Source organism: Facklamia sp. 7083-14-GEN3, assembly GCF_024742075.1.
GTDB lineage: Bacteria > Bacillota > Bacilli > Lactobacillales > Aerococcaceae > Facklamia.
On sequence record NZ_JANSGD010000001.1, the window covers coordinates 749511 to 807181 of the forward strand.

The window sequence follows — 57671 nt, forward strand, 5'->3', positions numbered from 1 at the left end:
TTGTTTCTTACAACTAGTCACTTAAAAGGAGGATATCAATGAAAATTACAGCAGCTCAGGCATTAATCAAAGAACTTAACTTATGGGGCATTGACCATATGTATGGTATTCCAGGAAGCTCGTTAAATGGAATGATGGAAGCTTTAGAAAAAGAACAAGCCAACATGAAATACATTCAAGTGCGCCAAGAAGGAGCAGGCGCAATGGCAGCGACTGCCGGCACCAAATTCACAGGTAAAATTGGAGTAGCCTTTGGTTCAGGTGGGCCGGGGGCATCCAATATGATTAATGGATTGTATGATGCTAAGTTAGATCGTGTGCCGATGTTAGCACTCGTTGCTCAAGGGGCTTCAAGTATTCAAAATACGCACTTCTTCCAAGAAACAGAAGTTTTGCCATTATATGAAAATGTAGGAGTCTATAATCGCAAGGCAACCAATCCAGAACAAATTCCTTATATCGTTAACGATGCCATTCGAACAGCTTACGAATTAAAAGGACCAGCCATCGTAATCCTGCACAATGATTACATGGAAACAGAAATTGACTATGAACCCTTAGTATTAGATCGTTCACTACCTGAACCATTTAAATACAATATTCCAGAAGAAAAAACCAATGATATTGTCCAAAAAATTAAGAACGCAGAAAACCCAGTCTTATATGTTGGAAAAGGAGCTGGCGATTATCGAGATTTAGCAGTCGAAGTAGCGGAACGCTTTAACTTGCCTGTATTGACAAGTGCGCCTTCAGTGGGTCTATCCTTCCCTTCAGATCATCCACATTATATGGGAGCTTTTGGTCGTTTAGGAACAAAGCCTGCCTATGAAATCATGCAAAAGGCTGATCTTGTTTTATTTGTTGGGACAAACTTCCCGTTTGCACGTTTCTGGCCGCAAGACATTGAAGTAGTCTATGTAAATAACACCTTTAAAGACTTAGGTCGACAAATCCATGCAGATATAGCTGTTTTAGCGGATGCTGGTGATTTCTTTAAGGCATTATTAGCAACAGGCGAAACCCGTGAAGCAACTAACTACCTAACAGCTGCAAAAACCAATAAAGTGAATTGGGATAATTGGTTAAGAAAAATCGCCGCAGATGATTCCAATGGTTTAGCGCCCGAAGCTGTATTGCTAAAAATCAGAGAATTTGCCGATAAAGATGCTTTATTTGGACTAGATGTTGGTAATAATACCATGCATTCCGTCCGCCTATTACCTTTAAATGATAATCAAAAAATGGTCTTGAGTGGCTGGTTTGCAACACTTGGCTATGGTGTACCTGCCGGACTGGCTGGAAAAGTTTCAGAACCCGATAAACAAGTCTTTTCTATCTCTGGAGACGGTGGTTACACAATGAATATGCAAGACATTTTAACAATGACTCGCTATGAATTACCTGTCATTAATGTTGTGCTCACTAACCAATCCTTTGGATTCATCGAACATTCTCAGATTCTTAACTTAGAAAAACCATTTGGTGTAGATATCAGTGATGGGGACTGGGCTAAGAGTGGAGAAGCCATGGGAGCAATTGCATTCCAAGTCCGTAACTTGAAGGAATTAGAGGATGCATTTGAATCAATCAAGCAGTTACAAGAACAAGGTAATAAACGTCCAATCTTACTGGAAGCCAAAACAAGATACTTTGATCCAGTTGATACAAGTGATATGCGTTTAGATCCTGACCTTTATTCAGAAGAAGAAATTGAAGCATTCAAGAAACAATACAATATCTTTGATATGCCTTCTTATACCGAATTACTTAAAGAATTATACTAAATTTATTCTTCAAAACAGTCTTACAAAATACCCCCTAAATCAGAATATAGATTTAGGGGGTATTTAAATATCTTTTAATAAATTTGATTAATAATTAAAACTGTCTTTAACGATTACAAACAGATGCCTATTCTAAATCTCTATACAGATCATACCAATGATATGGATTCAGTTCTTTCAGGGTTATAGTTTTTAAGTTTTGAGTTTTCTCATCTCTATATATAATGTTAACTCCTTCTCCAAATGTATATAACCTTTCTTGACATATTCCACATGGAACGACTACATTTATTTCTTTTGAATTTTCATTTCTAATCAATGATATGGAATGGGTTATTTTTTCGTTATTATTAAAAGCTTCTAAAATTGTCCCGGTTTCAAAACATAATGCAGCAGACTCAGATATCGATTCAAAATATTTGCTAAAATAAATATGGTCTTCATTAGTATATACAGCACACATACATCCCCACCCTTCAGGGTACTCTTTATTTAGTCTTTCTTCCGCTAATTTATATAACTCATTGATAATATTTTTCATAATTGTTCTCACGTCCTTTTAATTATTTATCCAATCCTTAAAACTCTAAATACTATATTTGTTTAACCTTCTCTTTTTCAACCATACCCCAACTAAACCTGGAATCGTTACAATCAAGTAAATAGGCCAATAGATTGTTTTATTCTCTGTCAAGAGATTGAATAGTATGTTTCCTGAAAAAGATAAAATAAAATCACGCAGAAAGGAAAAGATATAAGGATGCTTCGATTTAAATTTATTCGTTATAAATCTCCTCCTCAACTAATAGGATGGTTGTTTGGAATAATTTGGTATGGTTTAATTGCTTAAGCGAATAGACTTGAAATTATTTAGGCTTACCCTCAGAATCAAACTTCTTTTTTAAGGCTCTTTCTGTTGGAACAATTGAGCCAATTAAAGCAGCTAACTGAATCATGCAAATTATGAGAGCTACATTAGAAATAGCATCATCGTCTTTTCCCAAAACTAAGGCCATGGCCACAAGGGTTATTGGCAGTAAAATGAAACCGACCCTCAACCAAATTTTCCTGCTATGTTGATGGGCGAACTGCCAAGTTTCTTTGTTTTTCATTGACATGGCCGTGCGGTAACCATACAGACGGTTAATTTTTTTCGGTGGATTATTTTTAAAGATATAGCCAAAAATTAGCATAACTAAAGGAATAAGTAAGGTTGAAAACAACATGAAAAACCAGTAATTCATAGAATCCCCCTCTTGATTATCATTTATATAAAAAGTATAGCATAGAATCCTTTAAATACATGAAAATTTCATTAAATTTGATGAAGTACAATTCGCTTAATAGATGATTCATTGGATGAAATGAATTTAATTGTCACATAAGCATTGAGTTTCTGAGTCTTTTTGTTATATTAGACTTATAAATCTCTATTAAGGAGGACTATTATGTTCAATTTATTGAGAATGTTCATCAGTCTCTTTTTCTTTCTAGCTTATTACCTATTAATGGACCAATACTTTCAACTTGATTTTCTACAGCTACCCTATTTAATTCTGACGCTTTACTTTGTGATAGCTGCCATTACCTTTTCATTATCAGAAGAAAAAATCAGCCAAAGTATTAATAGTAAATTGGCGAGTTGGCTAAGCCCTCCATCCAATATCTTATTGCCTATCATTTATATTTTTTCACCTATCATCTTATTGGCAGGTTATTTGAAGGGAGAACATAAATAAAAGCTAACGATAGAATTCTTAAAATTTTCACACCCTAATAAACCTTTCTACCTACTCACTTGATGAAGTGATCAATCCATAAAAAGAAGCCGAAAATTTTCGACTTCTTTTTTTCATTTATAAAATTATACTAAACAATTAAGCTCTTAAATAAGCTTCAAAGGTCTGAACATTAATGATTTTATCATTTTCCGTAACCAGTGTTGTATGTTCATTCTGAATGATTTCAATGGCTTCTTCTTTTGAAATTTCTTGATTATGAACAGGAGTTCCCATTCCTTCCCAGTGAGTGAAACGAATCGGCTTAGTGGTTTGTTTGATTTGTTCGATAACCTCATTTTGAGAAACATTGGTACCTAAATCTGTGGACGTGTAGTGAATCATTTGAACAGCCTCCTTTTTCTTATATTATACCACGATAAAGCATAAAAGAATGTCCTTAAGTCGGTTTTAATGTTTTTTATTTACATTTTCTTACTTTAAGTCTAACTATTATTCCCAAGCTAGTTCATAAATGCTATACTCAAACCTATAAAAAAGGAGAGGAGAAAACTATCATCGTTAAACACTATTTCATAATAAACAAACAATCACGCAATATTGGAAAAGTTTTAAAAAAATTAGAAGATTTACTCCCCTCTTATGCTATTAATTACGACTTATTAATCTCTGAAAATATTTCCCAACTGGATCAATTACTCTTTCAGCTGAAAAAAGATATCCAGCCGCAAGACCTACTGATTGTAGTTGGTGGTGATGGTAGTCTCAATCAATTTATCACTTCCTATATTCGTAATGATTTTAAGAATGCGATAGGTTACATTCCTGCTGGATCAGGAAATGACTTTGCCCGCACCCATCACATTCCAACAGACACAAAAAAAGCGATCGATTACTTATTATCCATTAAAAACCAACAAAACCTATCCATTATTACAGCCAATGATAATCAGCAAAAGCATTTAGCAATTAATAGTATTGGTTTTGGTATAGATGGTTTGATCACCCATTTTGTAGAATCTAAAAAAGAAAAAGAAAAAATGGGGAGTCGATCCTATCTACTAGGAATTTTTAAGGGGTTTGTTAATCAAGAAAAATTCTCCCTTCGTATTAAAGTCGACAATCAGTCCTATGAATTCAAAAAGGTCCAGTTAGCAGTGATAGCAAACAATCCTTATTTTGGTGGTGGGATTAAAATTGCGCCTCATTCAAGTAATAAAGATAAACTCTTGGAAGTTGTAATCGCTAATGATGTCTCTTTCAAAAATCTTTTTTCCATCTTAGCTAAGTTGTTAATTAACCAGTCTCACTTATCACACCCTAAAATTCATAGCTATCAATCTGAAGAAATATATTTAGAAATTGAATCAAATCAATACGCTCAAAAAGATGGAGAGGTCTTCCAACAAGATAGTTATCATATCTGTTTCTCGACTTTAGAACTACCTTTTTGGCTCTAAAACTGTTTAACAAATGTTGTCAAAATTCTTAGCTAATTAAAAAAATTAATCTTATGAAAAAAGACCAGATCTTTATTTTAGTTAAAGATCTGGCTTTTAATTTGAACAATTAACTAAACAGATATTGAAAAAGGGATGAAATAAATGGTAGAAAAAACAAAATATTCATTACTATCAAAATAAAACTAATGCGTTGATTAATCCTACGTTTGTAGGGATCTTTTTCTTTTCTCCAAAAATAAATAGAGATAAGCATTAATATAAACAGAAGAAACAAGAATAAAAAGGACCGTATCATCACCAAACTACCTTCCCACTTCCCTACTTTTTACCTTCTAAATAGGCTCACTTTATTACATCATCATTTATATTTTTGACAATTTAAAATAATCAAGAATTCATTTTATCTTAATTATTTATTTAGAATTTCGAGTGCAATTTGATAGCCATTTGTTAAATTACGGCCTAAATTGAGTCCAACAATCGATAAAGGATAATCATGAGCGCCATAAAAGTTCCCTGCAAGATTTCCCGCTGCATATAAACTTTCGATAGGCTTGTCTTCCTTATCCAGAACGCGACTTTTACCATCTACATTCACCCCAGAACAAGCCATTGTTAATTTAACATGACGGTGTACACCATAAAAAGGTGGCTTTTTTATAGGAGTAAGTTTTTCCTTAGATACACCAAAAGCATCATCTGCTTCATGTTCGACCCATTTATTATAGGTATGAACGGTTTCTTTGAAGGTCTCGACATTCTGAATACCTAATTTTTCTGCAAGTTCTTCTAAACTATCCGCTCGATAGGTGGCAATTAAATCTTCTTTAACGCCCTTTTTGTTTCCTTCTACTTCTGGCATAAAGTTTTCGAGTTCCTCAGTCGATACTTTTTGTCCTAGCTTTTCAGAAGTTTCTTCAAACCTGCTATCAAATATTTCACAATATTCCCCTTTTTCTTTTAATAAATAGTTGTTCATATATTCCATATGTACTTCCTCATTCGCAAAACGCTCGCCACTTAACTTCACTCTTAAGTATGGCAAATTCATAACAGAAAAAGGCCCAGAATCCATATCATGTACCATCTTGGTATGTCCAATGGCTTCCATACATCCACCCACATCCATGATCATTTTATGACCATCTCCTGTCCGGTTTTTTTTCTTGCGTTCAAAACCTTCCATTTGAGGTAAGTAATGTTTGACCATTTGATCATCGTTTTGATAATCGCCTGTGGTTAATACGACTTGTCCCATGAAATTTGTCCATTTCTTACGACCTTCTTTTAATGTCTTGCAAGTAACGCCAACCACTTTATCATGGTCTGTTATAAGTCTTACAGCAGGGGTATTATAAAATACTTCTAAACCTTTTTCTTCTGCTTTTTTTAAAATAGCGGTTAGCCCTGCTTTTATATCATAAGGTTTGGGACCAAAAAAAGGTGTAATAAATTCAATATCCAAATCATTTGCCTCTAAGAAAGCCTTATGAGGATTCGTTCCTAAATCTTCAACCTGAACACCAGCTTCTTTTGATTTTTGTAAAATCCATTCTAAAGCTTCTTCGGAATAATCTCGCCAGATATTAATTACTTCTGCTTTTGGTTTATAGTCATTTTCCTCAATCAATGCATGAGTTACTTTAGCCAATTCACTTTTCTTAGTATTATTCAGCCTAATACCCGCTGAAAAATTCCCACAACAAGAAGGAGTATTCTCTTTTTGAACGATACAAACTTTTTTGCCTTCTTCATGTAATTTAATTGCACACGGAATACCAACAGTCCCAGCTCCAACAACTATGACGTCATATTCTTTCACTTGATTAACCGAATCTGTCTTAACTTCTTCAACATACTTTAAAAAATCTGTTGCACTTCCATGTCCTAATTTCTCATTCATCTTATGCCCCCCTATAATTTTTATGACTCTATAAAACGTATCACTTGTTAATACAATTTTATATTTTTACTCTCTTTCATCTACAATTTTTTGAATGAGTTAGTAAACTGTTTATACCACTAGTATACGCTTTCATTTTTTACTCTTCAAATATTTATCAGAATGTTCATCCACTTATATAGTAATTCAAATCGATTATAATATTCTGAAAAAATGAAAATTTACAAAAAAATCGAAACTTAAGCTTGCTTTTTTTTAAGAATCATGTATACTTAAAAATAGAGATATACGAAAACAAAGTTATTATGTGTATCTAATAGAATTAATCAAATGATTAAAATTAAACTTAGGAGTGAATTAAATGGGATTATTTAGCAAACAACCAAAACAAAACTTTTTAGACATGATTGAGAAAAGACGTTCAATCTACGATTTAAAACCTGCATCACCAATCAGTGATCAAGAAATCGAAGACATCATCGCAAAGGTAATTAAACATACACCTTCTGCATTCAACTCTCAAAGTACACGTATCGTTTTATTATTAAACGATAATCATAAACAACTTTGGGATTTAACAACTGAATCCTTAAAAGAAATTATGGGAGACGCAGATTTCACAGATACTCAACAAAAAATGGATATGTTCAAGAATGCATACGGAACTGTTCTTTTCTTCGAAGACAAGAATGTTGTTAAAGGGCTTCAAGAGCAATTCCCTATCTTTGCTGATGGATTCCCTACTTGGGCTCAACATGCAAATGCTATGCACCAATTTAATGTATGGACTGCTTTTGCTGAGAAAAACTTAGGCGCTTCATTACAACACTACAATGGTGTAATTGATGAAAAAGTTTACTCAACATACGGCATTTCTAAAGATTGGGAATTAGTTGCTCAAATGCCTTTCGGTGAGATTGGTACTCCTGCTGGAGCTAAAGAAGTTCAACCAATCAACGAACGTTTCATCGTTAAAAAATAATTATATATTAAAAATAAAAAGAAGTTCTCTTTCGAGAACTTCTTTTTATTTTATCTGACTAAGTAAAAGCTTTACTTCTAAAAGATTCTTGAATTTATAATCTACCCGAGGCATTTGTTCTCTAATAAATGTTAAGTCCTTTTTCAATTTATATTTACCATCATAATTAGGCAAAAAAGTTATGTCATCTTCAATTAGTACAGTTTTTATGCCCGCTTTTTTGGCCGCCTCAATTCCTACACTTGAATCTTCAAAGACAATCGCTTGATTAGGATTAAATCCAGATTTTTCACAAGCTTTTAAAAATATTTCTGAATCGGGTTTACTTCTAGTAACTTCATCACCGGAAACAATAGTGTTAATTAAATGTGATAAATGTTCTATTTCCAAATAATATTCAATTGTTTTACGATGACTAGACGAAGCAATCGTTACATGAATATCGGATGCTTGCGCATAGTTTAAAAGTTCCTCCAAACCCTTTTTCTTATAAACTCTTTTTTGACTAGCTAGAATTTCTTTTTTAGATTTATTAACAGTATCTCGCCAATCATTAGTTGGCAGTTCTTTTCCGTATAATTCCTTCATTTCTTTTCTAATATCATCATCATTACGCCCTGTTAAATAATAATAGACGTTAGGCGTTACTTCAAAATCGTGTTCTTTTGCTGCTGCCAAATATCCTCGATAAGATAGTTGACCTGTTTCAAACATCAATCCATCCATATCTAAAATCATTAATTTTAAATTCTTCAACTCTACCAGTCTTTCTTTATATTTTTTATTCTCAGCTAATACCTCACACCAATTATTACAAGTAAAAAGGTAGATTGAAGACATTATTGTCTACACCCTACCTTTTTATAACTCTAACTATTTATCATGACTCAATAGAACTTAATTGGCTGACTATTTTTTCTAGAGTTTCGTTAGCAATTTTACCCGTATTTTCTTTTATTATAGACTCAGAAATAATAAAGGATCCACCCACTGCTATGATATGGTCATTTTTTATATAATCTAGATAGTTTTCCATGTTAATTCCACCGGTCGGTAAAAATTGAACATCAAAATATGGGCCGCTTAGAGATTTAATAGCTTTCAGGCCTCCGGCAATATTTGCTGGGAAAAACTTAACTACTTTAATACCATATTCTGTGGCTCTTTGAATATCACCTGCCGTTGAAACCCCTGGAAATACTGGTATGTTTTCTTTAATTCCATACTCGATAACCGAAGGTATCACTGCTGGAGAGACGATAAATTGCGCCCCATTTTTTACAGCTTCTTTAGCCTGTTCAAGTGAACGAACCGTTCCAGCCCCAACAATTAATTTACCTGAAAGTGATAATTTTCTAATAGCTTCTCCAGCTAAATCACTTCGATAAGTTACTTCAATCAGTGGCACTTTATTTTTTAATAGTATTTCTTCTAATAGCTCTAAGTAATCCAAATCATTTGCTGTATATAACGGTAGTAATTTGACATCTTTTATTACTTCGTAAATAGCATGATTCATATTTGCTTCCATATAAAGCTCTCACCTTTTCATCGTTTATTTACGTTGCATTTCTTTTGAAACAGCTTCGTAAAGACCTTGCATATATGTTAATCCCATAGCTCGATCATATAAGCCGTATCCCGGAATCGCTTCTTCGCCCCAAACCATTCTTCCATGATCTGGACGTACTGGTCCATCATATCCTACTTCGACTAAAGCTTTCATGATAGCATACATATCTAAAGATCCTTCACTTGATAAATGAGCGGATTCTTTAAACTTATGTTCTCCAAGATACTCAACATTACGAAAATGGACGAAGTTAATTTTTTCACCAACTTCTTTAACAATCTCAACAATATCATTTTCTGGATCTCCACCTAGCGAACCAGTACATAGTGTTATACCGTTGTATGGAGAATCTACAATATTTAATATTTTCTTAATGTCTTCTAAGTTTTTGGTAATTCTTGGATAGTCAAAAATTTCAAAAGGAGGATCGTCTGGGTGAATCGCCATTTTCACTTTATATTCCTCAGCTACTGGAATAATTTTTTCTAAGAAATAGGTTAAATTATTGAATAAATCTTCGCGAGTTTGGCCTTCATACATTTCTTCTAACTTCTTAAATTTTTCCAATCGTTCTTCTTCCCATCCTGAAAGACGGAAACCTTTAGACTGGCTATGAATTAATTGATACATATCCTTTGGTTCCATATTATCGATGACTTTTTCATCAAATAGAAGCGCTTTACTGCCATCAGAATTTTCATAATTTAAATTTGTTTTAAACCATCCAAAAATTGGCTTAAAGCTATAGCAAATCATATGAACACCACATGCTGATAAGTTCTTAATTGTTTCAATATAGTTTTCAATATATTTATCACGCTCTGATGTGCCAGCTTTAATTGAATCATGTACTGAGACACTTTCAATACCTAATAGTTTTAAATCCTTTTTTTCCACTGATTCTTTTAAAGCCATTATTTCATTTTGTTCCCATACATCACCTGGTAGTTTATCTAATAATGTTCCTACCACTCCATGCATTCCAGGTATTTGCTTTATATGTGATAAGGGTATTGTGTCCTCTTCGCCATACCATCTAAATCCCCATTGCAATTTACAAAACTCCCCTCTTAAAAATCGTCATCGTCGTCGTCATCATCTGACATGTCAGAAACATGCCATACTCCCATAGACTGTTTTCCCTGATTTATAATGGACTGAGCTATTTCATTAATTGGTGTTGCTAATAATTGATGATTAATAGTTTCTAATAACATCGGTAAGTTTACTCCACCAATAACATAAACAGATTCTTGTAGCTCTTGATCAAGTTGACTAATAGCCATCAAAGACTGGTTGTAAGGACTCGCACTGACTAAATCTACAAGAACAACCACACCTTCATTTTCATTAACACTTTGTATAGCTTCTTTTATTGATGTGCCTAGATTTTGTACATCTGCTCCAGCTTCAAGTTTTACTGTTTTTAAATTATTAACTTGCCCCATAATCACTTCAGCGGCATCTTTTAAACCTTCACTAAATGATCCATGTGTGGCAATTACAATTCCTAGCATTTATCATCTTCCTCCCTTTCATATAATTCTTATAAAATATTATTTGTAAAAAGATGAACTATTTTTTCAATATTAGTAATATTTAGTTCTTTTTGTTTTAAATCTTTTCGACTAAGATAAAACTTTTCGATAGAGTTTTCTTCAGAAGTTCTTGCAGAAATTAAATAATTATATTTAAAACTATTCTGAAAAAAGGTCAAAATACCTGCTTTATTCGCTTGATTTTTGGTAAATCTATTACCGACTAAATATAAGGGAGCGTCTGTCCCTACACTATCTAGGATATAAATAGAAGCATCCTTTATTTTTTCTTTATCTAACATTTTTAGACCAAGATTCCCATAAATACCTCTATCAAAGAAAATAAAAGCTGTTTTTTGATCATCTATTTCTTTTGATAATGCTAATAAAGCGAGAATTGATGAGGTGTTTCTTATCAAGTTTTGTCTTTCAGCTATTCCATTTGCAATTTTATTCAGAAAATAAAAATAAAAAGCATAAAACAGACCGATAATAAGAGTGGGTAACGAAAATAAAGAAAAATTGGTTAAGGCTAATTCTTTATAGCCAAGTGTCAGCAACAATCCCACTAAAACCATAAGAAGTGAACTTATAAAAATAAACAGAGTTGTCTGAGTTTTGGCCTTTGTTTTATCAAAAAATATGTAAGAACCTAAGTTTTTTATAGGGGTATCGTAATGAGCACATATTATTCGATCGGCCTTTTCAATATTCCCCACATATATATTTTTCAATTTGTTTTTTTTATTTTCACCATATTCGATAACCTGTATATCATTTCGCCACTTGAAAAGATCAGTGACTAACGCCTTAATAAAACGCTCTTTACTTTTATTATTATTGCGGATTTTATATACATATTGATAACGAAATAACCAATCTTTAAAATTCTTCTCGTTTAGCATTTGCCCCTCCGCCTATTCTATGCCTATTATCTCTATTGAATTATAGTTCAAAATTCTTTAAAACAGCTGGTAGATCTGTTTTCGGAGCAGATGGAGTTGCTTGGAAATAAATATTTTCGACTCCATATTCTTCATTCAATTCTTTTAGTTTAATAGCATCTTCTTTATTGAGATAGACCGATTTAGTCACTTTTAAATCTTTTTCAGGATTTTTCTGTGCAACTCCACCAATATTGAGTTCTTTTACTTCAATTCCTCGTGTAATAAGTTCATGCATTACTCCAACTGATTTTGTAAGTAAAATACAGTTATAATCTTTAAAATTAAATTCTTCCCAATAATGTAAGGCTTTATCTGGAGTTATAACAATTGTTTTTTGTCCAGTACGACTTCCCGCACTACGATATAAGTCACGCATAAATTTATCATTTGCAACCCCTTCATCCACGACAAAAATTGAATTGATCCCCTCTTTTTGAGATAGAGTAATCATAACTTGTCCGTGAATGAGTCTTTCATCAACTCGACCTAAAATAACTTTTCCCATTTCAATCTCCTTCCTAAAAATTAATTATAAAATGCCTAATGCAGCTAACACTATTAAGATACCAGTTAAATAAAGCAATGCTTGAGTAACTTTTAAACCTTTCTTTGTATAGAACCAATAGATTCCCATTACGACAGTTAATGGTAAAATACCTGGTAATATCTGATCGAGAAGATCTTGAATTACAAATTCTCTACCCGAAAGATTAAAGGCTAAAGATGAAGTGACTTTAATATATTGTCCCGCTAAAATACCCATCATAAATAATCCTAATACCGAAAGCATTTCAATAGCTGATTGAACGCCTTCTCCTTCCATAATGCTGGAAGCACTTCTTCCCATTTCAAATGCCTGATGAGCGAAAAGCAGTCCAATAAAGACTTGATAAAGCGCAAATGTAATGAATGGGAAAATAGCCCCCATAGCACTTCCTTGTTGTGCCCATGGAATGGCAATTGCAATTAGAATATATTGAATCGTACCCGAATCAATAGCATCTCCAATTCCAGCTAAAGCTCCCATCAAACCAGCTTTAGTGTTATACATTAAATCATCTTCCATGACGATTTCATCTTTTTTATATTCTTCTTGAGCACGTTGTTGCTCCATTGAAGCCATCAAACCGGTGATTACTCCACCACCCCAGCTAAGTTGGGTGTTAAAGAATAATAGTTGTCGCTTGTAGGCAGCTTTTAATGATTCATCATCTTTGTATAATTTCTTTAGAATTGGCATCATAGCAAATAATAAGGATGGTGCTAAATACCGGTCAAATGAATGTGGAATTTCATTTGCAAAATGCCATCTTAAATAGGATTTAGTAACATCTTTTTTAGTTATTTCCTCTGGAGCCATATTTTGGTTGTTTTTAATTTCTGACATTATATTACCTCCTTATATATTAGAATCCATCATCATAGTCATCATCACTATAATTATCACTTACAGCAGCTGCTTTGTTATTGCCTTTTGCCATAATAAAAATCAGCGCGATGATTATGCCAAAGATTGCGTAAGTTACCATTGTGATTTCTAAAGGTTTTAATACCACACTCATAAAATAAGCTAAGAAAAAGAATGGTAAGTAATCACGACGTCCAATAACATAGACTGTCGTTGCAATACCGATTGCAGCCAATCCTCCACCTACTACCTCTAATATATGAATGAAAATTGTGCCTTCTAGCATATTGATAACATCTGCAATTACAGGAGCTCCAAAGTAAAGAGCAATAAATACTAATGGAACGAATAAGATAAATGATGCTAAAGTTGGAAATAGAATGATTGATCTTGACATAGCGCCTTCATCTAATTTTTCAACTGCTCTGTCAGTATACTTACCTAAAAAGGTATTAATGAAAAATCTAAATTGATATAAGTAACTTCCCAATAGTCCTACTGGTACAGCAATTGCAATCGCTGACTCTGGTGAAAGATCGCCTAATAAGGCAACAGGTACAGCTATAGCTGCTGCGATCGATGGTTCAGCAGGCATAGTTCCCCCTGGAGAAAAAACACCCATATAAATTAATTGTAAAGCTGCAGTTACTATCATAGCTTGGGCTACATCTCCCATCACTAGACCTGCAACAAGTCCTGTCATTAGTGGTGAGAAACGTAAAGTTAGCGTTGCCCCTCCTAAAAATGATCTTGACATTACAGCTGCAACCCATAGGGCAATGAGTAAACTCTGTAGTATAGTTAATGTTTCCATAAGTCCTCCTAATTCTGAATATAATTTTCTAAATCGATGATTGCTTTGAACAAAATATCTTTTGAAATTGGAACTGGAACTAAATGTACTTTTTCTAACGAGTTAATAAAATCTACCATTTTTATTAAGGTAGCTTCATCTTCTGGATAAATTTCCATTTGCTTTAATGAAAGCGGTAAATCCAATTCTTTATAATAAGGCAACAATTTATCAATTTCGCCCCATTTTTGCTCAAGAGCCATTTGATAAAATATTCCGTAAGCTACTTTTTCTCCATGTAAGAATTTTTGACTAGCGGGAATGTATTTGCCAAGTGCATCATGCATAGCATGCGCTGCAGCATTGCGCGCATACTTATCTCCTAATCCGCCTACTAGTCCTGCTACACCGAATATTATTTCAGATAAAACTTTAAAGTTGTGTGTCACTTCCTTATTTTTCATATCTTTTATTGCTTGGGCTGAATGTTCGATAATCACCTCACTTGATAATTTTGCAGTATAGCCGGCCAATCTTAAGAATGGTTCATCTTTTAAGTGCGCTTGATCTAAAATTGATTCACACTCATACCATTTAGCTATGGTGTCAGCAAGTCCTGCAACAAAATATTTTACAGGTGCGTCAATAACTAATTCAGGATCTGTAATTAAAAAGGCAGCTTGTCTTAAATAATGTTCTGTTTTACCTTCAGATTCACCGTTCTCTTTATACATAACAGATAAAGGCGTCCAAGGTGCACAATTACTAGCCAGTGTCGGTATAATTCCAAAACTAACATTAGCCAAATGCGCTGAATATCCTACCAAATCTGCTAAAGATCCTCCACCTACTCCTATTATAAAATCAATTCCTTCAAGTTCAACTTTATCCGCAATTTTAGTGGCTCCATCATAACTACATACACCTGTATACTGATGATAAAAAAATTTAAAAGAATTATGATTTAAAAAGTTTATTTTCTTTTTTGCTTTTTCCCATGAGATGGTCCCGTGAACAATCAGAATTTTTTTAGCTGAATATTCTCTTAAAACTTCAGGAATTGTATCAATAGCATTCACATTATAACGATATACTTGAGGCCCGACCTTTACTGTTAAATTATTAAACACAGTTAAACATCTCCTAATAATTATTTGATGTAGTTACTTTGTTTTTGAACAGAACGAACAGGTAGTATTCCTTTGACGATATTTTCAACATCTTGAACACATTTTTCACCCATATCTTCTAAACAATCCATTGTATAGGCAGCAGTGTGAGGAGTCATGACGACGTTTTCAAAGGCTAAGTATGGATGATTAGATGAACCTGGCTCATTTTCTAAAACATCTGTGGCATAACCTGCAACTTTCCCTGATTTTAAAGCTTCAACCATAGCATCTTCATCGACTAAAGCGCCTCGTGCACTATTTGACAGATAAACTTGGTCTTTCATTTTCTTGATTTCATTGGTTGAGATCATATGATAATTTTCTTCTGTTAGATTGGCACATAAACAAATTATATCTGATGTTTCTAAAAGTTCATCAAACTCAACTTTTTTTGCTCCAAAACTATTAATATGTCGTTTTGATTTATAAGGATCATAAGCAATCACTTCACATCTAAAGCCATTTCTTAATATTTCAACTACGCAGCTACCAGTATTACCTACACCTATGACTCCAACCTTTTTATTAAATAAGGTTCTTCCAACCAAGCTCGCTCTTTCTGTCCATCTCCCTTCTCTAACTTTAGTGTTTGCCTCAGTCGTCCGACGCAAAACAGCTAAAAGATTCGTAATATTATTTTCTGCAACAGCATCTCTTTCAACTAATGCAGGAATAATGGATACAATTGTTCCATGATTTTTTGCAGCTTCAATGTCAATATTGTTATACCCTATTCCATGTCTAGAAATTAACAGTAATTCATCCTTATAGTCGAAAAACTCTTTAGTGAAAAATGGCGTAACACTTGAAATAATGATGTTGAATCCTTTTAAAAGTTCTGCTAACTCAGAACCGGCTATATTTTGATCGACATCGAAACGTTTAACCTCTCCAATCTCTTTTAGTCTTTTAAGGTGATCAGGAAAAATTTTTCCAAAGCTACTTGAATTAACTATTGCTATTTTATAATCTGGCATAGTTATTCCCCCTTCATGTTGTAGTAAATTTTTAAAATATTCTATATAACCAAATCGTTTAATCGCTTTCATTTTACAAAAAATATTTTTCTTTGTCAAACTGTTTTACAAAAAAATGTTTTTCTGTTAATTTATAATCAATAATAAGTTTATAAGTTTATCTTAAAAATATTTTTTTAAAATTAAGGAGGGAGTATTATTAGTCAATCCGTTCAAGTTATTATTAAGAAAATGTATAACGATTTTAGTCCAACCGAAAAAAATATTGCTGATTATATTACTCAAAACTCAAATGAAATTGGTCATCAAACCATTAGCGAACTCAGTAAGATACTGGGCGTCGCAGATTCTACTATTTTTCAATTCACAAAAAAGCTTGGATTCAACGGTTTCAAAGATTTTAAGATTGCTCTGCTTCTTAAATCTAATGAGATTATTAATGAAACAATTCATGAAAGTATATCAAAAGATGATAATGAAATAACGATTGCACAGAAAGTTTTTGATTCAAATTGTACTACTTTATCGATGACTAAAGATTTTTTACTGGAAGAAGATTTTAAAAAAGCAGTTTCCATACTTAATAATTCACACCACCTCTTTCTATTTGGCATTGGTGGTTCAGAAATAGTCGCAGCGGATGGGCATCATAAATTTCTAAGATCTTCAATGAAAGCTTTTCATAATTCAGATTATCATGTTCAATTAATGGATGCAGCACGCTTATCAAAAGATGATTGTGCTATAATTATTTCACATACAGGACAATCTAGAGAAATCATTGAATTAGCAAAAATTGTCAAAGATACTCAGGCTCAAATCATTTCAATAACTAGTTATCCTAGTTCTAACTTAGCTAAAATTTCAGACGTTTCTTTGATTTCTGTTTCATCTGAAGTTGAATTTCGTACAGAAGCCCTAGCATCGAGAATCGCCCAATTAAGTCTTATTGATTCACTTTACGTCGCTTATCAATTCTATAATTCAGATAAGTCATCTGAGTCACTTTCAAAAATCAGAAATGTTATTTCAAATTTGAACGAACCCATTGATTAAGTAAGAAAAGACTGGCTACCTAAGGTAGCCAGTCTTTTTTTTTATTATTCAGTAGCTCTCTTATTTAGATAAGCATTAAGCATCCAAATCGTTTTTTCGGATTCAGTCTTTAAAGCAATTAACATATCATTTGAAGGGAAATCTTCTGCTTCATCTGTTAAATGAATTCCTTCATCATAGAGACTAATTAAGGTCTTAATGTCCTTAACAATCGCTGCGACCATTTCATCTTGATCCAAATCTTTATCTGCAGCATTTTCTTTAATAGCAGAATGTTCTATAAATTCAGCCACAGTAGCATAAGGTTGACCACCAATCGCTAAGAGGCGTTCTGCTACCTCATCCATATCAGCGGTTACTTGATCATAAAGCTCTTCAAATTTTTCATGTAAAGTAAAGAAATGAGATCCCTTTACAAACCAATGAAACTGATGGAGACGCACATAAAAGACACCTTGTGTGGCAACGACTTTATTTAAAAGTTCAAAAACTTTCTCGCTCATTTAACATCCTCCTAAATGTTTTTTAGCAATCACTTTTAATTGCTAGTAAATTAACCATATCACCTTGTTTAAGAATTGTTAAATAAAACGCTTTTATGAGAGTTGAATCGGACGATATATCTAATTTACATTATAAAATAAATATTTTAAAAATATTTATTTGCTTTATTTAAGGTCACATTTAATTTTTATAAAAATCGTATTTTTAATTTCAATAAAATGATGACTATGGTTAAAATAAGAACAGAAAAGACACCTTTTTTATAAAAAACTTAAATAATGTGGATTAGTCACTTTTAATTGTTGGTGGTATCAACTGGTTACTAGTAGGACTGTTTGAGTTTGACCCTAGTAGCTACTATATTTAGTGGATCTATTAAAATCTTAGCGAAAGTAATTTATGCAGTTGTTGGGCTATGTTCCCTTTATTCTACAAATTTTTGGGGATTGATTGGACAACAAGATGCCAATCATAGCTAAATTTTAGTCAGTAAAAGCCTCGGTTATTCGGAACCGAGGCTTTTTTATTTGATCTCAAAATTCAGCAGATGATTTTTCACTTTTAATAATGAGGATATATGCTTAAAGGGTTGATAGAATTATTATCTTATACTTTAATGTGCTTTAAATCAAAATAAAAGAATATTGGCTAATACTTTAAATCGCTATTTAATTATCAAATTGTTCTATGAAGGAGGTAAAAAATTAAAAAAGAGAAAATTTAATAAACAGTTTTATAAAAGTAAGAAAATTATTTTATATATATTACAACTTATCCTAATGTACTATTTGTTTAAGTTGATGGACTTCAGTAACCTCAAAGACTATTTCGTTTTCTTTAACTTTACTGCAGTATTTTGTTATTCAATATATTTTTTTATTTGAAGAAACTAAGCAGTAAGGCTCATATGATTTATGATTAGAAGTTGAATTGCGTCCTTTAAAAAAAGACTTGGAATTCCAAGTCCTAAATCATTTAGAAATCTAATTATTTCTTTCGTTGAGTCTTTAAATCAACCGTTAATAACTCACAATTCTCGCATACATAAGCTTCTGTCTTTGGTCGACCAAATAAAGAAGAATTATCTTTTAAAGCAAAGCCACCATTAGCAAAAATACCCGCTACTAATTTCTTATCAGCTGGCTGCCATTTAATGGCATAGCGATCCCCAATTAAATTACCTTTTACCATTTCACTTCCACAATTTGGACACTCCATACAATCACTCCTTCGTTTTTTAATTATAAATCATCTCTATAATTCTTTTTAATTATAACATAAAATAATAGTTATAAGCTTATTAAATATGAATAAATATCCTATTCTTATGATTGACTGATAGAATAAATCAGAATAAAGCATAAAAGAAAAAGACTCACAAACTAAATAAAAAACTAAAAATTTAATTTCTGCCTACTTATAGCTATTAAAGTCCCTTTCTTATTAGAAAGAGACTTTAAAAAATCTTTATTCACTATTCAATTGATTCAATACATCGTCTAAATTTGTAGCAACCATGTACTCCACATCTTCTTCTAATACTTTAAAGTGCTCTTTTCCACAATCAATTTTCTTTACTTCTGCTGTTCTTAACTTGGATCGATCGAGAGCGCTTTTTGTTTCAGTAACAAAGTAAAACTTTTCTTCACCTTTTTCATTAATTAATATGGCCCAGTCAGGGTTATATCCGCCAAGAGGTGTCGGAATTTTAAACCAATTTGGTAACTTAACATAGACAAGTACATCTTTATTGTTTTCTAAATCTTGAGCAAACTTTTCTTCCACCTGACTATCATAAACAACATATTCATAGACACCTTTTTTACTCTCTATTAAATTATCGTTTAAATAGCCTGATAATTCATGGTCTTTAAAAAGTTCTTGCGCATAAAAATTACTTTCTCCAATTTTAGAATATTTTATACCATCCACAATAAAGTTTTCTTTCACTGAGTTAATTATAGCAGCCATTTCTTGCATATAAATTTGTGGATTGGCTTGAAAAATATCTAAAGTGTCACTTTTTGTTAATATTTCTATAATTGTTTTTCTAGTTAAGTCCGTCGCATTTTGTAAGTTAGTCACAACGTCTGGAAGATTTTTTAATGCAACTGGCTCGATTTTAATATATCTATCTTCTTCATTTTTTGCTCCAGTTATTCCGCCTTCAGCAAATCGAATCGCAGCTTCAATTTGAGAAATTCTTCTCTGTTTTCGTGTTAAACTATGTTTTATAGTTTTTAAAACTTCTGCAATCAAACCTTCCGTTGAAAAGTCAACTTGATAAACAGTTTGATATTTTATCTTATCCCATAATTCTTTAAATTCTGGACTTAAATACCTTTCTTTATTTAACTCAACAGTCTTCTTCTCACGAGCCCGTTTAATTTTAACACCTTCAATTGCTTGTTTCGTTCGTGATTCAATTTCTACTCGATAGGGTTCAAATTCTTCTTGTATATCTAAATTGTTATTTTTAATAGCAATCTTTAATTTTTCTTGGACTTCGCCTGTTTTGCTAATATAATCTTTTTCTTTAAAGTATCGAACTATTTTTTTCGAAGCCTTGCTTCCCAATCGTTCTTCAAATCCATCCTTTACTACTACAAGATTTGCAAAAAGATGGTCTTCAATATATCCAAAGCGGATACCGGAATCTTCTTCGTACTCTTTCTGAAGAGTATCGGCAAAGACTTCATAAGATTCATTTGCTATGACAGTTAAAGTGTTAATAGTGAAGCCATATTGTCTTTCACCTTCTTGATTAACTGCTAACCGTAAGCCTCGACCGATTTCTTGTCTTTTCTTAATGTCACTATAAGTATCGTTTAGCGTACAAATTTGAAAAACATTAGGATTATCCCATCCTTCTTTTAAGGCAGAGTGTGAAAAGATAAATTTTAACTTACTATCAAAAGACAACAAACGTTCTTTGTCCTTCATAATTAATTCGTACGCATAGTCATCCATGGTAGCATTTCCTGATGAGGTTTCGACAAATTTTACATCCGAGCGCCCCGCTTTATCTTGAGAGAAGTAACCATGATGGACATTTCGTACTTCTTGATCTAAATCATCCATACCTGCTCGAAGTTCTTGATATTTATCTTCCTGGATAATTTTTTTATAGAGTTCTTCAAATATCACTGCATATTTACCAAGATTATACGTACCATCCTCATTATAAACACGATAATTGACAACACGATCAAGAAAGAATAATGACAGAACTTTAATTCCTAGCTTATTGAGATAAAGTTCCTTATCAAGATGTGCTCGTATAGTTGCTTCAATTTGTAAACGTTTATACAAATCGTCTTCTATTCCACCGATATGATTGTCTAATGTGAGAACTTCTGACCGTTGAGTAAAGGTGACTATATTATTTGCCGCATCAATATCAGCCACTTGAAATCCTTGATAAACCTCACGATTTCCTGATAACTCATAAAGGTCATCACCTTGTCTAATTCGTATGGTTCTTCTAATAATGCCAGACTTCATTTTCTGGTCAATTTCGACATCTGCATAAATTCCAGATTTCGGATTACCGGTTTTGATTAAACGAATATAAGCATCCTCATAGTTATCTTCTTCTTCAAAACTAACTACTTCTATTTGTTTAACAAGTTCTAAAGCATGAGCGTCCACGGCATTTAGACGATACACTACATTTTTAGGTTTAATATGTGTCGCTGAATACTTAAGGGCTGCTAATGGATTTAAGCTCGCAATAGCTTCATTGGATCGTTTGGTATTGGATGTACTTTGTGGCTCATCAATAATTACAATAGGATTTGTTTCCTGAATCAGCTCAATTGGCGGTCTTCCTTCAGGTCCCCTATCGTTGGGTCTATGAATGATATTTGCTTTTGTTAAACGATCGGAATCGCCAAAGCTACGGTTAAAGGCTTGAATATTAATAATCATGATAGAAATATGGTCTGCCGTAGCAAAACGATTAATTTCATCTAAATGGTCACTATTATAAACAAAATAATTATAATTCTCATTTTCATAAAGAGACTGCATATGATTTTGAGTTGTTTTTAAACTGTGATGAATGCCTTCTTTGATTGCCAAGCTGGGAACAACAATTATAAATTTTTTAAAGCCATATTTTTTATTTAGTTCCATTATAGTACGAATAAAAACATAGGTCTTACCAGTACCCGTTTCCATATCTACTTCAAACTCCATATAAGGATTAATATCTAGTGCTTTACTTTGTGAGAGTCCGTTTTTTTCTTGAACTTCTTGTAAATTTTGTAAAATCTCAGCGGATGTTAAGCTAAGATGGTTTGCAATCCCAATACCTGTTTCATCTAATCGCATTTGATTATAAGCAGGAGCAACAGTAAAATTTGATTCTTTAGGAGTTTGTCCCTTAAATAAATCAACCACTGAATTAATCGCATCTAATTGATACTTTAACTCAGAATCAAAATGTAATTTTAATGACATACTTACTCCTCCCTATAAGGTGATGAAGGCCTCTTCTGCTATTCCGGCAGAGCGTAAGGTTTCTTTGATATTTGTTTTAGCCATATCGTTTTTAAATCCTTCATCTCTAAAAATCACTCTAAATTCTTCCGGTTGATACTTATTTCTAATCTCAATCATTTTCTCAGCAATGTTTAAATCAATTTCATCTGCTAATGAAATCATTAAGAAACCATACCCCACTGAATAAATAGTTTTTCCATTGACTTCATATTCTTCCACTGGATAAGTCAGATCAAGACCCATTTTCAAAATCATTTCGTAAACAACGTCTTGTTCTGATCGTCCTTCTACATAAGGAGTCAGAGAATCTTCAATCGCTAATTGAATATTCTCATATTGCCCTGGATTCCATTGTTTAATGTTTGATGAATCTAATTTGAAGGTTTTGAAGCCAATATCTAAGTCTTCTGGATGTTTCATCTTTTTACGCTCTTCTTCGTTCGATGATTCATATTTTTCAATTAATCCATCTTTAATTCTTTCACCAGCACGGCGAATTCTTTCTTTGCCTATTTCCGCAATATTTTCATAACCCGCTTTGAAAGCTTCAGATTTTTGATTGATCGCTTCAGGTAGCTGAACCATAATAAATTTACGATTGCCATTATCCTCCGCATTCAAATCCATAACTGCATGCGCAGTAGTAGATGATCCTGCAAAAAAATCGAGCACATTCATTTCTTCTTCACTATCATGTGGAATCATTAATAAGAATTTCTTTATTAGTTCAGTAGGTTTTGGAAAATCAAATGTCTTTTCCAATTTCATTGCTATCATTTCTCTGGTTCCATTATCTGTATAGATGCCATCAATTATATCTTTATTTTTTTCAAAAATTTTTCCATCTTTAAGGCGATCTTTACCATAAATATAGAAACCATTTTTTTCTTGTTCAAATATCAAGTCGTCCTTGTATTCTGCTAAAAATTTTTCTTGTCCCCATCTCCAAACTCTTTGTCTTTGATATTCTTCATTATATTTTGGAATAATTCGATGATATCCATCTTCAGTTATATGAGTGTATCTTTCTAACTCCCAAGAATGAGTCTGACTATTATATTTTTTTTCATCAACAACATATGCATGCTGCTTATCAGGATTATAATATATGCTATAGCATAAATTAGGTCGATTATTTATATGAAAATCTTTCGTCCCATTATGCAATGGATAGCCTTTTTTATATCTTCCTTTTACATCCTCATATTTATATTGTTTCATTTTTTTATCATCATTAATAATAGCATCTTGAATTTCAAATTTATGTATATCTTTAGCATACATCAAAACACTCTCAAATGTTTTCCCGATAAACTTTGTTGTTGTACGACCTCTTGGATTTGCTCGCCATTTCAACTCTGTAATAAAATTATTTTCTCCAAATATTTCATCTGAAATTTTAAGCAAATTGTGCACTTCATTATCATCGATAGAAATAAAGATGACTCCATCTTCTGTTAATAAATTTCTAGCTAATCTTAAGCGCGGATAGATCATATTTAACCAATCAGTATGATAGCGACCACTATACTCTCTATTAGTCGTTGCTAGTTTTCCATCACTATCTAGCTGACCAGTAATTTCTTTGTAATTTTTTATGTTATCTTTGAAGTTATCTTTGTACACAAAATCTCCCCCTGTATTATAGGGAGGATCTATATAAATCATTTTTATTTTATTAAAATAAGATTTTTGCAAAAGCTTGAGAACTTCTAAATTATCTCCTTCAATATATAAGTTCTCTGATTTATCCCAATTTTTACTTTCTTCTGGTAGTGGTCTGAGTGTCCCCATAGATGGTGTTTGAGAAATCCGGAGTGCTTCTCCTTTGCCATTCCATGTGAAGTTATAACGTTCTCCTGAGTCTTCAACATAGTCACCGAGTAGTTGCTTTAATTTATCAAAGTCTATTTTCCCGTCAGTTTCAACCTCTGGAAATAACTCTTTGATTTTTTGAATATTTTCTTCTTCAATATTTAATGTTTCTCCCGTTAATTTAGACATCAGTATCCCCCATTTGTTTTAATTGGCATTTAAAATTTTTAATTTGCATGTTTAATTCCAATTTCTTATGAAAGTGCTTTTCTGTTCTAAGTTTAATTCTTAAGAGCTGATTTTAATCTTCATTTACTTCGATTACTTCGATTACTTTTGCTCGATTATCGATTTGTTTAATATCCCGATTTTCCAGATTGTTAGTAGTCTAGAATTCTTATCCTTTCGAGCTGTTATTAATGAGTTATCTTTGTCAATCTATCCAGTGCCTCAAAAAATGCTAAGCTAGTTTGAGTATACCACTCCGTATAAAGCTTCTTTTACCTGATTAAATTGTTCTTGATCCATTGCTTCTGGATAAGTCATCAATAAAAGCGGGATTGAATTTTTACCTTCTTCTAAGGGTGGTTGGGTGTAATCATAGTCATTCAGCTTAAAATCCAAACGCTGGTAGAATTTGATTCTTCGTTTAGCAAGAATATCTTCAGGCATCTCTACCTCTAAAACGATTTTTTTATTAGCTTCACCTATAAAAGCATTCAGAAATTTACTGCCATAATTTCTACCACGGTATTTATCATCTATCGCAAAGTGTTCGATAAAAACATATTCACCAATATCCCAAAAACATATAAAACCGACTACTTTATTGTCATCTTTTAAAGATTTCATTTGATAGTTGGGATTTTTTAATAGTTCTAATTGTCGCTTTAAACTTCTTTTTTCATCTTCAGGAAAAGAACTTTCATAGATATCCCACATTTCAGAAAAGTTTTCCACCATAGATCCTCCATAAACTTATTAGATAATCTTTAGTATTAATATCATAGCAAACTATAGATATCTTTTCATAACTTATCAAAAAGATAAGGTAGGTCACTTAAATATTCAATGAAAATTTAAATAGATCATTCAAACTTCTCTTAGGTGTGCTTTAGTCGCAAATTTATTATAATAAATCACATAAATCACACATATCTTTGTCAAAGTTTTGTAACTAAAAATATTTACAATTAAGTAAATGAGTATTATTTAAAATTAGTCCTTTATTTTTTCTTTTAAACCTTATAAGATCAAAGCTTAAAATTCTCTAAATCTATTGATAACTATGCTAGGCTTGAAGAAAGTCAGGCCAATGTATGGATATGTTGGATAATTTTGCTCTATTCCCTACTTTAGACAATAAAAAGACCAGCTTTTGTTAGTCATCTCATGTATCTATATGGGAGAGATTTCATATCCTTTTTTTACCGTAATTCTTATAAAAATGGTTACAAAAAGAATGCTATGAATGCCAAATAAGAGCAAATTAAAAAGGCTTTCTATCAAGCTTTAAATCATGATAGAAAACCTTAAAATTCATACAGTGGCGTTGAGGGGGTTCAACTAAAAACTGTCATATCAATGGTAGCTAACTTACAGTAATGGTTTAGGTCAAATTTAACGAATAAGCCTATCTTTTATACTATAAATATAGTGCTAAAAATCTTATCTATTAACTATATGATCATACAACTCATTACCTAAAGCTAGCGTTCTTTCTTCTACATCAGTTTTTGTAAAATCATTTTTATATTGATCAACAAATTTTTTTACAGATTTATAATTTGATTCTTTATACTTAGATAATTTTTGTTTAAAATCAAGTTGAGCAACTTGATTGTTAATATTTTCTTCTAGTAAAACCAAATTTCCTATTGATTTAGTGTAATCTTCATCTGTTTCAGGGATAATATGCTCTACCGATGAATTAATTATATCATATGGATTTCCTTCGGAACTAATTTCTTCATATTTTCGTACTATATATTTACTTACTAAATTTGATCGCCTTGTTGTCTTCTTGCTGGTTTTTTTAACATACTCAAAATTTTTAAATCTATCTAAGAATGTCTCTCTATCAGGATACAAATCCTTCATCTCACTCTTAAAATCTTCTATGGATTGATTAATACTTTCGCGATCATCTAATAGATCAATTCTTCGAGCATACTTTCCATATTTTGATTCTAATGTGTTAGTTGGTAATTTTGAGACTGCATTATAGACAAAATGAAATTCTTCTAAAAATTTTGCGAACTTTCGCAATTGTTTAAATTTTATTTTATCTTCTAGATATTTTTCATAAATAACTAACATAACAATTTGAGACTGTGTAACATTAAATAATTGATTTATGCTATTTATAGATAAGATCAGTGATTCTGCATCTTTTTTACTTATACCATTTCCTTTAGGTGATTCTTTGAATAAATCCTCTCTAGGAAACATGATATCATAGTAGTTTTTAGAGCTATTATCTAATTTTTTTAAAAATCCAAAGTAATCCTTCACTTCTATTTTTTCTAAAAAATTATTATATAATTCTTTTTCAGTACTATGTTTATATTTAGAATTCCAAAATTGTCTAAAAAATGTTGCTGTATGGATATACTTACCATCTCTATTTAAATTATTAATTAATTTTTCCCAATAAGCCTTAGCATCATCTCTAGGAACAATATCTTTCTCAACAGAAAAAATTTCATTTTTTATTAAATCTATTGCAGATAGCTGGAGACCTTTGGAATTTATATTTTCAAATATGGTATTCACATATTCTTGATTTCGTGAAGATATATATATAAGTTGATTTTCTAAAATTTGATCTCTTATAAGTCGTATTTTACTTATATGATCATTTGCATCTAATTTGGGAAATTTTTTACATAAGTTTTCATTACTAAATTTCTCATAAAAAAAATCATATGCATTTTTTATTGATCGTTCTTCTGGTGTCAGTGATGCGCACTCAATTTCTTGTATCTCTTTCTGAATAATTTTATATTCTTCAGAATCATCAATTCTATTTTGGATTTTCAGCTGAAAATATGGATTCGCAGTATCATTTTTTAAAACTGCATATTCTTCACCATCATCATTTGATCCGATAACGTATTTCCATATATTATCTGATATATTTTTATTTTTTTTATATGAAAGATCCGCTAATACTGATAATGCAATTGTAAATGTCGTAATTCTTTGTTGTCCATCTATAATTTCTAGTGGTTCCTTATATGAAGTCATATCCCCGATGATTATAATTGTTCCAAAGAAATAATCAGTATTAATATATTGTTCATCCTCATCCAATCCGATATTATCAATAATATCATTATAAAAATCTTCTAATTGGCTATCCTCCCACGAATATTCTCTTTGATACCTAGGAATAATGTACTCTCTTCCGTTTGATAGTAAATCTTTTATTTTTATTCTATCTGATTCAAAGTTCATTTTATTATTACCTCCAATTTGTATTTTACTTATCTACTCATACTTCTTCTTTATCTCCACCATATACTTAGGTAGTGCATCATTTACAAGATGCATGGTATGCATGAGTGGATTGACAGCTTGTTCTCGAGCTTCTTGGTAATTAATACTCCGCTGTAAATCATCAATGTAGGGAATGACATCTTTTTTATTTAAGGAATATTCTTTAACTGACTCAGCTAGTAATTCAGCATCTAATCCCCAGTCTTTTGCAAATTCATTAATTTTTTGCTGGACTTTATTATTTTTCCACGCTTCATATAAGTCATCAAAACGAGAATCGCTAGAAAGCTTTCCAGTTACTAACTCGGTATCGACAAACTCTTTGAGGAGTTTAGCCTGGTTGTCTTCTCCCATATCACTTAATTCTTGAATTTGCTGGTGAATAATACGTAAAGTTTCTGTATCAACGGTTTGAATGCCATCTTCATGAGTCACTCGATCGCCAATCATACCTATAATATAGTCAGCATCAATCACCTGTGTACCTGATAATCTTGTGCGACCGACTAGTGGTTGGATAGGATCAATCTCTCCCGACTCATCATCATCTGGTTTCAAGTTTTTATAAGCCCCAACATATTTCATCCAAAGATGCTCATCAATCCCAAAAGCGAGAATATCCCATGCATACTCATAATACTGCTGAACCGTATTCAACTCTCGATTGGCATGCGTAAATGCTTGGAGGAAATCTTCCATTCCTTTATTATCCTCTTTTAAATTCGCCCAATTAGTTGGATCTGCAAGTATCTCTTGCATCGATTCAACTGCTTCTTTGAACTGATTAACAGCCACATCATAATGTTCAACAATTGCTCGACTACTTGATCCACCCGAGCCATACAATTGCAGTGCTCGGTTCACATTTTCCTCGGTCATTGCTGGATACTTGTAATTAATAATCGTTCCAAACTCTTTCTTTGGACCTTGCACTCGATTCGTCCTTGAGTAGGCTTGAATCAATCCTTGCAATTCAAGTGAACGGTCTACATATAAGGTATTAACATATTTTGAGTCATAACCCGTCAGCAATTGATCCGCGACAATCATTAAATCTATTTTGTTTGGATTTCGTCCACTTCCTCCACGGGTTGAGCGAGCCACTAAATCGCCAAAGTAACTATCTCCATCTTCAGGTCGAAATGTAATCCCAGTAAATTCACCATAATCTTTAAACATCTCTGCAATCACAGATGGTGAAATACCGTCTGGATCATTTTCATTTCCAAAACTAAAGGTCATGGCGATATTTAAATCATAATCCCTCTCAGCCAATGCTTTTTTAAAGGCATGATAATAAGCAATGACGCGTTCTTTATAAGCCACAGTCAAAATGGCATTAAAGACCTTTCCTTGTGATTGAGCTTCCCAGTTTGCTAGTATTTCTTCTACTACTCGTGGAATATGGGTTTCATCATGATAGGTTAATAGTCCCTCTTTCGCAGCTTTGCGTTCCAGTTCTGCATCTTCCAGTTCAAATACTTCTCGTTCAATACTTCTTTGTCCAAGTTCAGGCTTTTCAAGCAGTATTCTTTCAACTAACGCTTCTTTTAAACTTGTATGATCTCTAAACTCTCCCGTATTAATATAATCCACATGGAAGCCTAAAACGTTCCCATCACGTATGGCCTGGTCAATAGTATAGCTATGTAATTCAGGACCAAAAAGTTTTTCTGTCGTATCAATGACTTCACTTTGGGTGTTTATCAATCCCGTTGATTTATTCTCATCATACAAAGGGGTTCCAGTAAAGCCATAGAAGAGTCCGTTTTTCTTGAAGTAACTCTTAATATTGACCATCATTTTACCCATGGTCGTTCGGTGGGCTTCATCAATAATAAAGACTATCTTCTTATCAGCTAGGCTATAATTCTCATGTTCTTTTAAATCCTTCACCAAAGAATCAAGTTTAAAGGTTGTCGTGACAACAATTCCCCGCTGTTTGGATAACATTTGTTTTCTCAAATGATAAGTATGTTTGGTATCATCAACTGTGACCGATTCATAAGCCGCATAGGCTTTAAAGTTAGCACTTGTCGCTGCATCCAATGAACGGCGATCCACTAAAAAGACGACTTTGTCAAAGCCCCCACGCGTAGACAAGAATAAAGCTGTTTTAAAGCTGGTAATGGTTTTTCCTGAACCGGTTGTATGCCAAACATAACCGCCATGACGAATACCATCTTTGCCCCAACCTAAAGCTGCTCGTTCAATGGCTTGAAGGGCATAGACTTGATAAGGACGCATGATCATATGTTTGCGGTTTTCTACATCTTGGGCTTCATCAATAATTAGATAATCTCCTACTAACTGGTGAGCCATTGGAATCATCAGGAAATGTTCGACCACTTTCTGCCAATCATTAATCGGATTATTATCGGTATCTGCCCATTGGAAAACAAAGCTTTTATTAAAGTCATTGATGGATTTAGGTGTCGCAAAGTAACGCGTAGCGACTTCTGACATAATGACCATCATCTGCGAGAAGACCATAAAGTTATTTACGTATTCTCCATCGCGATAATAACGTTTAAACTGTCCAAAGGCTTCATCTAAGGATTTATCCGTTCTTTTTTGCTCAATATTAATCAGTGGCAAGCCATTAATTAACAAGATGACATCAAAGCGATTGCCATTTTCACTTTCCACTTCGCGAGCGATTTGATAGCTGGAATCGCCCCCGCGGACTTGTGACTTTTTAAAGATGGTTAATGTAATTTGTTGGCGCGTTATTCCTGGATGATCCTCTCGGTAAATGCCATCAATCTTACCAGTTGATCCTTCCATGGCGAGAACTTTGGCTGCTTCAAAGCTATTATCAATTTGTTTGACTTTCGTCATGACCTGTTCAAACTCAGCATCACTTAATGGTACACCTTCTAATTGATCAGCATTCATACGGTTTAACTCATGACGCCAATTCTCAATTAAATGATTGACCGTCACTCGTCGTTTATTCCCATCTAAATGGTCGGGTGCTTTCCATTGATATTTTTTCAACTCTTTAACAAAACGATCTTGGAAAGTTTGTTCAGATGATGTCTTCTGATGCACACAGCCTCCTCCTTTCTACACAAACATATCGTTTAAGTAGGCTTGTTTTAGTTTCTTTAACTTTGCTAATTTTTCTTCTTCGATTGAGATTTGATTGTCTAAGTTTTTAAAGAACTGTCCGATTTTCTCTTGTTCTTCTAATACAGGTACTTTAGTTGTTATCTTTGAAAACTCTGTTTTATTTACAATCTGCATAGTTCCTGAAGCAGCTGTTTGCTTCATTTTTTCCGACCAAAAAAAACTTTGAATGAATAAAAAGTAGGGACTACATAAATTCCTATTAGGCACCAATGCATTGATTTGCTGATTAAAACTCCCAGCTCTTCCTAATATTGTATTTTTACCAATACTCGCAATGCTAGTAACCAATATTGTATTTTTTGGAACTACTTTAGAAACTTGTTGTCCTGCTTTGCTTAAATGTCTTTTAGATTTATACGTTATATTTTTATAAATATCTGTTGGCGTAACCCATGGGATACCATTTTCTGAGTAATAAGTTTCATTTTTAGTCGATGGAGTTGTTCCTGTAATAATATCTCCTAAATCACTTAAAGATCTTTCATTCCACGGTTCTGTAAATCCTTCAAATCGTTTTTTCGGATATTTTTCACCTTCTTTTGGAAACATCTCCGAAAGATAAGCCGATTTAATGTCTTTTATTTTGTTTACTTTTGATTGTTGCAATTGAATCATTTCATCAATTTTTTTAAAAAAACTACCTATTTTTTCTTGTTCTGTTTTTGATAATGGATATTTTATACTTACCTTATTTAATCTATGACGAGGTAGTTGCTTAAGAGCAGATCCTGACTGTAATGAAATTATTTGTCTCTGACTATCTTCAGTTTGTAGAAACTGGTGTAAATATTCAGGAGACATTTTATTTTCAGTACGAATTAAACAAATCTGTGCATTTATATTTGCCCCTTCAAATTTTTTATCCACATATGCTATTTTACCAATTTGTCCTCGAGTCGTTATCAATACATCTCGTTCCATCAGATGTCCCGATAATAATTTTGAATGTAATACCGGTGAAATATAAACTAAATCTTTATTGGTTAAATAACCATTCTTCAAATTATTAACTCTCAGAAAAGGAATTCCTGTCTTTATAAACTCATCTGCTCTAGGATATAGCTCACCATAATTACCATCCGAGATATAGAATTTAAACTCATGTAAATCAGATACATCCCAAGAATCAGTAAACCCTTCAAATCTTTTGTTCGGTACTAATTTCTCTTTAATCATCTTCTGTCACCACCAATTGACTGGCCATGTCTTTAAAGCTGGCTTCTAGTTCTTTATACTCTGCTTCTAAAACATCTAAAGTATCTTTGTATCGGTTGGCGAGTTCTTTTAAGGTGTCTAGCTCTTCTTTCAATGGTTCTTCGATGAGGCGAATCATATCTTCTGTTAGATCACCAAACCATTTTTTGTAGACTAATTGATCGATTTCTTCATTTGTTAGCTCTAAAATGCGGTCTTGGACTTTATCATCTAAAGCTTGTGCTTTATCACGTCTGGATCGGTTAATTTTTGTCTGCATAGTTAAGAGGTCGAGAACTCTTTGAACTAACTCATAATCATCGGTACCCTTCTCATGATTTTTAATCACTGAACGAATATTTCCGATGAGGAAAGAAGTCTTACTTGCATTGAGTGTCTCACCTAAAACTTCATTCTCATCCGAATCTTCCACTTGAGCCGCTTCTACAAGCTCATCAAGTGCGGATTCAATTTCAATCATCTCTGCTTCAACTTCTTCAATTAAAGCCTCTTCTTCTGCATACAGTTCTTTACGAATCAAGTCAATCGGTACTAGAGTTCCAACCCAGCCCTTTTGCTCTTCTCGTTGATTTTTACCCGATCCTTTGGTCACCATATTCGGTTCGCGTAAACGGCCTAATTCATAGAAATCTTTAGTTGATATCTTTTCAACATCTTCTGTTAAATGATTCTCCCATAATTCGGCAACTATCTGATAGCCATCATATATGTTTAAATGCTTAAAGTTAGAGAGTAACTCTTTAATCTCCACTAGCATTTCTTCCATCAATGGACGCACATCTGCTGTATCGTCTACTTTCTTTAAGATTGGCCAGTAGTGATTGATATAATCCTTAATTCGTTCGGTCATTTCGTTTGCTTTTGCTTTCATCTCTTCACTGTTTAAGACATTCTCTGTCAGTTCACCCATATCTTGTTTTAACTTAAAGTAATTTGGACGAATTTCCTCTAAGGCATTGCTTAAAATATTTGGTGCAACTTCATTGAGCACAGGAAGATTGTCTATGTTTTGTTTTGGTATTCCACCGTATAAATGGGCATCGACATCATGGGGAATCTCATCATCTGGATGAACCACATAACGAGGAATGTTTAAGTTGTATTCATTTTCAATAATTTCTCTTCGCGAAACATTGTAACTATAGCCTTCAATCTCTTCTCTTGAAACATAGGTATCCACAATTTTCGCGATATCTTTTTCTTCTAAAACATTTTGTTTTCCAACTTTAATAAAGTGCTCTGATGCATCAATCATGAGAACCGATTCATCAAGTGCACGATTTTTCTTTAAAATTATCACCGTTACTGGAATACCAGTATTGGTAAATAAACTAGAAGGTAAACCAATGACCGTATCGATATAATTTTTCTCCAGTAATCGCTGACGGATTTCTCCTTCTGCTCCCCCACGAAATAAAACACCATGTGGTAAAACAATCGCCATGGTCCCTTCTTGCCCCAAGTGAAAGAGTCCATGCAGTAAGAAGGAAAAGTCTCCACGACTTGGTGGTGGAAGGATACCAGCCACTTCAAAACGTGGATCACTCACTGTTAAATCAAAACGATTCCAACCTTTTACAGAGTAGGGTGGATTCATTACGACTGCATCAAATTGAACGCCCTCATTTGGTCGTTCTGGGTCTTCTGGCCAATCTTCAGCTAAGGTATCACCATTTTTAATCGTCATTTTTTCTGGACGAACACCATGTAAGAGTAAGTTCATACGCGTTAAGTTATAAGTAGCTGTATTCTTTTCTTGACCATAGTAAGATAGATTTCGTTGTTGATGGGCATCTAAATGTTTCGCTACTGTTAAAAGTAATGATCCTGACCCAACAGTCGGGTCATAAATCGAACGAATATCTGATGACTTGGCAACAATTCGCGCCATAATCTCACTGACTTGCTTGGGCGTATAGAACTCCCCTGCTTTCGCACCGGATTCCATCGCAAACTGTCCGATTAGATATTCATAAGCGTCGCCTAAGATATCCCCTTCTTGTAAAGAAACCATATTTAAGTCAGCAAACAACATAATTAAAGCTTGAATATTTCGACTACGCTCATTTAAGTTGCTTCCTAGAGCTGTATCCGTCAAATCAATAGTTGAACTTGAGAATAAACCTTTAAAATCATCCGCACCTTCTTCAATCACAATGGATCGTTCAAAATAATGTAGACTATCTGTGACTTTTTGGACTTCAAATTCTCCATCATTAATATCAATTAACCAGCTTTGGTATAAGTATTCTGGCTCGACATAATAGCCAAGCAAGCTTTGAATGGTGTTATTTAAAGCATCCTCATAGGCATCGTGTGCCTCTTTGTATGCTTCTACTAATTCTCTCTCGCTGATATCATTACCCATCTGCGAACTTTCTTTAAAAGTATTGAGTGTTTTATCACTTAAAAACTTGTAGAACATTAGTCCAAGCATATAGTCTTTGTAACGGCTGGCATCCATGGAACCTCGTAGTTCATTCGCTCCATCCCATAGACGACTTTTAATTTCTTCTGATGTTATCATTTTTTGTCCTCTTTTCAATTAATATATTTAATTTTTTATTACAACTATTTCTAGCAATTAATTATACTCATATTATAGTTTGTATTCCCTTTCATTATAAACTATTTCAAGTACTTATTTAAAGCTTCTATTATCATTATTTGTATATATCCACTTCTATAAAGCAATAAAAAGAGGTATAGAAAAACTCTATACCTAAACTAAAATGTTATGTAATTTAAATTCTATTGCTTTCTTTAATTTCTTTCTCTATATTCTCTAACAACGTATCTACATTTTACTAAAGTTTATTAAACTCTATTCAAAAAAAAATCATTCATTGAGGTGTGATTGCTATCTTTGACTTTGACAAGATAGCAGTCAAGGCGTAAGGCTATTACTTGCATATTTTGATTGATGACCATATTCCCATCGATGTGGTGTAATAATTTTACTCTATCGCCTACTTTAGACAATAAAAAAAAAGACCAGCTTTAGCTAGTCATTTCATTTGTCTATGGTGGGGGAAATTTTACATCCTTTTTTACTACCTTACACCCCTTAACGAATGAGGCCAATAAAATTGAATGTGTCCTTAAACCCTATCACAACAGACTTTCTATACCCTTTTGAATTCTTTAAAAACTATTTATGGAGATGAGGGGAGTCGAACCCCTGTCCAAATGTCTCGTCACCAAGGAATCTACGTCAATAGTTGCGTCTATTAATATTTAGCTCCCACATAGCCGACCAACAGGCATCTGTGTTTGCGAGTCTGATTTTCTCTTCTAAGGCTTACAGACGGAAAGACTTAGCGTATCCCACTAATTTGAGACCAGGAACTAACACATGGGCGATGCTAGGCTGATCTTAGCAAGCTGTTTTTAGGCAGCTAAAGCTAAATTGTTATTATTGTTTGCAGTTATATTTAACTGTAGCGTTGGTGAGGTAGTCGCTGCCTACCTGACGCATCCAAGGTTCGAACAACACCTGTCGAAACCATGACACCCCCGATTAAAGGTATAAATATATAATAACACCTCTATAAGGGAAAGTCAAAGAAGGTCAGTCAGTCTTTCGACCGATCTTCTTATGACTTACCACTTATAGGGTTTGAGGTAATTTTTTGACGGCCGCTAATAAAATTGGCGTCACTAAAATGGAAAAGATCATCTCAGGTACACCATTCACTAAGACAATGCCTCCAAGCACCTGCCATAGGGTATCGAGATTGGCTCCACTAATTTGAGAATATTCCGCTTGTTTAAAGAGTCCAATTGCCCCTAAGACGAAGATGGTATTTAAGATGGAACCTAAGCCCCCTGCTATCATATAACGCAAGCGGTCTTTAATTTTATGGTGAGCTTGTTGGGCAAACCATCCAACAATCAATGGCATAATCATCCGTGGTAAAAGTGAAACTAAAGGGGAAGAAAAGACATAAACATACATGGGCGATGTTGGCATCACATAGGCACGAATCAAGGAGTTCAAACCCCAAAACGCTCCAATAATAAAGCCATCTTTAGTGCCTAGCCATAAGGTAGCGACAATGACTGTTACATGAATAATGGTAATATTTAAAGGAGGTATAGCTATATACCCTAGAAAAGGGACCCAAGTTTGTAATAGGATTATCGACATGAAGATACTTAAAATGACTAAGCGTTTAGTCTTCATGGCGTTTTGATTTTGTAATGCTGACACAAGCATCCTCCTCATCTAATGAATGGATTGACCATCCTTAATGTAATTGTAAATCGGTTCATGGAGTCTTTCATCAAGGGCTACCTCTAAATCATAGTCATCAAAAAACCATTCGTCTTCTTGTTCAATAAAGAATAAGACCCCATTCGGCGCTTGATAAGTAACTAAAGGATTTTCCGGCTGAACAGAATCAATGGCAATCCCAAAACCATTATCGAAAGGACTGGATCCATAAATTTTTGTTTTGAAGCGAACACCCGCGCCTTCTCTAAATCCTATTTCTTCTTTGAACCAATCTGCTGCTTTATTTGTTACTGTTAATTTCATATGCTTTGTTGCCATTAAATGCAACGACTCCCTCCTTTATAAATCGACTCTATCATATAGCAATTCCTTAATCTAAGCGAGTTTTTTGCTTAATCCACCAAGTTATGTTGAAAAGCGTAAATAGTCGCTTGTGTTCGGTCATCCACTTCTAATTTGGATAAGATATTGGAAACGTGCGTTTTTACCGTCTTTAAGGTGATAAATAATTCTTCGGCAATTGCCTGATTCGAATAGCCTCTAGCAATCAACTCTAAGACTTCGCGTTCACGATTCGTTAAATCATCATGCAGATGGACTTGTTTTTCTTCGGTTTCGCGGTTTAACATCTTTTGGGTAACTTCATCCTGCATCACACTCTTGCCTTGGTAGGTAGAGCGGATAGCATCGGCGATTTCTTTGGCTGATGAAGTTTTTAAGATGTAGGATTGGGCACCCGCTTCGATGGCTGGATAGACTTTTTCATCATCTAAGAAAGAAGTCACGATGATGATTTTAGCTTCTGGCCATTCTTGCATTATTTTTTGGGTCGCTTCAATTCCATCCATGGTGTCCATGACCAAATCCATCAAAATGACATCTGGTCTCAATTCTAAAGCGTGATGGTAGCCTACTAAACCATTATTGGCTTCGCCAATCACTTCGATATCATCTTGAATGCTTAGGTAAGAAGAAACTCCTAGTCTTACCATTTCATGGTCATCAATTAATAATACTTTTATCATACACTGACTCCTTTAGCTTGCGTTTTATTTTTAGGTTTATAAGGCAACTTAATATCGACAACCGTTCCTTGTCCAGGTGAAGAGATTATTGAAACTGCCCCACCCATCCCCTTCACTCTTTCTTGAATATTGGTCAGACCATAAGAACCTGATTTTTTAGATTGCTTAGTATCAAAGCCACGGCCATCATCGACAATGCGAATGTTGATCATATCGCTAGTTTCTCTCAAATAGACATCTAACTTATCCGCTCGCGCATGCCGCATGGTATTAGATACCGCTTCTTGAATAATTCGAAAGAGATGGTCCTCGATACCTGTTTCAAGTTTGGGATCATCTAATTCCCAAGTCAGCTCTAACGGAATTTTAGCTTGTAATTCGAGCAGTAAGTTATTAATTCCTTGGCGTAGGGACTTCCCTTGTAAATCAACGGGTCGCAAGTGTAAGAGTAAGGCCCGCATTTCTGTTTGAGCATTTCCTATAACCGACTCAATTTTTTCTAGGTTAGCACTCAACTTAGGATTTCCCTCTTTCGGATAGGATTCAGTAATGGCTGATAACATCATCATGGCAGCAAACAATTGCTGCGAAACTGAATCATGGAGCTCGCGTGCGATGCGACTGCGCTCATGTTCAATAATTTCTTCTTTAGTCTCTTCACCTACAAAGACCGGAGCAGCTGTAAATTCTTGCAAGTCTTCGGTCAGATCGACTAAGCGATTGCGCAAGCGATTAATATCTTGGGCCAAGCTGTAGTCTTGTGTATAGAGAGAGGATTTACGATTGGTTTTGTTGAAGATTGGATGATGGTATTTACCTAACAATAGCCAATTAATTTTGGCTCGAATCAGTTCGTAGGAATCGTTAAGTGAAAAAGTAAGGTATAAACTATAGATGACTGAGAAAGCAATAATGATGGCTATGACCCAGATATACAACCGAACGTCCCAAATCTTCATTACAAAAAGGTCTTCAATGTTAAAGGCTGGAAGTTGCCAGACACAAAGCCCCACTACAAAAATACATATCAGCAGTGAAATGATTAACTGATTGAGTAAAATCCGTATCCATAAGCGAAGATTCATAGAATAATCACCTCAACATCTCCTATAAAACTTGAAACAATCACACTTAACTTGCGATTGGCCTGTTGATAGTCAGGACTACGCCATTTAAAGTTTTCCAAAGTTAGTTCATAGTCTTGTGATTCAAATAGAACCCTTCCACTAATTGCGGAAATATTCATTTTTAAGCCGATGTCCCTAGGAATGATTAAACGAACGCGCCCGAACATTTTACGTATGACCACCGTATGTTCACCCGCTGGGATGAGGGTGTTCCCTAAATCGATAATGGAATTTCCGCCAAAATAAACCAAATTTATATCGTCCCACTCGTAAGAAGTCTTAGTGGCATCTTCTCGCATATCAAAAAGAGAACGGTATTCTAAGACGGTGCGCTGCTGGTACTGAGGTTGGACTAATTTAATGCCGTAGTAGTTTTCTGATTCCTTAGAACCAGGATGGAGCACACTTTCAGATAAATTCCCCATCTCATTAATATGCTCTTTATTGAAGATAATTAAGGAGAAGAAGATTGTTAAAAGAAATAGCCAGAATGATTTGGTTAAAACAATGGTCATGATGACTAAGATTAAACCCAGTCCTAAAATTAAACGATTCAACCAATAGCGTTCAATATAAAGGCTCAAACTAATGAGTATAAAGCCTGCTACAAAAAGGCCTAAAAAATGCCAATCTGTAAGTAATTCTAAAAAAATTAAAAAGATACAGAGAATCATTGTCAGAAAGATACGTTTGCGAAAGAAGTCTTTCATTGGAATACTTCCCTTCTATTAAGTCACTTCTATTATTGCACAGAATAAAGGCTGAAAAAAGATAGTTCTTGGCTTATCTTCCATCTATTATAGCAAATAAACCGGAAAAAGAGGCACAAAAAAAGACCCCAAAAGGAGTCTAATTGTTTGGATAAGTTAAGCTTTAGCCACCTTAGTGATTTCCACGTCAAATGCGCCACCAGGTGTTTCAATCGTTACTTTATCGCCTACTTTATGGCCTAGTAAAGCTTGAGCCATTGGCGAATCATTGGAAATCTTATATTCCATTGGATCTGCTTCAGCTGACCCTACAATGGTATACGCTTCTTCAGGCCCATCAGGCAATTCGTTAAAAGTCACCGTGCGACCTAGAGTTACTTCGTTAGCTGCAACATTTTTGTCATCAATGATTTCAGCAAAACGAATCATATTTTCTAATGTTGAAATACGTCCTTCAACAAAAGCCTGCTCATCCTTTGCTGATTCATACTCTGAGTTCTCAGAAAGATCACCAAAGGAACGGGCTACTTTAATGCGTTCAATAATTTCTGCTCTTTTATTAACTTTTAAATCTTCTAATTCAGCTTCTATTTTTTTCTTACCTTCTAAGGTCATTGGATATGTTTTATCTGCCATTTGTTAATACTCCTTCAAATTAATTAATAATTGTGTTAATTTTAGTTACTAATAAATCGATCGCCACATGATTATGGCCGCCTTCTGGAACGATAATGTCCGCATAGCGTTTAGTTGGTTCTGTAAATTGATGATGCATTGGCTTAACAACTGTTTCGTACTGTTCAAGAACAGATTCTACAGAACGTCCTCTTTTAATAACATCGCGTTTAATTCTTCGGGAAAGGCGAATATCATCTTCCGTATCCACATATATTTTTATATCACATAAGTCACGAATCAGTTTGTCTTCAAAAATTAAAATACCTTCAAGAATTAACACATCGCGCGAAGCTTCAGTGCGTGTTTCTGGAGAACGTGTATGGTTCACAAAATCATAAATAGGAACCTCGATTGTTTCCCCTCTTATGAAAGCTTGGATATGTTCAAAAAACAAGTCATTATCAAAAGCAAAAGGATGGTCGTAATTGGTTTTTAATCTTTCCTCAAATGTGAGATGACTTTGATCCTTATAATAATTATCTTGCGCTAAGACCAAAACGGACATCTCAGTAAATTGTTCTAAGATTCTTTTACTCACACTTGATTTACCTGAACCCGATCCACCAGTAACACCGATGATAATTGGTCTATTCCCCATTACTTCACTCCTTTGATTGACGCATACATAAAAGAAAGCAACCACCTAACAAAAGGTGATTACTTACTTTCTATTGAACTTGCTCAAAACTATACTTAAGAAAATAACATATAAGTAAGCTTAATGCAAGCCTTATCATATTACATTTTAATAAAATTTGTAGCGCTTGTTAAAAGATTCATTTGTCTTATTAACTATTCTTGTGACTCTACGTTTTCTTGATTGGCTTCTTGTTCCGCTTCATCAAAGAATGGTTGAACGTATTGCTCTACCAAGGCACTGTGCTCAGCTTCAGTGGCAGAATAGTAGATTTCACCGGTATTCATATCTGCAACAAAGTAATAATTATCGCTATAAGTTGGGTATATAGTTGCCATAATGGATGATAGGGAAGGACTATTAATCGGTCCTACTGGCAAGCCAGCATTTTGATAAGTATTATAAGGCGAATCTACCTCTAAATCTTCAAAGGTAACCAACTCTTTGTGCTCTCCAAGTGCATAGATAACAGTAATATCACTTTGTAAAGGCATTTCAATGTTTAGACGGTTGAAGAAAACACCCGCGACTAAGGCCCGGTCTTCATCAGTCGATGCTTCACGTTCAACAACCGAAGCTAAAGTTAATAGTTGATGATAGCTTAGCCAAGTATTGTTAAGATCTTCTTGCAGTTTTTGGAACTCAATATTAGACTTTTCAACCATATTAATAATTAAATCATCTGCCGTCATCCCAGCTATATAGTCATAAGTAGCTGGGAAAAGATAACCCTCTAAACGATATTTTAAGCCTTCAATTTCAGATAACGGTTGAATCAGGCTTGGAAAACGTCCAAGCAATTCTTCAAATAAATCTTCACTTTGAACTCTGTCCATAAAGGCTTCTGCTTCAATCGGCGTTTGTTCAGCTACTACTTCAGCAATATCAGTCAATTGCATTCCTTCGACAACCGTAAGCGTCGTATCGATATCTTCCTGAATCGGTTCGCCGCCTTTATTTAAAGTAGCAATCAGTTGGTCTGCATTCATATTAGGCTTCAATTGATAATGTCCTGCTTGAAAGTCACTAGCTCCTTTAAATTTCATAAACAAATTAAAAATTTGACTATTGTTAACCAACTTTTCATCTTCTAAAATTTGTGCAATATCACTAGAAGTCGACCCGATAGGTATCGTCACTTCGATTGCTTCAGAACTATTGGCATCTACCGGCCCTAAATCTTTATCTAGTTTCCAATAAATTAATAAGGATCCTACCACTAAAGTAATAAAAAATATCCAGAGAATAATTTTAATTACTCGATTGGTCCAAAGTAATTCTTTAACATGCATGGTTTCATTTACTTTTGCATCTTCTCGTATTTTATTCCAATCTATCTTCATACTTCCTCCTAATAGCCTAATGTTGTTAGCATTATAGCAAATAACACAGTAAATGACTATCCTGACCTAATTAATGATTGATTAAATTATTGTTTCAAGCTTCTAGATTTAAAATAAGAAAAAACTCCTACCGATTTACTAATCGGTAAGAGCATGGATTCATTGCCTATTCTTCGTCATCAGCCAAGAATGTGTTTAACACCTCGTCAATCATATCCCATTCTTCTTCTGTTTCAATGGCTTCAAGATCGCCAGAAGTACCATCTGCATTTTCTTTGTAAGCATAAGCTTGAATTTCTACTTCTTCTTCATCGCTTGTTCCGGCTGGATAAATCAGTACATAAGATTTACCATAATCTTGTGAATCAAAGGTAAATAGAATTTCATATAACGATTCATTGCCTTCTTCATCGACAACTGTAATGTAATCAACTTCTTTTTCTTCGTGTTCATGGTTGTGTTCTTCTACCATTTTAACACCCCTATTTCTTGTAATTTAAGTAATTTTGTAAAATCATCACTGCCGCTAATTTATCGATCACTTTTTTACGTTTTTTGCGTGAGACATTACCTTCTTCAATCAGCATCCGTTGCGCTTGTGAAGTGGTCAATCGCTCATCTTGATAGATAATTTGACAGTCTGGAACGAGCTTTTGCAGATTTTCACCAAATGTTTGGGAAGCTTCTGCGCGGGGTCCCATTGTATTATTCATATTTTTAGGTAAACCAATAATAATCTTATCGACTTTATATTCTTCGATAAGTTCTTGTAGACGTTGGTAGCCAAAGTCGCCTGATTCTTCATCAATCGATATGGTTTCAATTCCTTGAGCCGTCCAGCCCATTAAATCACTAATAGCGACCCCTACCGTTTTAGACCCAACATCAAGGCCCATGCTACGATTTCCAATCGGCATGAACTAGGACTCCTTTTGTGTTAAGTAATATTTGACTAATTTTTCAACAATTTCATCGCGTTCATGACGGCGGATGATATTACGCGCATCATTGTGACGCGGAATATAGGCCGGGTCACCTGATAAGAGATAGCCCACGATTTGATTGACTGGGTCATACCCCTTCTCCTCCAATGCGCGATAGACGATTTCTAAGCTCTCACGAACTGTGTGTTGGTTTAAATCATCTAACTTAAAGAGTATTGTTTCATCTAATGATTGCATGGATGCATTCACCGAACCTTTCTTAATTTATCAACTTCATACATCCTTAGTTGATTTGTTACGTACTATCTTTAGTTTACCATAATTTCCGATGAAAAGGCTCTTATTATGCTTTTTTTATGGCTTTTTCAATATTACGATTTTGTTTCAAACTAAGCTAATAAATTCTCAATCTCTTGCGCAACCGCTTCTAATAACTGAGGGATTCCTGCTGGGTTTTTACCTCCTGCTTGCGCCATAGTCGGACGACCGCCTCCGCCACCTTGAATGTGCTTCGCTAATGGTTTAATCAAGTCTCCCGCTTTGATGCCTTTAGCCACTGTTTCTTGATCCACTAAAACTAAAAGATTGGCTTTATCCTCATGAGAAGTAGCTAACACAAGAATATTAGAAGCTGCTTTTTCTTGCCAGGTATCGCCTAAAGATCTTAACGAATCCATATTTTGATTGTCTACGCTCGCTGCAATAAAGCTTATATCTTTAACGTTTTGTACATTATCGAAGATTTCACCAGAAGCTTCTTGCATTAAGCGCGCAGTCAAGGAGTCGATTTCAGATTGCTGTGCTTTTAGATCGTGTTGCAACTGATCAATCTTATTGAGCAATTGATCACTTTGGCTAACTTTTAATTGATTTTGAACCTCTTTTAGTAGCGATTCATTCTTTTGATAGTTGGCAATAGCCGCTTGACCTGTTAGGGCTTCAATTCGGCGTAAGCCTGCACCAATTCCACTTTCAGTCATCAATTTAAAGGTACCAATCTCATTGGTATTTTTAACGTGAGTTCCCCCACACAATTCGATGGACTCATTGCCCACATTAACGACGCGCACAATTGACCCATATTTTTCACCAAAGAGTGCCATAGCTCCCATTGCTTTTGCTTCGTCTATTGGCATTTCATTGATGTCAACATTAATAGCATTTTCAACCATAAAGTTTACATACGACTCCACTTGTTTAAGCTCTTCAGCTGACATCTTACCAAAATGTGAAAAGTCAAAACGTAAGCGGTCTGGTCCTACATATGAGCCTTTTTGATTAGCGTGGTCACCCAAAACTTCTTTTAAGGCCTTATGTAATAAGTGAGTAGCGGTATGGTTTTGATTGGTCCGCATTCTAGCTTGACGATCAACCGTCAAAGTATAAGATTGATTACGATTTAGCGGCATTTCAAATGTTTTCACCTTATGCATAAATTGACCATGAGGACTCTTTTGCACATCTAATACTTCAGCCAACATTTGATCACCATCAAAAATACCACCTAAATCCGCTACTTGGCCTCCCATTTCGGCATAGAATGGTGAACGGTTAAAGAATACAATTCCTTCACTATTAGCCGGTAATTGGTCAACTTCTTGGTCATCTACTACGATATACTTGATGGTCGCATTGCTAGTTAATTGATCATAACCGACAAAATCAAAATCATAGTCAATACCTTGGAGAGTTGGTGACTGGATAGCCATTGATCCTTCATCGGAACGTGCGGCACGAGCTCTTTCTCTTTGTTCTTCCATAGCTGTTTCAAAGCCTTCCATGTCTACTTTTAGTCCTTCCTTTTCAGCCATTTCTTGCGTTAATTCAAGTGGGAAACCGAAGGTATCGTATAGATGGAAAGCTTTTTCTCCTGTAATGGTCGTTTGCCCTTCTTGACGAACCGCATCGATCACTTGCTGAAGTTGAACTTCTCCTTCTTCAATGGTTTCATGGAAACGTTGTTCTTCTTTTAAAAGAACTTCTTTAACAAAGCTTTCTTTTTCGATGAGCTCTTTATAAGGGTCGCCCATCATAGCGACAATAATTGGTACTAAATCCGAGATAAAAAGATGATTAATTCCTAATTTACGCCCATGCATAACGGCGCGACGGATTAAGCGTCTTAAGATATAGCCGCGTCCTTCATTTGACGGTAATGCACCATCAGCAATAGCAAAGGATACTGCACGGATATGATCAGCAATTACCTTGAAAGAAGTATCCGTTTTAACAGCCTCACCATAATTAATAGTTGTCAAATTACCGATTGCTTCAATAATTGGCATAAATAAATCGGTCTCAAAGTTTGTCGGTACATCTTGCATAACTGCAGCCATACGTTCTAGGCCCATACCAGTATCAACGTTCTTATTAGGCAAGGGTTGGTAGCTGCCATCTGGCATATGGTTGAATTGTGAGAATACTAAGTTCCAAATTTCTAAGTAACGTTCATTCTCTCCGCCTGGATACATTTCAGGATCATCATCTGAAAGATTTTGATACTTTTCACCACGGTCGAAGAAGATTTCTGAATCGGGACCACATGGTCCGGCACCAATATCCCAGAAATTATCTTCCACAGCGACTATATGCTCTTCATCTAAGCCACACTTATCCATCCAGATGTGTTTTGTTTCTTCGTCTTCAGGATAATAAGTCACATATAAGCGTTCAGGATCAAAGTTTAACCACTTCTCATCCGTTAAAAATTCCCATGCCCATTGGATGGCTTCTTCTTTAAAGTAATCACCAATTGACCAGTTGCCTAGCATCTCAAACAAGGTATGGTGGCGTGCAGTCACACCCACATTTTCGATATCATTGGTACGAATACACTTTTGAACATTAGCGATTTTTGGATTGTCAGGAACTTCCGTTCCATCCATATATTTCTTCAAAGCCGCAACCCCTGAGTTAATCCATAAAAGCGTTGGATCGTTAATTGGGATTAAGTTCGCTGAGGGAACAATTTGATGATTTTTTTCTGCGAAGAAGTCTAAAAACTTCTGACGTATTTCTTTACTCTTTAATGGTTTCATGTCGCATTCTCCTTCAATAAAAATAAAGAGTCATTATATGCAAGGGCGCTTAACCGCGGTACCACCTTGCTTATAATAACTCTTGGTTATCTCTTTAAGTGACTGTTAACGCCAGCAAAACGCTAATCTTTCGATTAGTCCGTATGAGGGAGCATCAATGTCGTGATTACTTGCACCAAACGTAATCTCTCTAGAATGACCTGACATGTCCTCTACCCTTAGTAATATAGCAATATTTGTTTAAAAGGTCAATCACAAATAATAATACCTTCTAATGTAACATTTATTCAAAAGACAATAAAAGACTGTTTGACTAACTAATAGATTAAAAGGGCGTTTTTACTAAACAAAATCTTCCGGCTTGATTCCTTCCATCCCAATCATAGGATCAACTTGCCAAATAGTTTGATCATTTAAGACGAAGTTTTCTTTTGGTGTTTTACTTTCGGATACTTGGGTTGCACTTTCTTGGTCTAAGATAAGGGCTTTTTCTTTATCTTCCTCTTGTTTCTTTTCTTGTGTCGGCTCTTGTCTTGTTTCTTGCTCTGACAAGTTTAATTGTAAGTATTCTGCTAATTTGGTTTTCCGTTCAATTTGAACTTGCGAAACCGCCTTGTTAAAACTTTGAGGGTTCCCCACCATGACTAGTGATTTAACCGCTCGTGTCACAGCAGTATAGATGATGTCCCTTCTCAACATGCGTGAATAGCGGTCCACTAGTGGTAGAATGACTAAATCATATTCTGATCCTTGTGCCTTATGAATGGAACAACAATAAGCCAAGGTCAACTGATCGAGTTCATTTTTACGATAATGGATCTCATTGCCATCAAAATCTACAATCACTTCTTCCACATTATTAGAACTTTCTTTTGCCGTTAAAATAGCGGTGATTTTACCAATGTCTCCATTGTAAACACTATCTTCCGTGTTATTTACCAGTTGCAGAACCTTATCTCCTAAACGGTATACTTGATCAAAGTGTTTAATCTCACGTTTTTTTGAACTAGCGGGATTTAACATTTCTTGCATTAAATCATTGATTTGATTGATACCTCCAGGCCCCTTATACATTGGCGCTAGGACTTGTAGGGTTTGGCTATTAAAGCCTTTTTTAACAGCAGCTGCTACAATCTGTCCAACCACATCGCTGACTTGTTGAGCAGAGCAAGGGATAAATGAGCGGTCATTATGCTTGGTTAAAAAGTCTTCTGGCAGATAGCCTTGACGAATTTGGTGAGCTAAATGAACGATGGATGAATCTTCAGACTGGCGATAAATTTTAGTAAGCGAAACGGTTGGTATTACCCCCGATTCAATGATATCTGAAAAAACTTTACCGGGTCCTACTGAGGGAAGTTGGTCCTTGTCGCCCACAAACACTACTTGCATTTCATAGGGAATGGCTTGTAGTAACCAATTCATTAACCACACATCAACCATAGACATTTCGTCGACTATTAAAAGGCTGCCATCAATCATCATTGGATCAAAATCTTTCAAAGTAGACTCACGGTTATAACCAATTAGGCGGTGAATAGTAGAGGCTGGTATATGAGAAGTTTCTTGCATGCGTTTGGCTGCCCTACCTGTCGGAGCGGCTAAACGGATAGGCGAATCAAAATTATCCTCATTAAGATCGGCCAGATCATAGCCATGTAAGATTGCATGTAAATAGATGAGTCCTTGTACTAAGGTGGTCTTTCCGGTTCCTGGACCTCCGGTAATAATAGATAGAGGGGATTGAATAGCTAATTTTAGTGCTTGCTGCTGCTCTTGATCATAATTAATTTTAATTAAGGCCATTACATCCTCAATCGCTTGATCAATCTCCTCTTCTTCAAATCGCTCGACTTGTTCGGCCATCAAATAATCATGAATCTTTTTACTGCTTCCGTACTCAGCATAGAAAATTGAGGGGATTACAAGATCTTCTCCTACCACTAACAACTGTTCTTGACTAATCGCAATATCTAATCCCTTAGCTAACAAGTCATCCTCAATCAGAAAGCGACGACTTTTTTCTAGCAGGTCGCGTGCAGTCCTTAATGAATCGGGGATTGGCACATAGGTATCTCCTTGATCGATAGAAACTTGGGCCACTGACATGGTAATAGCTGAAGCAATTCGTTCAGCTGAATCGGGTTGTATCCCTAATTGTTCTGCTAATTGGTCCGCTTTAGTGAATCCAATCCCTTCAATTTCGGTGACTAATTGATAGGGATTTTCTTTTATTTGCTCCAGTGTATTCGACTGAAACTTCTTATAGATTCTATCTGCTAAATTGGGACCAAAGCCCCATACAGTTAACTGCATAAAAATGCGTTCGGTTCCTTGAAATTTTAAAAGACTGGCTCTTAATTGATCGGCAACTTTACCTGTTAAACCACTGACTTTGTCTAGAGCATTGGGGTCATCAAGGATTTGATCAATTGCTGTTTCCCCTAATGCCTCTACGATTTTTGTGGCTGTTTTAGGTCCTACGCCTTTGAAGCGATTACTGGACAAATAATCAATTAAACCCTTGCGTGAAGTCGGCATCAATTGCTGGTAGCGAGTGACGGAAAATTGCTGTCCAAAACGTGGATGGTTGACTAATTTCCCAAAAAATTGATAGGGCGTATCATAATGAATAGTTGTAAATTGACCCGTAATCACTAATTCCTCTTCGACTAAGAGACTGGTTTGGTCTAAATCGACACTGATGCGCAAAACCTTATAAAAATTTTGATCATTTTCGAAGATGATACTCTCCACACTACCTACTATTAATTCTTCCATCCACTCTCACCTCACTTTTAAGTCCTATTATATCAATCTTTTTTATTAGGAACTAGCATTGATAAAGGCCGCATTTGGCCGCAATAAAAGTCACCCTAAATGCTTAGGGTGACTTTGGCTTAAACATATTGTCTCATTTGACCGTCTTTATAGGCCGCATCAATAATGCCGCCTCCTAGACACTCTTCGCCTTGATAGAAAACCACGGCTTGTCCAGGGGTAATGGCTCTTGCAGGTTCATCAAAAACTACACGTGCTTTTTGCCCTTGGTCATAAATCGTCACTTGAGCTGGCACATCTTCTTGGCGGTAGCGGAATTTGATAGTACATTTAAAAGTCCGGTCGCTCTTATCACCATCTGTAAAGGAAAGATCAGAAGCTTCTAGGTAATCAGCATATAAATGCGGATGGTGGAAACCTTGTCCCACATAAAGTGTTTGAGTGGACATATCCTTACCAATCACAAACCAAGGTTCATTTGACCCATTCGATCCCGTAGAACCGCCTATACCTAAACCATGTCTTTGGCCAATTGTATAGTACATCAATCCCATGTGATCGCCTTTAACTTCACCGTCTAATGTTTTCATTTTACCCGGTTTGTTGGGTAAGTAATTTGAAAGAAATTGATTAAAATCTCTCTCTCCAATAAAACATACCCCAGTAGAATCTTTCTTCTTAGCAGTTGCTAATCCTGCTTGATCAGCAATTTCACGCACTTTTGTTTTTTCCAAGTGTCCAAGTGGGAATAAAGCTTTTTGTAATTGTTGTTGAGATAATTGATTAAGGAAATAGGTTTGGTCTTTCCTTTGATCTGAACCACGTAACAAATGAACATTGCCTTGTTCATCTCTTTCTGCTTGGGCATAATGACCCATGGCAATATAATCCGCCCCCAATTCGGTGGCATAATCTAAGAAGGCTTTAAATTTAACTTCTTTGTTACACATCACATCCGGGTTGGGTGTACGGCCCTTGCGATATTCACTTAAAAAATATTCAAAAACCCGATCCCAATATTCTTTTTCAAAATTAACCGAATAATAGGGAATACCAATTTGTTCAGCAACTAAAGCGACATCTTCATAATCTTTGGTAGCCGTACAAACACCATTTTCATCGGTATCATCCCAGTTCTTCATGAACAATCCGACAACGTCATAACCTTCTTCTTTTAGTAATAAAGCAGCTACCGAAGAATCGACGCCCCCTGACATACCTATTACTACTCGTGTTTTGGCTTTATCTTTTGTTTGAGTCATTTGGTCTTCCTTTCTTTTAATATTTATATAAATATTAAAAACGAACTCACCTTGAATGGAAAGTCCGTTTAGATACATTCAAAACTATTTACTATTTTACTTCAACAAGAACGTTTCGGTCAACAAATCCGTCGAAAATGAAATTTATTTTTTCAATTACCATCTCGTTGTTGGCCAGGCTAAACACATTAACCGCTTGCAAGCCATTAGAATTTACAGTTGAAATTTTCAAACCATTTAAATCCGCATTAACCGTTACCTTTAAAACTAGACCTGTACGATGTGTCGAATCTAATTCTCGTTTATATAAGAAGTTACCTCCACGAGTTTCATTGAAACCATTATCTCTTAAAGTATAAGGTTTACATTCTGGACTGACTTCAAAAGTTCGATTGAAACCTAATAATTTTGCTTCTGGTGTAAATGCCATAGTTCTACTCCTTACTATTTATTTATTTTTATAATTGCTTCAATTAATTGATCAATCTCATTTTTAGTCGTATAGCGACCAAATGAAATCCGAACACTCTCTTGCCAACGTGCCTGGTTATCTGGGTAGTAAGCAGTCAGGATACGGCTTGGTTTTATCGAACCGGCTGAACAAGCAGAGCCTGCTGAAAGATAAATATCTTGCATATCCAACTGAATAATCAACTGGCTAGCTAATTTTCCCTTAAACCAAATACTATGTATACGATTATTATGATGATTGAGGTCACCATTTCTTTGATAGTTAATGCCCGCCTCATCCAATTGTTGAAAGAAATAAGCTGTCAATTCTTTAAAATTTTCTTGTAGTTCTTCATAGTCCTGATACATCAACTCCAAGGCTTCCACCATCCCTAAAATATAAGGCAAGTTTTCAGTTCCTGAACGCTTAGTATACTCTTGATCACCACCTAATAATAAAGGATCTAAGGTCATCTCTTTATTCCAAGCCTGGTAGACTAAAAAACCGATTCCTTTTGGCGCATAAAATTTATGACCTGACCCGTTGAAAGAGGTACAAGGAAAACTTTGTGGGTTAATCTTCTGATAGCCAACAGCTTGGGTGGCATCAACATGGAACCAATAACCCTTTTGCTTAGCATATTGACCCAAGTCTTGGATAGGCAGTTGCGAACCCACTTCATTATTGACTGCCATAACCGTCCAACCGATGGTCGTTTCTTTACTGGCTGCAATAAATTGTTGTAGTGTAAATTGATGGTTAGAATCAGGCTGGATCCGACTTACTTCAAATCCCTTCTTCTCTAAATCAAGAAGAACCTTATCCACTGCTGAATGTTCAATTGCTGTGGTCACAATATGATTGCCTAGACCTAATTCACGTGCTCGAAAAGCTTGTGATCGAAGTGCCCAATTGATGGCCTCGGTTGCACCGGATGTAAAATAGAGTTCTGCCTTTTCCTCTAGCTCTAAGAGGTCTTTTAATCGTCGACGTGCTAAGGTCAACTTATTTTTACTTGCTTTTCCTAGTTTATAGGTAGCAGAAGGATTTCCAAAAGATTCTGCTAAAGCGTGAGAAATTCGTGCTTGAACACGGAGATCGACTGGGGTCGTCGCTGCATAATCAAAATATATCATTGCCTCACCTTTTCTATTCCTAATACAACTATTATAACGCATTTTAATAATTTTGAAAGTGTTTACTTCTAGAAATAAAAGGCATTTATTCATCAAAAAGAACCTTTTGTGGTAAACTATACACATTATAAGGAGGTTTCCGAATGCAACAACCTTTAGCTTATCGCATGCGGCCCAAACATATTGATCAAGTCTTGGGACAAACTCATCTGGTAGGGCCAGGCAAAATTATCCGTCGAATGGTTGAGGCCAAGCGCCTTTCTTCTATGATTCTTTATGGTCCTCCTGGCACCGGCAAAACTTCTATTGCTGCTGCTATTGCTGGAACAACTGAATATGCTTTTCGTCATTTAAATGCCGCAACCGATGCAAAAAAAGATTTAGAAGTTGTTGTCGCTGAAGCTAAAATGTCAGGTACATTGATTTTACTATTAGATGAAATTCACCGTTTGAATAAGGTTAAACAGGATTACTTGTTGCCTCATTTAGAAAATGGACGGATTATCTTAATCGGAGCGACTACTGAGAATCCTTACATTTCGATTAACCCTGCCATTCGCTCAAGGGCTCAAATTTTTGAAGTCAAACCCCTGTCTAGTCAAGAAATTCAATTAGGTTTAGAAAGAGCGATTGAGGATGTTGACCATGGCTTGGGCAAGTATCCCGTTGAAATTACTAAAGACACCCTTAAGCATTTTTCTTCGGTAACTAACGGCGACATCCGTTCAGCCCTCAACGCTTTGGAGTTAGCGGTTCTTTCCACCCCAGAAAACGATCAGGGTAAGATTGTAATCACGCAAGAAATCGCTGAAGAATGTTTACAACGTAAACGATTAACCCACGATAAAGATGGCGACAACCATTATGATGTCATCTCTGCTTTGCAAAAATCAATTCGAGGATCAGATGTCGATGCGGCTATGTATTATTTAGCGATTCTATTAGAAGCTGGCGAATTAATCATCGCTTGTCGACGCTTATTAGTGATTGCTTATGAAGATATTGGTTTTGGCAATCCGCAAGCTACCCAACGAACAGTAGCGGCTGTTGAAGCAGCTGAAAAGTTGGGACTGCCCGAAGCCCGAATTCCATTGGCTTTTGCAGTAACCGATTTAGCTTTAAGTCCTAAATCAAATACCTCTTACCGCGCTATCAATGCTGCCATGGCTGATATTGAAGCTGGACAGACTGGTCCCGTTCCCGATGCATTAAAAGATGGACACTATGCAGGAGCCAAAAAATTAGGACGCGCCATTGGTTATCAAAATCCACATGATTATCCCAATCATTTTATTAAACAACAGTACTTACCCGATCGGCTTAAAGGTACACGATATTTTAAAGCTGACCCGACTGGAAAATACGAAGCGGCTATTAATCAATACTACCAAGAAATTAAAAAGCAACAGCAGTCTTCTTAAACTCAGGCTGCGCTGTTTAATAAAGGCCTTGTATAAAGTATCGATAAGTAGCTAAAGAATAGTGTTGTAAATGTTTTCATTTCTCCAAACAAAACTATTGCAATTCAATCTCATCGTGTTATACTTAGTTCATAGGAAATATATCTGATGTGTTCGAGAGATAGTCAATGTGTTGACCGAACATTTTATATTAGGGATTCTTTAATCGAATACATATGACAAGCCATCGCATGTGGAAGTCAGAACCATTTCGTGAGAACCCCACCTGATTGCTAGCGGGTTCAACCTAGCTTTATTGAATCGGCACGATTCGGATATATTTCGAGAGCTGGCAATTGCCAGCTCTTTTTGATTGGATATTATTTTAGAATTGAGGTTCATTATGCTACAAGCCCTACTTTATGCCTTCCCATCGATTTTAGTGATATTGGCGCTCTATATTTTTTACTTTAGACATTCCTTGCAAAAACTTCTCAAATTACAAGACCTCAGAATTTTCAATTTGATCGCCTTGACCTTTTTTTTATTAGCTATTTTAGGCTTTGTCTTAATCTATCTTCAATTAAAAGTTTGGAGTCTCATCTGGTTAGTTGTCGTTTTAATTTTAATAACCATGGTGTCTGTGCTCATCTACTTTACTCTTAAATCTCATTAATTCACTCAAGTTAAAAGGCCTTCAAAGCTAAATGTTATGTTCCCTAACAAGGCCCCATAAAAAGAGCATAAAAGGCTGATATCTTTTAAAAAATTATACTAATCGCAATTACTAATCTAAGCACCTCTCCAAGGGGTAAAAACTAAATTTCCATTAAATCCCTTCTGCATTTTATTTCATGAAAATTGTATTTATTAGCTTAAAAAAGTAAGGTGCAGATTCAGCAGCAGAAGATATTTATTTTATTTCTCACCAAAAAAGAGGCCCTCCTTGGCCTCTTTTTTGCAAATCATGATTAACCCTATGGCAACGTCTTCTTTTGAAATTTTGTCCTGACATTTGATTGTCATGGTATGATTGCCCTCGTTTTACTTCTACTTATTTGATAAGTGAAATCCTTGAGGCAAAAAAACAGATTATATTTCTGGACTACTCAAATCCTCCAGCAAAGCTTTCTTAGCCTTTAGAAATTCTGGCAGAAAAATATCCTTGTCAATCTGTTTGACTGCAAATTCACGTTCGAAGACTCTCACCAACCGACCCGGTTGCCCTCTCAAGACATAGATCCGATTGGCTAGAATCAAGGCCTCATCCACATCATGAGTAATTAAAAGACTCGACCAATTCATCTGCTGGCGGTAAGCCATAAACCACTCATGAAGACTTCTACGAGTAATTGCATCAAGGGCTGAGAAGGCTTCATCTAATAATAAATAAGCACGACCAAAAGCAGCTGTCCGCATAAAGGCCACCCGTTGTCGCATCCCACCTGACAAGGTATGCGGATAATAAGGCGCCCACTTATCCATCTCAAAAATCTCCAACAATTCACGCGCGTATTGCTCAGCCTGAAGTCGCTTCTCTCCTTGGATAATCCTTGGTAACATAATATTTTCCATCACAGTATAATGGGGATAAAGCATATCCTTCTGCAGCATATAGGAGACCTTTCCTTTAATATCACTCGACCCATCCAGGAGGATTTGTCCTGTTTGAATCGGAAGAATACCTGCAATCAAGTTAAAAAGGGTCGTCTTACCGACTCCACTCGGACCCAAAATAGCTACAGTCTCCCCCTGGTCTAAGTGCATTGAAACGTTAGCTAAAACCTGATGGTCGCGATATTGATAACTTAAATCTTGAATGGTTAACATTATTCACCTAATAAATCGTTAGTAAAGAGTGTGCTTTGGGTTAAATCTTTGTCTACTAGCTCATGTTCAAATAACCATGTATAGAATTTATTCCAGCGCTCTTGATTAATTTGTCCCCACTGCGCTGGATCCGTCGCATACTGCTTACTCAACCATTCTTGAGACTTCAAAACCATTTCCTTCTGTTCTTCTAATTCCGGTGCATTCTTTAGTAAATAACCTGCAGCTTCTTCCGGATGTTCCATTGCAAATTGGTATCCCTTCTTAATAGCTTGAACCATAGCCTTTGCTGGATCAGGATTATCCTTGAGATAATCGTTGTTGACAATAATCACTGGTGAGTAAAAGTCCAACTCTTCAGCAAAATCCTTGAAATACCAGAAGTTAGTCTCTAATTGCTCTTGATCTGCCATTACACCATCCCAAGCATAGTAAACCCAGGCAGAATCAAACATCTTGTTAGCAAGTCCTACCACAGAGTTATCCGCTTGATTCGGTACCAATTCCACTTTGGAGAAATCCTTGCCTTCAATGTCTAGAATATAGTCTAACATCCCTAACTCGATTGGATCATTCCAAGTGCCATAGCTCTTACCTTCCATATCAGCCGGCATCTCAATACCTGCATCTTTACGCGAAATAATTCCCGAAGTATTATGTTCAATAATTGCCGCTACGGCAGTAACCGGTAAATCTCCGGCAAAGCGTGCGGCCAGACTATCTTGGAAAGAAATCCCGAATTGCGCCTGTCCTAAACCTACTAGCTCTGTGGTTGACCCTTCTGGTGGACGACGGATGGTCACATCGAGACCCGCTTCTGTAAAGTAGCCCTTCTCTTGCGCAACATAAAGGCCGGTATGGTTGGTATTGGGCACCCAGTCTAGGATAAAGTCAATCTTTTCTGCAGCTTGGACCGGTTGAACCACAACTAAAAAAGCCATCCATACCATAAAAATACTGACAAATTGTTGATAAATTTTTTTCATTATATTAACTTCCTTTCTTATCACGATACATCCAAGGGACAATCAATCTTTCAGCTAACTTAACCAAGGCCATCGACAACAAACTCAAGGTAGAGATAAAGACAATAATCGCGAACATTCGATCGTAAGAGAAGGCCTTCTTGGTCTGAATCATGTATACTCCCAGGCCAATAAACCCGCCCAACCACTCGGCAACTACCGAGGAAATAAAAGCATAGGAAACACTAACTCTTAAACCTGACAAGAAATAAGTCATAGAAGAAGGTAACTTGACGTGCCTCAAGACCTGCCCAGGACTAGCCCCCATCAGTTGCAATAATTGGATGGCATCCTTATCACATTGAGCAAAACCTTCCAGGATAGAAATAAGAATCGGAAAGAGCGTTGTCAGAACCACTAATACAACCTTAGGGGTCATATCATAACCCAACCAGAGGACCAAGATTGGTGCTAGAGCTACTGTTGGTATCGTCTGGGTAATAATTAGCAATGGGTACAAAGCCTTATATATCATCGAAAATCGATCCATTAGAATGGCTAAAATAAAAGCCAAACCAATCCCAATCCCAAGACCGATGAAGGCTTGAATCAAGGTTACCTGGGCATTGAGCCAGATATTGTCCCAATCCTTAATTAAAGCCACAATAATCTCACTGGGCCGGGGTATGATAAATTTAGGCAGAGCCCCTAACGATCCTGCCAGTTCCCACAAGCAGACCAAGGTCAAGGTAAATAACCAAGGCAGACTTTGACTAACGGTGTTTGCTAACTTTTTCATCGATGGATAAAACATTCCCTTGAGCATTGTAATGCACCTTCACATTGGCAAAGATGCGTGGATCCACTTGACTTGCAATACGAATCGCCTCTTCTAAAACTTCCATCAATTGAGCTAAATCGCCCTCAATGGTCGTCTCAAAAGCTGCCACTTCATAGTCCAAACCGGTTGATTGAATATAAGCAATCACTTTATCTACCGCTTCAATCCGTTTGTCATTCTCAACGGACAGGGCGAGAATCTGCAAAGCCATACTGGCACGATTTTTTTCCATAAAAAATACCTCCTTTTGTTTGCAAGGAGCAAGCCAAAAAGGAGGTTTAAGAACCAATGAAGGTAGATCACTACCGCACATCCCGCCGCAAGTCCTAACTTGTTCCGGTCCTAAGAGTTTGGGTCTCCCCATCTCAGCTTACGCACCCCTTGTGTCGAAGGTAGTATACCATATTTTGTCAGGGTTGGCGATAAGTTTTAATCATATATTATAAACGGCTTGAAGAAGCCTCAAATAAAATTAAAAATTTATGACCTATCCATTAGTAGACTGGCCCAAAATAAAATCAAGTCTATGCTCAGTCATTCTTATCATTTACTCAATCCTTTTTTGATAGCAGATTAACTATTTGCTTAACTGAAAAAGTTCATGACTTCCAGCTACATCACAAACCTTCATATCGTTACACTTCCTATCGACTTTGAAGTGCAATTTTTTCAAAATATTCACATGGATGTATTATGTTTTTTCTACTAGAAACCTAAAATTATTTTAGGAAGAAACGCCATGGAAATAGCCTTTATACTTAATCTCTTCGTCACTAGAGTCTATAGATTCTATGGGCTCTACCATAAACACCAGAAATATTCGCGAAGAGTATTCGCTGGTCTTGGCATGAGAATCATTGATTGGATTATGGTACTTGGCCAAACCTATTTTATAAACTCAAAAATAGATTAGGTAACTACTGGATTGAAAGTTCGAATGATAATACCACATCAAAAAACCACCTAAACGTTATTATAACAACGTTCCAGGTGGTTTTTAAGCTGAACTTATTTCATAGTCTCTAGCTATTTAACAAGATGACGGATGCCAGACTCGAACCTGTGACCTATGGATTACGAGTGCCTTTCTCTATCATCTAAGCTAACCGATCCTAATCTTCAAAAAATAATAAAACTATTATTCCCCTTCTACATCGATCTTCAAGTCGCAATTCATAGTACGCGACTTGTGCGCTTGAATGAAAATATCTTGTCTATCCAAGTAATTTTTTACTAAATCACGGATAAACCACTT

General features: G+C 35.1%; 51 protein-coding genes, 2 other RNA genes, 1 pseudogene and 1 riboswitch (1 of these 55 only partly in view). Of the genes and pseudogenes, 9 read left to right on the forward strand and 45 right to left on the reverse strand.

What is annotated here, in order from left to right; all coding sequences use genetic code 11:
- Positions 1-38: 38 nt before the first annotated feature.
- Entirely contained in the window at positions 39-1784 is a 1746-nt protein-coding gene (locus NW240_RS03490) for a thiamine pyrophosphate-dependent enzyme (protein ID WP_258436070.1), read from the forward strand.
- A 127-nt stretch (positions 1785-1911) separates the two neighbouring features.
- Here the strand turns inward: NW240_RS03490 and NW240_RS03495 are convergent, their stop codons facing one another.
- Positions 1912-2325, reverse strand: coding sequence for a cytidine deaminase (locus NW240_RS03495; protein WP_258436071.1), 414 nt, complete (start codon positions 2323-2325; stop codon positions 1912-1914).
- Positions 2326-2650: 325 nt separating this feature from the next.
- Positions 2651-3028 (reverse strand): SdpI family protein, encoded by a 378-nt coding sequence (locus NW240_RS03500; protein ID WP_258436072.1) that lies wholly within the window; start codon positions 3026-3028, stop codon positions 2651-2653.
- A 204-nt stretch (positions 3029-3232) separates the two neighbouring features.
- On the opposite strand from NW240_RS03500, the gene NW240_RS03505 reads away from it, so the two are divergent.
- Entirely contained in the window at positions 3233-3523 is a 291-nt protein-coding gene (locus NW240_RS03505) for a hypothetical protein (RefSeq protein WP_258436073.1), read from the forward strand.
- A gap of 138 nt (positions 3524-3661) precedes the next feature.
- Here the strand turns inward: NW240_RS03505 and NW240_RS03510 are convergent, their stop codons facing one another.
- Entirely contained in the window at positions 3662-3907 is a 246-nt protein-coding gene (locus NW240_RS03510; protein WP_258436074.1) for a hypothetical protein, read from the reverse strand.
- Positions 3908-4101: 194 nt separating this feature from the next.
- Here NW240_RS03510 and NW240_RS03515 point away from each other — a divergent pair, with 194 nt between their 5' ends.
- Positions 4102-4983, forward strand: coding sequence for a diacylglycerol kinase family protein (locus NW240_RS03515; RefSeq protein WP_258436269.1), 882 nt, complete (start codon positions 4102-4104; stop codon positions 4981-4983).
- A gap of 412 nt (positions 4984-5395) precedes the next feature.
- Here the strand turns inward: NW240_RS03515 and NW240_RS03520 are convergent, their stop codons facing one another.
- Complete coding sequence (locus NW240_RS03520) at positions 5396-6889, reverse strand: FAD-dependent oxidoreductase (RefSeq protein ID WP_258436075.1); 1494 nt, start codon at positions 6887-6889, stop codon at positions 5396-5398.
- A 361-nt stretch (positions 6890-7250) separates the two neighbouring features.
- On the opposite strand from NW240_RS03520, the gene NW240_RS03525 reads away from it, so the two are divergent.
- Positions 7251-7871, forward strand: coding sequence for a nitroreductase family protein (locus NW240_RS03525; RefSeq protein WP_258436076.1), 621 nt, complete (start codon positions 7251-7253; stop codon positions 7869-7871).
- Positions 7872-7916: 45 nt separating this feature from the next.
- Here the strand turns inward: NW240_RS03525 and NW240_RS03530 are convergent, their stop codons facing one another.
- The 10 genes from NW240_RS03530 to NW240_RS03575 are packed head-to-tail and all read right to left on the reverse strand — an operon-like array spanning position 7917 to position 16279.
- Positions 7917-8711 carry an HAD family phosphatase gene (locus NW240_RS03530; protein WP_258436077.1) on the reverse strand — a complete coding sequence of 265 codons (795 nt, stop codon included), beginning with the start codon at positions 8709-8711 and terminating at the stop codon, positions 7917-7919.
- Positions 8712-8751: 40 nt separating this feature from the next.
- On the reverse strand, positions 8752-9402 hold the full coding sequence (eda, locus tag NW240_RS03535) for a bifunctional 4-hydroxy-2-oxoglutarate aldolase/2-dehydro-3-deoxy-phosphogluconate aldolase (protein WP_258436078.1): 651 nt from the start codon (positions 9400-9402) through the stop codon (positions 8752-8754).
- 24 nt (positions 9403-9426) lie between these two features.
- Positions 9427-10497 (reverse strand): mannonate dehydratase, encoded by a 1071-nt coding sequence (gene uxuA / locus NW240_RS03540; RefSeq protein WP_258436079.1) that lies wholly within the window; start codon positions 10495-10497, stop codon positions 9427-9429.
- A 17-nt stretch (positions 10498-10514) separates the two neighbouring features.
- On the reverse strand, positions 10515-10961 hold the full coding sequence (locus NW240_RS03545; protein WP_258436080.1) for a PTS sugar transporter subunit IIA: 447 nt from the start codon (positions 10959-10961) through the stop codon (positions 10515-10517).
- 29 nt (positions 10962-10990) lie between these two features.
- Complete coding sequence (locus NW240_RS03550; RefSeq protein WP_258436081.1) at positions 10991-11887, reverse strand: hypothetical protein; 897 nt, start codon at positions 11885-11887, stop codon at positions 10991-10993.
- Positions 11888-11927: 40 nt separating this feature from the next.
- Positions 11928-12434: a PTS sugar transporter subunit IIB gene (locus tag NW240_RS03555; RefSeq protein ID WP_258436082.1), complete on the reverse strand. Its 507-nt coding sequence runs from the start codon at positions 12432-12434 to the stop codon at positions 11928-11930.
- A gap of 24 nt (positions 12435-12458) precedes the next feature.
- Positions 12459-13316 carry a PTS system mannose/fructose/sorbose family transporter subunit IID gene (locus NW240_RS03560; protein ID WP_258436083.1) on the reverse strand — a complete coding sequence of 286 codons (858 nt, stop codon included), beginning with the start codon at positions 13314-13316 and terminating at the stop codon, positions 12459-12461.
- A 19-nt stretch (positions 13317-13335) separates the two neighbouring features.
- Positions 13336-14151 (reverse strand): PTS sugar transporter subunit IIC, encoded by an 816-nt coding sequence (locus NW240_RS03565; protein WP_258436084.1) that lies wholly within the window; start codon positions 14149-14151, stop codon positions 13336-13338.
- An 8-nt stretch (positions 14152-14159) separates the two neighbouring features.
- Entirely contained in the window at positions 14160-15260 is a 1101-nt protein-coding gene (locus NW240_RS03570) for an iron-containing alcohol dehydrogenase family protein (protein WP_258436085.1), read from the reverse strand.
- 20 nt (positions 15261-15280) lie between these two features.
- The gene (locus tag NW240_RS03575) at positions 15281-16279 is read right to left on the reverse strand and encodes a D-isomer specific 2-hydroxyacid dehydrogenase family protein (RefSeq protein WP_258436086.1); all 999 of its coding nucleotides are present in this window, start codon (positions 16277-16279) and stop codon (positions 15281-15283) included.
- A 198-nt stretch (positions 16280-16477) separates the two neighbouring features.
- Between NW240_RS03575 and NW240_RS03580 the strand changes: the two genes are divergently transcribed.
- Positions 16478-17335, forward strand: coding sequence for a MurR/RpiR family transcriptional regulator (locus tag NW240_RS03580; RefSeq protein WP_258436270.1), 858 nt, complete (start codon positions 16478-16480; stop codon positions 17333-17335).
- Positions 17336-17379: 44 nt separating this feature from the next.
- Here NW240_RS03580 and NW240_RS03585 read toward each other — a convergent pair whose 3' ends face one another.
- Positions 17380-17838, reverse strand: coding sequence for a Dps family protein (locus tag NW240_RS03585; RefSeq protein ID WP_258436087.1), 459 nt, complete (start codon positions 17836-17838; stop codon positions 17380-17382).
- A 299-nt stretch (positions 17839-18137) separates the two neighbouring features.
- Here NW240_RS03585 and NW240_RS03590 point away from each other — a divergent pair.
- Positions 18138-18318, forward strand: a pseudogene (locus NW240_RS03590) (DUF378 domain-containing protein).
- A gap of 508 nt (positions 18319-18826) precedes the next feature.
- On the opposite strand, the gene NW240_RS03595 reads toward NW240_RS03590, so the two are convergent.
- The 25 genes from NW240_RS03595 to NW240_RS03715 form a co-directional block, all read right to left on the reverse strand.
- Positions 18827-19057 (reverse strand): PF20097 family protein, encoded by a 231-nt coding sequence (locus NW240_RS03595; protein ID WP_258436088.1) that lies wholly within the window; start codon positions 19055-19057, stop codon positions 18827-18829.
- A gap of 249 nt (positions 19058-19306) precedes the next feature.
- A complete protein-coding gene (locus NW240_RS03600) occupies positions 19307-22303 on the reverse strand; it encodes a DEAD/DEAH box helicase family protein (protein WP_258436090.1) in 2997 nt (998 codons plus the stop codon).
- Between the two features lie 12 nt (positions 22304-22315).
- Positions 22316-24349, reverse strand: coding sequence for a site-specific DNA-methyltransferase (locus NW240_RS03605; protein WP_258436091.1), 2034 nt, complete (start codon positions 24347-24349; stop codon positions 22316-22318).
- Between the two features lie 276 nt (positions 24350-24625).
- Positions 24626-25123 (reverse strand): GNAT family N-acetyltransferase, encoded by a 498-nt coding sequence (locus NW240_RS03610; RefSeq protein ID WP_258436092.1) that lies wholly within the window; start codon positions 25121-25123, stop codon positions 24626-24628.
- 705 nt (positions 25124-25828) lie between these two features.
- Complete coding sequence (locus NW240_RS03615; RefSeq protein WP_258436094.1) at positions 25829-27619, reverse strand: DUF262 domain-containing protein; 1791 nt, start codon at positions 27617-27619, stop codon at positions 25829-25831.
- 33 nt (positions 27620-27652) lie between these two features.
- Positions 27653-30715 (reverse strand): type I restriction endonuclease subunit R, encoded by a 3063-nt coding sequence (locus NW240_RS03620; RefSeq protein ID WP_258436095.1) that lies wholly within the window; start codon positions 30713-30715, stop codon positions 27653-27655.
- A gap of 15 nt (positions 30716-30730) precedes the next feature.
- A complete protein-coding gene (locus NW240_RS03625; RefSeq protein ID WP_258436096.1) occupies positions 30731-31972 on the reverse strand; it encodes a restriction endonuclease subunit S in 1242 nt (413 codons plus the stop codon).
- Positions 31965-34538, reverse strand: coding sequence for a type I restriction-modification system subunit M (locus tag NW240_RS03630; protein WP_258436097.1), 2574 nt, complete (start codon positions 34536-34538; stop codon positions 31965-31967). Before NW240_RS03630 ends, NW240_RS03625 begins: the two co-directional genes overlap by 8 nt.
- Before the next feature lie 628 nt (positions 34539-35166).
- Positions 35167-35529, reverse strand: a transfer-messenger RNA (tmRNA) gene (gene ssrA / locus NW240_RS03635).
- Between the two features lie 92 nt (positions 35530-35621).
- Positions 35622-36224, reverse strand: a complete 603-nt coding sequence (locus NW240_RS03640) for an ECF transporter S component (protein WP_258436098.1) — start codon at positions 36222-36224, stop codon at positions 35622-35624.
- Positions 36225-36239: 15 nt separating this feature from the next.
- Complete coding sequence (locus tag NW240_RS03645; RefSeq protein WP_258436099.1) at positions 36240-36566, reverse strand: HesB/YadR/YfhF family protein; 327 nt, start codon at positions 36564-36566, stop codon at positions 36240-36242.
- A gap of 74 nt (positions 36567-36640) precedes the next feature.
- Positions 36641-37273: a response regulator transcription factor gene (locus NW240_RS03650; protein WP_258436100.1), complete on the reverse strand. Its 633-nt coding sequence runs from the start codon at positions 37271-37273 to the stop codon at positions 36641-36643.
- Complete coding sequence (locus NW240_RS03655; RefSeq protein ID WP_258436101.1) at positions 37270-38358, reverse strand: sensor histidine kinase; 1089 nt, start codon at positions 38356-38358, stop codon at positions 37270-37272. Before NW240_RS03655 ends, NW240_RS03650 begins: the two co-directional genes overlap by 4 nt.
- The gene (gene liaF, locus NW240_RS03660; protein WP_258436102.1) at positions 38355-39110 is read right to left on the reverse strand and encodes a cell wall-active antibiotics response protein LiaF; all 756 of its coding nucleotides are present in this window, start codon (positions 39108-39110) and stop codon (positions 38355-38357) included. The genes NW240_RS03655 and liaF overlap by 4 nt, the downstream gene beginning before the upstream one ends.
- A gap of 156 nt (positions 39111-39266) precedes the next feature.
- Positions 39267-39746 carry a transcription elongation factor GreA gene (gene greA, locus NW240_RS03665; RefSeq protein WP_258436103.1) on the reverse strand — a complete coding sequence of 160 codons (480 nt, stop codon included), beginning with the start codon at positions 39744-39746 and terminating at the stop codon, positions 39267-39269.
- A 19-nt stretch (positions 39747-39765) separates the two neighbouring features.
- Entirely contained in the window at positions 39766-40386 is a 621-nt protein-coding gene (gene udk, locus NW240_RS03670; protein ID WP_258436104.1) for a uridine kinase, read from the reverse strand.
- Positions 40387-40580: 194 nt separating this feature from the next.
- The gene (gene mltG, locus NW240_RS03675) at positions 40581-41768 is read right to left on the reverse strand and encodes an endolytic transglycosylase MltG (RefSeq protein WP_258436106.1); all 1188 of its coding nucleotides are present in this window, start codon (positions 41766-41768) and stop codon (positions 40581-40583) included.
- A 166-nt stretch (positions 41769-41934) separates the two neighbouring features.
- On the reverse strand, positions 41935-42240 hold the full coding sequence (locus NW240_RS03680; RefSeq protein WP_258436107.1) for a DUF1292 domain-containing protein: 306 nt from the start codon (positions 42238-42240) through the stop codon (positions 41935-41937).
- Between the two features lie 10 nt (positions 42241-42250).
- Positions 42251-42685 (reverse strand): Holliday junction resolvase RuvX, encoded by a 435-nt coding sequence (gene ruvX / locus NW240_RS03685; RefSeq protein ID WP_258436108.1) that lies wholly within the window; start codon positions 42683-42685, stop codon positions 42251-42253.
- Between the two features lie 3 nt (positions 42686-42688).
- Entirely contained in the window at positions 42689-42949 is a 261-nt protein-coding gene (locus NW240_RS03690) for an IreB family regulatory phosphoprotein (protein ID WP_090290486.1), read from the reverse strand.
- Between the two features lie 152 nt (positions 42950-43101).
- Positions 43102-45750, reverse strand: a complete 2649-nt coding sequence (gene alaS / locus NW240_RS03695; protein ID WP_258436109.1) for an alanine--tRNA ligase — start codon at positions 45748-45750, stop codon at positions 43102-43104.
- Positions 45751-46092: 342 nt separating this feature from the next.
- On the reverse strand, positions 46093-48531 hold the full coding sequence (locus NW240_RS03700; RefSeq protein WP_258436110.1) for an ATP-dependent RecD-like DNA helicase: 2439 nt from the start codon (positions 48529-48531) through the stop codon (positions 46093-46095).
- Between the two features lie 119 nt (positions 48532-48650).
- Complete coding sequence (gene mnmA / locus NW240_RS03705) at positions 48651-49793, reverse strand: tRNA 2-thiouridine(34) synthase MnmA (RefSeq protein ID WP_258436111.1); 1143 nt, start codon at positions 49791-49793, stop codon at positions 48651-48653.
- A gap of 91 nt (positions 49794-49884) precedes the next feature.
- Positions 49885-50223, reverse strand: coding sequence for a DUF1831 domain-containing protein (locus NW240_RS03710; protein WP_258436113.1), 339 nt, complete (start codon positions 50221-50223; stop codon positions 49885-49887).
- A 14-nt stretch (positions 50224-50237) separates the two neighbouring features.
- Positions 50238-51380, reverse strand: coding sequence for a cysteine desulfurase family protein (locus NW240_RS03715; protein ID WP_258436114.1), 1143 nt, complete (start codon positions 51378-51380; stop codon positions 50238-50240).
- A gap of 143 nt (positions 51381-51523) precedes the next feature.
- On the opposite strand from NW240_RS03715, the gene NW240_RS03720 reads away from it, so the two are divergent.
- The 3 genes from NW240_RS03720 (at position 51524) to NW240_RS03730 (ending at position 53456) form a co-directional block, all read left to right on the forward strand.
- Positions 51524-52801: a replication-associated recombination protein A gene (locus tag NW240_RS03720; protein WP_258436115.1), complete on the forward strand. Its 1278-nt coding sequence runs from the start codon at positions 51524-51526 to the stop codon at positions 52799-52801.
- A gap of 138 nt (positions 52802-52939) precedes the next feature.
- Positions 52940-53122, forward strand: a non-coding RNA gene (ssrS, locus tag NW240_RS03725) — 6S RNA.
- 31 nt (positions 53123-53153) lie between these two features.
- Positions 53154-53456: a hypothetical protein gene (locus NW240_RS03730; RefSeq protein ID WP_258436117.1), complete on the forward strand. Its 303-nt coding sequence runs from the start codon at positions 53154-53156 to the stop codon at positions 53454-53456.
- A gap of 416 nt (positions 53457-53872) precedes the next feature.
- Here NW240_RS03730 and NW240_RS03735 read toward each other — a convergent pair whose 3' ends face one another.
- From NW240_RS03735 to NW240_RS03755, 5 genes are all read right to left on the reverse strand, one after another.
- Complete coding sequence (locus tag NW240_RS03735) at positions 53873-54610, reverse strand: ABC transporter ATP-binding protein (RefSeq protein ID WP_258436118.1); 738 nt, start codon at positions 54608-54610, stop codon at positions 53873-53875.
- Positions 54610-55596 carry an ABC transporter substrate-binding protein gene (locus tag NW240_RS03740; RefSeq protein WP_258436120.1) on the reverse strand — a complete coding sequence of 329 codons (987 nt, stop codon included), beginning with the start codon at positions 55594-55596 and terminating at the stop codon, positions 54610-54612. Before NW240_RS03740 ends, NW240_RS03735 begins: the two co-directional genes overlap by 1 nt.
- 4 nt (positions 55597-55600) lie before the next feature.
- Positions 55601-56374 carry an ABC transporter permease gene (locus NW240_RS03745; protein ID WP_258436121.1) on the reverse strand — a complete coding sequence of 258 codons (774 nt, stop codon included), beginning with the start codon at positions 56372-56374 and terminating at the stop codon, positions 55601-55603.
- Positions 56349-56648, reverse strand: coding sequence for a thiamine-binding protein (locus NW240_RS03750; RefSeq protein WP_258436122.1), 300 nt, complete (start codon positions 56646-56648; stop codon positions 56349-56351). Before NW240_RS03750 ends, NW240_RS03745 begins: the two co-directional genes overlap by 26 nt.
- A 63-nt stretch (positions 56649-56711) precedes the next feature.
- Positions 56712-56808, reverse strand: a riboswitch (TPP riboswitch).
- Between the two features lie 746 nt (positions 56809-57554).
- Positions 57555-57671 carry the 3' end of a bifunctional UDP-sugar hydrolase/5'-nucleotidase gene (locus tag NW240_RS03755; protein ID WP_258436123.1) on the reverse strand. It continues 1272 nt past the right edge of the window, so the window shows 117 of its 1389 coding nt (coding positions 1273-1389); its start codon lies beyond the right edge, outside the window; its stop codon occupies positions 57555-57557.

Excerpts from the sequence above, each read along its gene's own strand:
- NW240_RS03550 (WP_258436081.1), bottom strand. The coding sequence starts at position 11,887 with ATGCTAAACGAGAAGAATTTTAAAGATTGGTTATTTCGTTATCAATAT.
- NW240_RS03525 (WP_258436076.1), top strand. The coding sequence starts at position 7,251 with ATGGGATTATTTAGCAAACAACCAAAACAAAACTTTTTAGACATGATT.
- NW240_RS03500 (WP_258436072.1), bottom strand. The coding sequence starts at position 3,028 with ATGAATTACTGGTTTTTCATGTTGTTTTCAACCTTACTTATTCCTTTA.
- NW240_RS03565 (WP_258436084.1), bottom strand. The coding sequence starts at position 14,151 with ATGGAAACATTAACTATACTACAGAGTTTACTCATTGCCCTATGGGTT.
- NW240_RS03745 (WP_258436121.1), bottom strand. The coding sequence starts at position 56,374 with ATGAAAAAGTTAGCAAACACCGTTAGTCAAAGTCTGCCTTGGTTATTT.
- NW240_RS03750 (WP_258436122.1), bottom strand. The coding sequence starts at position 56,648 with ATGGAAAAAAATCGTGCCAGTATGGCTTTGCAGATTCTCGCCCTGTCC.
- NW240_RS03740 (WP_258436120.1), bottom strand. The coding sequence starts at position 55,596 with ATGAAAAAAATTTATCAACAATTTGTCAGTATTTTTATGGTATGGATG.
- NW240_RS03600 (WP_258436090.1), bottom strand. The coding sequence starts at position 22,303 with ATGTCATTAAAATTACATTTTGATTCTGAGTTAAAGTATCAATTAGAT.
- NW240_RS03545 (WP_258436080.1), bottom strand. The coding sequence starts at position 10,961 with ATGCTAGGAATTGTAATTGCCACACATGGATCATTTAGTGAAGGTTTA.
- NW240_RS03610 (WP_258436092.1), bottom strand. The coding sequence starts at position 25,123 with ATGGTGGAAAACTTTTCTGAAATGTGGGATATCTATGAAAGTTCTTTT.
- NW240_RS03625 (WP_258436096.1), bottom strand. The coding sequence starts at position 31,972 with ATGATTAAAGAGAAATTAGTACCGAACAAAAGATTTGAAGGGTTTACT.
- NW240_RS03680 (WP_258436107.1), bottom strand. The coding sequence starts at position 42,240 with ATGGTAGAAGAACACAACCATGAACACGAAGAAAAAGAAGTTGATTAC.
- NW240_RS03510 (WP_258436074.1), bottom strand. The coding sequence starts at position 3,907 with ATGATTCACTACACGTCCACAGATTTAGGTACCAATGTTTCTCAAAAT.
- NW240_RS03505 (WP_258436073.1), top strand. The coding sequence starts at position 3,233 with ATGTTCAATTTATTGAGAATGTTCATCAGTCTCTTTTTCTTTCTAGCT.
- NW240_RS03700 (WP_258436110.1), bottom strand. The coding sequence starts at position 48,531 with ATGGAAGAATTAATAGTAGGTAGTGTGGAGAGTATCATCTTCGAAAAT.
- NW240_RS03605 (WP_258436091.1), bottom strand. The coding sequence starts at position 24,349 with ATGTCTAAATTAACGGGAGAAACATTAAATATTGAAGAAGAAAATATT.
- NW240_RS03720 (WP_258436115.1), top strand. The coding sequence starts at position 51,524 with ATGCAACAACCTTTAGCTTATCGCATGCGGCCCAAACATATTGATCAA.
- NW240_RS03530 (WP_258436077.1), bottom strand. The coding sequence starts at position 8,711 with ATGTCTTCAATCTACCTTTTTACTTGTAATAATTGGTGTGAGGTATTA.
- NW240_RS03595 (WP_258436088.1), bottom strand. The coding sequence starts at position 19,057 with ATGGAGTGTCCAAATTGTGGAAGTGAAATGGTAAAAGGTAATTTAATT.
- ruvX (WP_258436108.1), bottom strand. The coding sequence starts at position 42,685 with ATGCCGATTGGAAATCGTAGCATGGGCCTTGATGTTGGGTCTAAAACG.
- NW240_RS03655 (WP_258436101.1), bottom strand. The coding sequence starts at position 38,358 with ATGAATCTTCGCTTATGGATACGGATTTTACTCAATCAGTTAATCATT.
- NW240_RS03645 (WP_258436099.1), bottom strand. The coding sequence starts at position 36,566 with ATGGCAACAAAGCATATGAAATTAACAGTAACAAATAAAGCAGCAGAT.
- NW240_RS03650 (WP_258436100.1), bottom strand. The coding sequence starts at position 37,273 with ATGATAAAAGTATTATTAATTGATGACCATGAAATGGTAAGACTAGGA.
- mltG (WP_258436106.1), bottom strand. The coding sequence starts at position 41,768 with ATGAAGATAGATTGGAATAAAATACGAGAAGATGCAAAAGTAAATGAA.
- NW240_RS03575 (WP_258436086.1), bottom strand. The coding sequence starts at position 16,279 with ATGCCAGATTATAAAATAGCAATAGTTAATTCAAGTAGCTTTGGAAAA.
- greA (WP_258436103.1), bottom strand. The coding sequence starts at position 39,746 with ATGGCAGATAAAACATATCCAATGACCTTAGAAGGTAAGAAAAAAATA.
- NW240_RS03710 (WP_258436113.1), bottom strand. The coding sequence starts at position 50,223 with ATGGCATTTACACCAGAAGCAAAATTATTAGGTTTCAATCGAACTTTT.
- alaS (WP_258436109.1), bottom strand. The coding sequence starts at position 45,750 with ATGAAACCATTAAAGAGTAAAGAAATACGTCAGAAGTTTTTAGACTTC.
- liaF (WP_258436102.1), bottom strand. The coding sequence starts at position 39,110 with ATGAAAGACTTCTTTCGCAAACGTATCTTTCTGACAATGATTCTCTGT.
- NW240_RS03560 (WP_258436083.1), bottom strand. The coding sequence starts at position 13,316 with ATGTCAGAAATTAAAAACAACCAAAATATGGCTCCAGAGGAAATAACT.
- NW240_RS03715 (WP_258436114.1), bottom strand. The coding sequence starts at position 51,380 with ATGATATATTTTGATTATGCAGCGACGACCCCAGTCGATCTCCGTGTT.
- NW240_RS03690 (WP_090290486.1), bottom strand. The coding sequence starts at position 42,949 with ATGCAATCATTAGATGAAACAATACTCTTTAAGTTAGATGATTTAAAC.
- NW240_RS03555 (WP_258436082.1), bottom strand. The coding sequence starts at position 12,434 with ATGGGAAAAGTTATTTTAGGTCGAGTTGATGAAAGACTCATTCACGGA.
- NW240_RS03585 (WP_258436087.1), bottom strand. The coding sequence starts at position 17,838 with ATGAGCGAGAAAGTTTTTGAACTTTTAAATAAAGTCGTTGCCACACAA.
- NW240_RS03495 (WP_258436071.1), bottom strand. The coding sequence starts at position 2,325 with ATGAAAAATATTATCAATGAGTTATATAAATTAGCGGAAGAAAGACTA.
- eda (WP_258436078.1), bottom strand. The coding sequence starts at position 9,402 with ATGGAAGCAAATATGAATCATGCTATTTACGAAGTAATAAAAGATGTC.
- NW240_RS03490 (WP_258436070.1), top strand. The coding sequence starts at position 39 with ATGAAAATTACAGCAGCTCAGGCATTAATCAAAGAACTTAACTTATGG.
- NW240_RS03630 (WP_258436097.1), bottom strand. The coding sequence starts at position 34,538 with ATGATAACATCAGAAGAAATTAAAAGTCGTCTATGGGATGGAGCGAAT.
- NW240_RS03520 (WP_258436075.1), bottom strand. The coding sequence starts at position 6,889 with ATGAATGAGAAATTAGGACATGGAAGTGCAACAGATTTTTTAAAGTAT.
- udk (WP_258436104.1), bottom strand. The coding sequence starts at position 40,386 with ATGGGGAATAGACCAATTATCATCGGTGTTACTGGTGGATCGGGTTCA.
- NW240_RS03735 (WP_258436118.1), bottom strand. The coding sequence starts at position 54,610 with ATGTTAACCATTCAAGATTTAAGTTATCAATATCGCGACCATCAGGTT.
- mnmA (WP_258436111.1), bottom strand. The coding sequence starts at position 49,793 with ATGACTCAAACAAAAGATAAAGCCAAAACACGAGTAGTAATAGGTATG.
- NW240_RS03615 (WP_258436094.1), bottom strand. The coding sequence starts at position 27,619 with ATGAACTTTGAATCAGATAGAATAAAAATAAAAGATTTACTATCAAAC.